The sequence below is a fragment of the Promicromonospora sp. NPDC110617 genome, assembly GCF_055598465.1.
The window spans coordinates 1,369,809-1,425,417 of record NZ_JBVKBM010000001.1 but is presented as its reverse complement, the minus strand read 5'-3'; the positions used below and the strand labels follow the sequence as shown (position 1 = coordinate 1,425,417).

Genomic DNA, 55,609 nt, shown 5'->3' with positions numbered 1-55,609 from the left:
GAGAGCACCACGTCCGTGCTGGTCAGCTCGACCGTGCGGGACAGCGACAGGTTGTTCCAGAAGCAGTTCGCGTGGGTGAGCAGCGCGCCCCGCGAGGTGCCGCCCGTGCCGGACGTGAAGACCAGCAGCAGCGGGTCGTCGTCGCGCACCTCGCGGCCGGGGCCGCCGGCGGGCGGCGCGGCCAGGTCCGTGCGGCGCCGCGTGGGCGGCGGCACGCGGGCCTCCACGCCGTGCCGCCCCAGCGCGGTGCGCGACGGCGGCAGGGGCAGCCGTTCGAGCGCGGCGTCGGCCAGGGTGCCGCACTCCTCCTCGACGAGCACGAGCGCGGGGTCGGCCTGGTCGAGCTGCGCCGCGAGCTCGTGCGGCGACAGCCGCCACGACAGCGGCGCGAGCACCAGCCCGGCCTTGGCGCAGGCGAAGAACAGCACCACCTGGTCGGAGCTGTTGCCGGTCACGGTCGCGATCCGGTCGCCCACGCCGTACCCGGCGTCCCGCAGCCGGGCCGCGAGCGCCGTCGCCCGGGCATCGAGGGCACGGTAGGTCAGGGTGACGCCGCGGTCGTCGACGGCCACCCGGTCGGGTGTGGCCAGGGCGCGGTCGCGTGGCCACCGGCCCAGCGTGTGCAGGTCGCTCATGCCGTGGCCCCCTCCGGTGCGGGGCTCCCGGCGGGCCGACGTCGGGCGGCGAGCCGTTCGGCCGCACCCGCCAGCCCGCCCGGCAGGAAGATCACGACCAGCACGAAGCACGTGCCGAGCAGGAACATCGGCTCCGACAGCGGGATGCGGAGCACGGCCGGGAGCCCGGCCACGGCCGCCGAGTGCGCGAGCTCCGCGAGGCGCTGGTCCAGCAGCGTGTAGAGCACCGCCCCCACGACTGCGCCCCACCGCGAGCCGACCCCGCCCAGCACCACCATGACCAGGAGCGTCAGCGTGAAGTCCGCGGTCGACGTCGCCGGCGAGGCGCCGGACTGCAGCAGCAGGTACGCCATCCCGACCACGGTCGCGAGCGACGCCGCCAGGACGAACACGACGAGCTTGGTCAGGTACGGGCGGCCGCCGATGATGCGCACGCGGACCTCGTTCTCGCGCACGGCCGCGGCCATGTGCCCGGCCCGGCTGCGCTCGATCCACAGCACCACCAGGTAGACCGCCAGCAGCACGGCGAGCGCCAGCCAGTACAGGTTGCGGGTGTTGACCACGCCGACGAGGGCGTCCGGCACGCCGTCGGTCGCGAGGGCGAGGCCTTCCTCACCGCCGGTCACGTCGCCCTGGTCGCGGCGCACCAGCACGTTCCCGGCCTGGGCGAACGCGAGCGTGACCATGGCGAACGAGATGCCGGTGACGCGCAGCGAGATGGCACCCACCACGAACGCGAGGGCGACACCGCCCACGAGCACCAGCGCGGCGGCGGGCAGGAGCGGCGCGTCGGTACGGTCCAGCACGATCGCGAGGCCGTAGATGCCGGCCGCGAAGTACAGCGCGTGCCCGAAGCTCATCAGGCCCGCGACCCCGAACAGCAGGTGGTACGACAGCGCGAGCGCCGCCGTCAGCCAGCACAGGGCGAGGAGCTGGAGCGTGCCCGGCTCGTAGGTGTAGCCGGGCAGCACACCGGGGACCGGGAGCGCCAGCAGCGGCAGGCAGGCCAGGAGCACCAGGAGCGCCAGGCCGCCGAGGCGGGTGCGGGTCCTGCGGTTCATGCGGGCCTCCCCATCAGTCCGGACGGGCGCACGAGCAGCACGAGCGCCAGGAGCAGGACGACGATCAGGTCGCCGGTGTTGTTCAGGTAGAAGTTCGCGAGCTGCTGCAGCACGGCGACGACGACGGACGCCACCGCCGCCCCGGTCAGTGAGCCCATGCCGCCGATCACCGTGACGATGAACGCGAAGATCAGCAGGCTCGCGCCCAGGTGCGGCGAGACGTAGTTCAGCGACTGCGTGGCGAGCACGCCACCCAGGCCGGCCGCGGCCCCGCCGACGGCGAAGACGAGCGTGAACGCACGGCGCACGTCGATGCCGAGCGCCGTGACCATGGCCCGGTTCTCGACGCCGGCGCGGATGATCAGGCCGTACCGCGTGAACTTGAGGAACGCGACGATGCCGCCGAGCACCGCGGCCGCCGCGAGCACGTTGAGGAACGCGGTGTTCGGCACGTGCGCGCCCAGGACGTCGGTGGTCGAGGAGAGCCACTCGGTGCGCGTGACGTTGCGCGGGTTGGGCCCCCAGATCCCCTCGAACAAGGCGACCGTGGCGAGCGAGAGGCCCACGGTGACGAGCACCTGCTCGATGTGCCGGTTGTACAGGGGCCGGATGAGGCCCAGCTCCGTGGCGGTCGCCGCGGCCGCGCCGGTCAGCGCGCCCACCACGAGGCCCAGCAGCAGGCCACCCCAGGTGCCCGCGCCGACGAGGTTGCCGGCCGCCAGCCCGGCGAACGCGCCGAGCGTGAGGAACGAGCCGTGCGCGAAGTTCAGCACGCCCATCAGGCCGTAGATCAGGGACAGGCCCGAGGCGACGAGAAAGTACAGCCCGCCCAGGCCGAGACCTGTGGCCAGCAGGAGGATCAGGGTGCTCATCGGCCGGCCTCCGCCTCGCTGGTCGAGCCCGCCGAGACCCCCAGCAACCGCTGGACCAGGTCGGTGTCGTCCAGCAGCGCCCGCGCCGGGCCCGTGTGCACCACGCGTCCGGCGTCGATCACCACGACGCGCTCGGCCAGTCGCTCGACGACCTGGAGGTTCTGCTCCACGAGCAGCACGGGCACGGTCCGGGCGGCTGCGGCCAGGGTGTCGGTCACCTCGGTCACGATCCGCGGCGCGAGCCCCTTGGTGGGCTCGTCCACGAGGAGGATCCGGTTCTCGTTGAGCAGCGCCCGCGCCAGCGAGACCATCTGCTGCTGCCCGCCCGAGAGCGTGCCCGCGCGCTGCCCGGCCCGCTTGACCAGGTCCGGGAAGAGGGCGTCGACCAGCTCGCGGTGCTCCGCCGTCGTGCCGGGCCGTGCCGCCCCCGTGCCGCCGCTCCCCGCGCGGCGCTCCGCGAGCCGGAGGTTCTCCGCCACCGTCAGGCCCGCGAACACCTCGCGGTCCTCCGGCACGTACCCCACGCCGCGGCGGACGATGCGGTCCGTGCGCTCGGCGTCCACCCGGACGCCGTCGAGCAGCACCTCGCCCGACCGCTCGATCAGGCCGAGGACCGCCCGCAGCGTGGACGTCTTGCCGACGCCGTTGCGGCCCAGCACCGCGGTGACGCCGGAGGCCGGGACCTCGAACGACACGTCGTGCACCACCTCCTGGCCGGCGATGCGCGCGGACAGCCCGCGCACCTCCAGCACCGGCTTCTCCGCTGGTCGAACCTGTCGAGACCCGCTCATGCCGCGCTCCCCGCCGTCGAGCCCGCCGTCGTGCCCAGGTACGCCGACTGAACGGTCTCGTCCGCCATGACCTTCTCCGGGACGTCGCAGGTCAGGAGCTCGCCGTGGTGCATGACGGCGACGCGGTCGGCGAGGCCCAGCACCACGTCCATGTGGTGCTCCACCATGAGCACCGTGCGGCCGGAGTCGTTGATGGACCGGATCACCTCGACCAGCCCGGCGACGTCGCCCGTCGCCACACCCGCCATCGGCTCGTCCAGGAGCACGACCGACGAGTCCATGGCCAGCAGCACGGCGATCTCCAGCTTGCGCTTGTCGCCGTGGGACAGGTCGCCGGCCGCGGCGTCGGCCCGGTGGGTCAGGCCCACCGTCGCGAGGTGCTCGGCGGCCTCCCCCGACGCGGCGTCGCCGCGCCGGGGAAAGCTCAGCACCGAGAGGCTGCCGCCGAGGCGGCGCTGGGTGGCGAGCCGGACGTTCTCGACGACGGACAGCCGCGGGAACAGGCTCGACGTCTGGAACGTCCGGCCCAGTCCGGCGCGGGCCCGCACCGCGACGGACGCCGCGGTCACGTCCCGGCCCCCGAGCAGCACGCGGCCGCTCGTGGCCCGGTAGATCCCGCTGATCAGGTTGAACAGCGTGGTCTTGCCCGCGCCGTTCGGACCGATCACGCCCAGCAGCTCGCCGCGCCCCACCCGGAGGTCCACCCCGTCGAGGATGCGTGCGCCGCCGATCGTCAGCCCCAGCCCGGCCGTCTCGAGGACCGGCTCGCCACCCGTCGCCATTACTCGCTCGCCTCGGCGGGCGCGACGGACTCGCCGTCGATGACCTCGACCAGCTCCGGCGTCCAGGCGTCGCCGTCCTTGACCAGCTTGGCCTGGTACATCGGCTGGATCAGCGCGTGGTCGGAGGCGCGGACCGTGGTCTCGCCCTTGGGGCCCTCGAACGTGTAGCCCTCCAGCGCGTCGACCATCGCCTCGACGTCGCCGGCACCCTCCTCGATCGCGTGCACGATCAGCTGCGCCGCCACGAAGCCGTCCGGCGTGAACAGGTCCGGCGTGCCGCCGGCCGCCTCGACGGCGTCGAGCATCGCGGTCTCGGTCTCGGTGCCGGCCGCGCCCGGGAAGTAGTGGTTGAGGAAGCTGACCTTCTCGGCCGCGTCCCCGTAGGCGCCGTAGGTGGCCACGTCGCCGAGGCCGGTCACCACAGTGGTCCCGTCGAGCACGCCCTGCTGGTCCAGGCCCTGCCACATCGCGCCCGTCGTGGCGCCCGCCCACGCCACGAACACCATGTCGGCCTTGGCGTCGAGCACCTTCTTGGCGAAGGGCGTGAACTCGGTGGCGTCCTCGGGCACCAGCACCGAGGAGACCTCCGCGCCCTGGCCGCCCAGCACACCCTCGACCGCGGCGAGGTTGCCCTGACCGAACGCGTTGTCCTGGGCGAAGACGACGACCTTCGCACCCTTCGGGTCCACGAACGTGCCCGCCGCGGCGACGTCCTGCAGCGACTGCCGGCCGCTGCGGAACGTGTACCGGTTGATGCCGGTGAGCGTGTCCACGGCCGCGGGGCCGGAGACGTACAGGACCTTGTTCTGCTCGGCCTGCTCGGCCAGCGGCAGCGCCACGCCCGAGACGACCGTGCCGCCCAGGATCTGGTAGCCCTTGCCGATCAGGTCCTTGGCCTGCGAGACCGCCTTCTCGGGGTCGCCGGCGTCGTCGTGGTAGGTCACGTTCAGCTCGTGGCCGGCCACCGTCCCGGTGCCGTCCGTGGCGTACTCGATGCCCGCCTCGAACCCCTGCTTGTAGGCCGCGCCGTAGGCCGCGAGCGGCCCGGACTCCGAGTAGACGATGCCGACGTCGATCGGCGCCGCGTCGGCGCCGTCGTCGCCGCTGCCGCCGGTGGTCGCGCCGGTCGGCGCGCACGCTGCGAGCGCCAGGCCCGTCACCGCCGCGGCGGCGACGGCCATGAGGGACTTCCTCGTCCGCATGACTCTGCCCTTCTTCGGGTGGTCGCCGCTCGTGGGGTGCGGGCTACGTCGCCCAAACCTGAGAGGCGATTCAGGTTGCGGAGATAGTGGACGAGACGGGATCTCGTGTCAACCCATCCGCCGCCAGAAGGGGTCGGGGTGAACTATTGACAGGTGATTCAGGTCGCACCTAATGTCCGCAGATGTCCGGCTGACCCCGCGCATCGGAGCGCCTCGGGCAGCACGACCTCAACGTGGAGGTTCGCATGACACACCCGTCCCCGCGCCCGCCCGGCCGACCCGGCCGCCGTGCGCTCGTCTGGATCGCGGCCGTCGCCGTGGCGCTCGTCCCGCCCGCGGCGGCCGCCGTCGTGAGCACGGCCGCCGCCGCCCAGCCCGGCGCGCCCGCCGCCGTCGAACAGGTCGCCGCGGCCGGCGCCTGGTCGTCCCGCACGGCGGGCGGCATGACGACGCAGCTCTACGTGCCGACGTCCGAGCCCGCGCTGGCTGCCGGGCGGGCGCTGATGATCAACCTGCACGGCTGCGTGCAGACGTCGGCCAACCTGAAGAGCGGCGGCAACTGGACCACGACGGCCGACGAGCACGGCATGGTCGTGGCTGTGCCCGCGGCGCCGAACGGCGGCGTGCTGCTCGGCTGCTGGGACTACTACGACACCTCGCACTCGCGGGCCAACCCGGCGCGGCACGACGACAACCTGCTGCAGCTCGTCGACGACCTGCTCGGGGACGCCGCGCTCGGCATCGACCCGAACCAGGTCTACCTCTCCGGGCTCTCGTCGGGCGGCGGCGAGACCATGGTGATGGGCTGCCTCGCGCCCGACGTCTTCGCCGGGATCGGTATCGACGCCGGCCCGACGGTCGGCACGACGTCGGGCCAGATCGGGTCGGTGGCGACCACGAAGGCGCAGGCCACGACCGTCTGCCGGAACTTCGCCTCGACCGGCTCGCCGGGCTTCGGCACGCAGGTGACGTCGGTCGTGTACGGGTCGTCCGACACGACGGTCGCGACCGGTTACAACACGCTGAACGCGCAGGTCATGGCCGGGATCTACGGCGCCTCCAGCCAGTCGTCGTTCTCCCTGGCGGGGCTCCCCGGCACCAACACCGCGGGCTCGGGCACGCTCTGGTCCGACGCCGCGGGGCCGCGCGTCTCGCTGATCGCCAACACGAACGTGGGCCACGCGTGGCCGGCCGGCGGCGGGCCGGGCGGCTCGTACATCTCGACGAGCTCGGTGAACTACCCGGCGTACGTCACGGACTTCTTCTTCGACAACAACCGGCGCGTGGACCGGTCGGCCGAGCCCACCGACCCGCCGACGGACCCGCCCACCGACCCGCCCACGGACCCGCCGGGCCTGTTCTGCGGCGCGGCCACGAACGCGCAGCACCAGGCCGCGGGCCGGGCGACGTCGTACGGCATCGACCCGTACAACCCGTTCTACGCCGTCGGCACCCTGGACTACCTGGGCCAGGGCAACGCGACCGTGACGACGCTGCGGGAGACGTCGGAGGGGGTGTACGACCTGGTCACGGGCTGCTGACCACAACGGTGTCCGGTCGGCGGCGTGCGGCCGGCCGGGCACCCACCGGCGGGTGTCGTCGACGGAAGTTCGCCCGCACTTTGCGGGTCTGCACGGGCCGTTCGTGCCAGGATCGAAGCGGCCAAGGCCGCAGGCCATGGCCAGGGTGCTGCCGCAACGCCGCGCCAGCACGCCCCGCTGCACGTGACACCCCGAGGAGTCACCATGCGCCGAGCATCTGTCGCAGCAACCATCGCGGCAACGGCCGCGGTCAGCCTGCTGACCACCCTGTCCGCTGGGACAGCGGCGGCCTATCCCGGCGACCCGCTGCACAGCTGGGCCGAGAGACCCGAGGAGGCCCATCGCAACGTGGCCGTCGCCGAATCCGGGCGGGTCTTCGTCGACGCGAACGCCGAGGCCGGGTACAAACCGGTCTCGTATCTCGAGCACGGGTACGAGAACGACTGGGTCAGGACCGAGACCGGACCAGCGAGCTGGACCGGGCTCGCGGCGGGCCCCGGCAACTACGCCGTGAACGTCACGTTCGCCGCCGACGGGCCTGCCAGCTACCGCGTCCACGACGGCGACACATGGAGCGATACCAGCACCTTCTACGACGGGCCGGTCCACGCCGCGTACCTGGACTCCAACTCCGACGGCGACGTCTCGGTGCTCCTCCGGCTCCACCCCGACGGCAGGATGGTCCTGGCCCGCCTTCTCCGCGGCGGCGAGTGGACGTTCGTGGACCTCCCGATCGGGCCCTTCCCCCACCTCGCCGCCGACGTGGTCCTCAACGAGCAGGGCAAGACCACGGTCGTGTCGGCGGTGCCCTTCGAGGGCAAGTCGTCCATCAGCCGGAGGGTCGTTCGCGAGGGCTCCACCACGGTGTCGGCGAGCAACCGGGTGATGACGGTCAACGGAACCCGCGTCAACCTCTCGATCGCCTCGGACGGAGCGGGCCGCGAGACGATCATCGCCGGCAACCAGCTGTGGCGGCAGCCCCACACGAGCAGGCCTCCCGAGTACCAGATGCGGACCAGCGTCCACGCCCTCCTCGCCTCGGGCGAGACGGCGACGCGCGTCGTCTGGCCGGTCCAGACCGAGACCGGCTATGCGATCCGCACCCTGCTGCTCGACGACGTCGCTGACCGTCGGCAGCACATCATCTGGACCCATCGCGTCCCGCCCACCAGGTGCCACGCCAACTCCGGACTCAACAACCTCGCCCTCGGCGTCGGAATGGTGCCCGGCGGCCGGTCGTACGTGGCCGTCGGCATCAGACGCGGCAGCGACACCGACGGCATCTGCCAGAGCAACACGGCGTTCCTCGTGGTCGACCGCGCCGATCGGGTCCTCGCCGAACAGTCGCTCGGCTACTTCGCCAACGGCGAGGAGTTCCAGGTGGACGCCGGAGCCGCCGGCCCGGTCACCGTCGAGTTCAAGAACTGGGACGACGGCGCCGACCCGGTCGGCGAGGACCAGCCGGACGGCCTGTACTCGATGCAGTTCTTCCAGCGCTGAGCCTCAGCCCTCGGGGGCGTGCCGCTCCAGGAACGTGTAGACCTCCGTGGTCTCCACGCCCGGGTACGCACCCGAGGGCATCGCGGCGAGCATCGACGCGTGCGGACGGGCGGAGGGCCACGCGAAGTCGCCCCACTTCTCGGTCAGGTCCGCGGGCGGACGCCGGCAGCACGACTCGTCGGGGCACCGCGACGCCGACCGGACCGTCGTCTCGCGCCCGGAGAACCACTTGACGTGCGCGAACGGCACGCCCACCGACACCGAGAAGGCGCCGTCCGACGTGTTCTCCACGCGCGAGGTGCACCAGTAGGTGCCCGACGGCGTGTCCGTGTACTGCGCGTACGGGTTGAACCGGTCCTCGACGTCGAACACCTGGCGCGCCGTCCACTGCTTGCAGACGTGCTGGCCCTCGACGGCGCCCAGGGCGTCCGAGGGGAACCGCACGCCGTCGTTCTCGTACGCCTTGTGCAGGATCCCGGACTCGTGGACCTTCATGAAGTGCACCGGGATCCCGAGGTGACGCGTCGCGAGGTTGGTGAACCGGTGCGCGGCGGTCTCGAAGGACACGCCGAACGCGTCGCGCAGGTCCTCGATCGCGATGGCGCGCTCGTCCTTGGCGTCGCGCAGGAACTTCACGCCCGGCTTCTCAGGCACCATCAGGGCCGCCGCGAGGTAGTTGGCCTCGACCCGCTGGCGCAGGAACTCGCCGTAGTGGCCCGGCTCCGTGTGGTCGAGCACGTGCGAGGCGAGCGCCTGGAGCAGCGCCGAGCGCGTGTTCGAGCGGCCGCGGAACCCCTTGGACGGCAGGTAGACGCGCCGGTTGCGGGTGTCGATCACCGACCGCGTCGAGTGTGGCAGGTCGCTCACGTAGTGCAGCGTGAAGCCGAGGTGCGCGGCGATCTCCGCGGCCATCCGCTGCGGGAGCGGCCCGGAGATGTGCCCCACGTCGGCCAGCAGCTCCTTGGCGACCTGCTCCAGCTCGGGCAGGTAGTTGTCCTTGGCGCGCATGTCGTCGCGAAGCTCGCCGTTGGCCCGGCGCGCCTCCTCCGGGGTCGCGGCGCGCTCGGTGTGCAGGCGTTCCAGCTCCCGGTGCAGCGCCAGGATGGTCCCGAGCGCATCGGTGGGCAGCGACTTGCCGATGCGCACACCGTCGATCCCGAGGGACGCGAACAGGGGGCCGCGCTGCACGCGCTCCAGCTCGATCTCCAGCGCGTCCCGCTCCGACGGCGGCTCGGCCGACAGCAGGTCGTCCACCCCGGCGCCGAGCGCCCGGGCGATGGCCTGGAGCTGCGAGAACTTGGGCTCTCGCTTCCCGTTCTCCAGCGTGCTGACCTGCGACGGGGCCCGGTCGATGGCGGCGGCGAGATCTTCGAGCGTCATGCCCTTGCCGGTGCGCAGGTAACGGATGCGCCGGCCGATCGTGAGCGCGTCCGGCTCGCCGTCCGCCGGGGCCGGCGCCGGTAGAGCCGTTTGCCTGCTCTGCGTAGAACGCGGTGATGTCGCGTTTCGGGCGGTTCCGCGATTTCCGGTGCTTCCTGCCATGCCAGAGGGTGACATAGGCAAAGGCTTCCGATCAACAGAAGAACACGAAAACTTCTGCGCGGATCTGCTTGAGAAGGGGGTTGCGGGGGGCAGATGGTCGTAACACGTCACCGGCAGACGCGGTGGCAACGTTCCGTCCCGAGAAGGAGACCCGCCATGAGCGCACCCACGATCAACCCCACGTCCGAGGCGACCACGTCCGCGACGACCGCGGTGCCGGCGCAGGCCTCCGTGCGCGCCGGGGACCAGGTCCAGACCGCCGAGGAGCTCCGCCAGTCCTGGGCGTCCGACCCGCGCTGGGCCGGCATCGAGCGCAGCTTCACGGCCGAGGACGTCGTCGCCCTGCGCGGCTCGGTCGGCGAGGAGAACACCCTTGCCCGCCGCGGCGCCGAGCGCCTGTGGCGCCAGCTCCACGAGGAGGACTACATCAACGCCCTCGGCGCGCTGACCGGCAACCAGGCCGTGCAGCAGGTCAAGGCGGGCCTCCAGGCCATCTACCTCTCCGGCTGGCAGGTGGCCGGCGACGCGAACCTCTCGGGGCAGACCTACCCCGACCAGTCGCTCTACCCGGCCAACTCCGTGCCGGCCGTGGTCCGCCGCATCAACAACGCCCTGCTGCGCGCCGACCAGATCGACGTCGCCGAGAACGGCACCCCCACCCGCGACTGGCTCGCGCCGATCGTGGCCGACGCCGAGGCTGGCTTCGGCGGCCCGCTGAACGCGTACGAGCTGATGAAGTCGATGATCCAGTCCGGCGCCGCGGGCGTGCACTGGGAGGACCAGCTCGCCTCGGAGAAGAAGTGCGGCCACCTTGGCGGCAAGGTGCTCATCCCCACCCAGCAGCACGTGCGCACGCTCAACGCGGCCCGGCTCGCGGCCGACGTCGCCGACGTGCCGTCCATCGTGATCGCCCGCACCGACGCCGAGGCCGCGACCTTGATCACGTCCGACGTCGACGAGCGCGACCGCCCGTTCATCACCGGCGAGCGCACCAACGAGGGCTTCTACAAGGTGACCAACGGCATCGAGCCGTGCATCGCCCGCGCCAAGGCCTACGCGCCGTACTCCGACCTGATCTGGATGGAGACCGGCACACCGGACCTCGAGCTCGCCCGGAAGTTCGCCGAGGCCGTGAAGGCCGACTTCCCCGACCAGATGCTGAGCTACAACTGCTCGCCGTCGTTCAACTGGAAGAAGCACCTCGACGACGACACGATCGCCAAGTTCCAGCGCGAGCTGGGCGCGATGGGGTTCACGTTCCAGTTCATCACCCTCGCCGGCTTCCACGCCCTGAACTACTCGATGTTCGACCTGGCCCACGGCTACGCCCGCGAGCAGATGTCGGCCTACGTGAAGCTGCAGGAGCAGGAGTTCGCCGCCGAGGAGCGGGGCTACACCGCCACGCGCCACCAGCGCGAGGTCGGCACCGGCTACTTCGACCGCGTCGCCACCGCGCTCAACCCGGACTCCGCGACCACCGCGCTGGCCGGCTCGACCGAGGCGGCGCAGTTCTGATGACCGCCACCATCGACAGCCGCGCCCAGGGCACCAGCCCCTACGACGCCGACGCCGGCCTGGCCGGGATCGGCACCCCGCCGGCGGCCCGGACCGGGTCCGCCCCGGTGTCCCGCACCACGTCCGCCCCGCCGTCGACCCCCGCTCCCGCGCAGGCGCCCGCCCCGGCCCTCGCGCCCCGGAGCTCGGCCCCCAGCACGCTGCCGAACGGCGGGGTGGGCGCCTCGGGGACCGGCGCCCGCCGGGGCGTGATCACCGTGACCGCGGCCGTCGGGCCGCGGTACGGCGAGATCCTGACGCCGGAGGCCCTCGCGTTCCTGGCTCTCCTGCACGACCGGTTCGACGCCCGCCGCGACGAGCTCATCGCGCAGCGCCAGCTCCGCCGCCAGGACATCGCCGACGGCAGCGACCCCGACTTCCGGGCCTCGACCCGGCCGGTCCGGGACGACCCGGACTGGCGGGTGGCCGGATCGCACAACGCGCCCGGCCTGGAGGACCGGCGCGTCGAGATCACGGGCCCCACCGACCCGAAGATGACGATCAACGCGCTCAACTCCGGAGCGCGGTGCTGGCTGGCCGACGCCGAGGACGCGTCCAGCCCCACGTGGCCCAACGTGATCGAGGGGCAGCTCGCGCTGCACGACGCGATCCGCGGCACCCTGAGCTTCACGAACGAGGGCGGCAAGGAGTACACGCTGCGGTCGGCCGACCTCGTGGACCTCCCGACCATCGTGTTCCGCCCGCGCGGCTGGCACCTCGACGAGGCGCACCTGCGGTACACGGACGCGAACGGCATCACGAGCAGCACGCTCGGCAGCCTCGTGGACTTCGGCCTCTACTTCTTCCACAACGCCGCCGAGCTCATCGCCCGCGGCCGTGGCCCGTACTTCTACCTGCCCAAGCTGGAGGGCTACCGGGAGGCGCGGCTGTGGAACGAGGTCTTCGAGGTCGCGCAGGACGCGCTCGGCATCCCGCGGGGCACCGTGCGCGCCACGGTGCTCATCGAGACGCTGCCGGCGGCGTTCGAGATGGAGGAGATCCTCTACGAGCTGCGTGACCACTGCGCCGGGCTGAACGCCGGCCGCTGGGACTACCTGTTCTCGGTGATCAAGTGCTTCCGGACGCGCGGGGAGTCGTACGTGCTGCCGGACCGCGCCCAGGTCACCATGACGGCGCCCTTCATGCGCGCGTACACCGAGCTGCTCGTGGCCACCTGCCACAAGCGCGGCGCGCACGCCATCGGCGGCATGAGCGCGTTCATCCCCGACCGCCGCAACCCGGAGGTCACGCGGCAGGCGTTCCAGCAGGTCGCCGCCGACAAGAAGCGCGAGGCCGGCGACGGCTTCGACGGCACCTGGGTGGCCCACCCCGACCTCATCCCGGTGGCCGAGGCCGAGTTCGACGCCGTGCTCGGCGACGCACCCCACCAGGTCACCCGGCTGCGGCCCGACGTCGCCGTGGGGCAGCACGAGCTGCTCGACGTCGCGTCGGCGCGGCGGGCCGGGGCGACCGTGACGTCCGCCGGGCTGCGGTCGAACGTCTCGGTCGCCGTGCGCTACCTCGACGCGTGGCTCCGCGGTACCGGGGCCGCCGCGCTCGACAGCCTCATGGAGGACGCCGCCACCGCGGAGATCTCCCGGTCCCAGGTGTGGCAGTGGATCGCGTCGGGCACCGTGACCGACGACGACCGGCAGCCCGTGACCCGGGAGCGGGTCGAGGCGATCCTGCTCGACGTCGTGGCCTCGCTGCCGCACGGCCAGGGCAACCGGATCGACGACGCGGCCGACATCTTCCGTGCCGTCGCCCTGGAGGACGACTTCCCGGCGTTCCTCACGAGCCCGGCCTACCAGGGACACCTGGTGGGCTCGCCCGTCGACCGGCCGTAGCCGGTCGACCCCAGGCTGGGACGCCCCGCTGTCGGGGCGTCCCTTCCATCCGCCCGACGCCGTGCCCGGTCGCCGCTCTCTCGGCGCCCCACCACCCCTGGGGTGAGACCGGCGCGGCGTCGGGCTCTCTCGCCGGGGTGCCGCTCGGGGTGTCGAGTCGGGTGCCGCGGCGAGGCGACTCCGACAAGCACGACATCCCGGTTGTTGCATGCGCCGTCAGTAGCGCTACCCTGGGCGTTCTTCGACGGACGGCAGCGGGCGCTCGACGGCACCGCTGCACCGACCGGTCGGCGGGGCGGACCGAGGTTCGCCGGCGCCGATGTCATACGCAAGGGGGCGTTGACCAGTGAGCGAACAGCCGAGCGGTGCACAGCCGGCGGACCGGACGTCGGGCGGGGGCGGGCGTGCTGGTGCTGCCGAGCCCGGGATGTCCGAGCCGGGGACGTCCGGGCCGCGGTCGTCCCCGCCAGGAGCGGCATTCCGCCGACGCGACGACCGCCGCCGCGCGCCCCTGAGCCGCCACGGGCGCAGCGCCTGGACCGGTGTCGTCGCCCTGGCGGTGACCGGAAGCGTCCTGGTCAGCGCGTCCGCGAGCGTCCCGCCGGCGGGCGCCGGGCTGCTCGGCACGCCGACGGCGGGCGTGGCGACGATGCCTGCGGCGTCGGGCCCGGGGCAGACGACGGCGCGGCTCGGCGCCGTCCGGCACGCCCGTCCCGCGCCGTCCGCCGTGGCGGACGGCGTCACCGTGAGCCAGGTCCTCGCCGTGCTGGACCGCGCCGAGCTGACCCTGCGGCAGAGCTCGGATCCCAGCCCCGGCATCGCCCAGGCCGCCGCGGAGCTCGGCATGCTCTACACGACCTACCAGGCGCAGCAGCTCGCCCTGGCCGCGGCCGACCGGCCGCTCAGAGTCGAGTCGGCCCCGACGGCGGGTGAGGCACGCACGGCGGCCCCCGCGGCCGAGGTCGTGCGCGCCGAACAGGTGTCGCGCACCGTCACCAGCACGCTCCGGCAGACCAGGGCCCCGGAGTGGGGCCCGTCAGAGTCCTTCCCGCCTCAGCGCGCCGTCCCCGCGGAGGGGCCGGGCTACGTGACGTTCGACGAGGTGGCCGTCGCCGCGATGCGGCTCGCGAACATGCTCGACCCGTCGTCGCCCACCGCGCTGATGGACACGCTGCCGGACGCCGGCACGTCGCTGCGCCGGAACCTGCTGGAGACCGTGGCGGCCTACGGCGACTCCACCGCGGGGTACGCGAACGGCCGCATCCCCGCGGACGTGCTCTGCGCGCTGCCCTTCGCGCCCGGCCACCTGCTGCGCTGCGACGCGGCCGAGCGGCTGACCGCGCTCAGTGCCCGCTTCGAGGACGAGTTCGGCTACCCGATCCCCCTGACCGACTCGTACCGCTCGTACGACCTGCAGGTGGCGGTCAAGGGCACCAAGCCGCACCTTGCGGCCATCCCCGGCACGTCGAACCACGGCTGGGGCCTCGCAATCGACCTGGGCGACCCCGTCGCCGGGGGCAGCTCCCCCGAGTACGTGTGGCTGCGCCTGCACGCGCCCGACTACGGCTGGGACAACCCGTCCTGGGCCCGGCTCGACGGCGCCAAGCCCGAGCCGTGGCACTTCGAGTTCTTCGCGGCGGGCTCCGTCCCGAACCGCGCCATCGACCCGGCCGACGTCGACACGTGGGGGTCGCCCGCGGGGTCCCGGACCGATCCGGCGGACCCGGGCTCCCGGCCCGCGGAGGAGGCCGCGGCGACGAAGCGGCCGGCGTCCGGCGAGGACGGTTCGGGCTCCGGCTCCGGCGCGAGCGGCGGGCAGGACGGCGGATCCGGCGGGACCGGGGGTTCCGGCGGCGGCTCGTCGACGGAGCCGGGCGGCAGCACGCCGACGACTCCCGAGCCGCCGGCCCCGGCCGAGCCCACACCGACCGAACCGCCCGCGCAGGAGGACCCGGACTCCCCCACCGGCACGGGCCTCGTCGAGGACGTGGTCGGCGGCACGGTCGGACTGGTCGGCGACACGGTCGAGGGCGTGGTCGGCGGCGTCGTCGGCGGCCTGCTCGGAGGCGGCAGCACGAGCGGGGCCACGAACCAGGCCGGGTGATCTTTCACCTCTGGCCCGGGTAGGTCGCCTTTTCGCCCTTTTTGCCGGATACGGTGCGCCCATGTCCGACGACGAGAGCGCGACCCGCGCTCCAGAACTGAACCCGTCCGCCGAGCCCCTTCCGGCTCCGGGCGCATCAAACGGCTCCGTCTCCGACGCCTCGAACGGCAGCACGACGGCGGGCGGGCCGGTCACGAACGACCCGGCCACGAACGACCCGGGCGCGACCGACGGAACGGAGCAGGCAGCCGGCCAGGTGCTGACCGCCGAGAGCACGGCACCGCTCGCGGACGACGCGACCGGGCCCGCGGCTCCGGCTCCGGCTCCGGCTCCGGCTCCGGGGCAGGCGTTCGGAGGCGTCGTGGCGTTCGTCAAGAACCACGCCGTCACCCTCGTGCTGGTGGTGCTGCTGATCGCGGCCGTGGTGTGGGGTGCGCTCGGCGTGGTCTCGACGAACGACTGGCAGTCGCGTGCGTCGACGCTCTCGTCGGACCTGGCGAGCGCGGAACAGACCCTCGCCGAGGCCCGCGCGACCATCGACGACCTGGAGATCGCCAAGGAGCGGGCCGAGACCACGGCGACCGCCTGCATCGGCGCGATCGACGACGCGGACGCCATGCTCGAGGTCTCGGCCAAGATCGACGACAAGACCGTCGTCTACCTGGAAGGTCTGAACGACTTCATGGCCGCGGTCAACGCGGGCAACATCGCGGCGGCGGAGACCATCGCCACCGAGATCGACGCGCTGTCCGTGCAGCTCGAGGAGCTGAACGAGCAGATCAACGGCCACATCGACGACTACGAGGACTCCGCCGAGGGGTGCCACGTGGACGACGCCCAGGGCGTCTGACCCGGGTTCCGGCCGCGCGGCGGCCGGAACCCGGACACGTCAGCCCTGGTCGAGGCCCAGCAGGTCGTCCTCGGTCTCGCGGCGCACCAGCACCCGGGAGGCTCCGCCGGTCACCGCGACCACGGGCGGGCGGGGCAGCATGTTGTAGTTCGACGCCATCGACCGCCCGTAGGCGCCGGTCGCGGCGACGGCGAGCAGGTCGCCCGCACGCACGTCGGCGGGGAGGCGCACCTCGTGCACCACGATGTCGCCGGACTCGCAGTGCTTGCCGACCACGCGCGCCAGCACGGTCTCCGCCGTCGACGTCCGGCCCACGACCTCGGCGTGGTACGCAGCGCCGTACAGGGCCGGGCGGATGTTGTCGCTCATGCCGCCGTCGACGGACACGTAGGTGCGCGCGAAGTCCGCGCCGTCGTCGGCCGAGACCGTGACGGGCTTGACCGTGCCGACCGTGTACAGCGTGAGGCCCGCCGGGCCGACGATCGCCCGGCCGGGCTCGATCGAGAACCGCGGCAGCCCCGTGCCCAGCTCCTGGCACACCCCGGCCACCGACTGCGCGATGTCCTTGGCGACGCGCTCCGGGTCGAGGGCGACGTCGCCGGGCAGGTAGGCGATGCCGTACCCGCCGCCGAGGTCGACCTCGTCGACGAGCACGCCGGACCGCTCGGCCAGGTCGGAACGGAGGCGCAGCACCACGCGGGCGGCCGCCTCGAAGCCGTCCGGGTCCAGGATCTGCGAGCCGATGTGGGAGTGGATGCCGAGCAGCTTGAGCTCGGGGTGCTTGAGCACCTCCAGCAGCGCGGTCATCGCGGGGCTCTCCGCCCCGCCCGCGGCGTTGACCGACAGCCCGAACTTCTGGTCCTCGTGGGCCGTCGCGATGTACTCGTGGCCGCCGGCGTGCACGCCCGTGGTCACGCGGACCATCACCGGCGCCACAACCCCGCGCTCGCCCGCGAGGCGCGCGACCCGCTCGATCTCGACCAGCGAGTCCACGATGATGCGGCCGATCCCGGCGTCCAGGGCGCGCAGGATCTCGGCGTCGGACTTGTTGTTGCCGTGCAGGCCGATCTCGGCCCCGGGCACCTCGGCCCGCAGCGCGACGGCGAGCTCGCCGCTGGAGGCGGTGTCGACGCGCAACCCCTCCTCGCGCGCCCAGCGCGCGACGGCCACGGTGAGCAGCGCCTTGCCGGCGTAGTACACGTCCACCCCGGCGCCGACCGCGCCGAACGCGGCCTCGAACGCCGTGCGGTAGGCGCGGGCGCGCATGCGGAAGTCGGCCTCGTCCAGCACGTAGGCGGGCGTGCCGTGCTCGGCGGCGAGGTCGCGGACGTCCACGCCGGCGACGGCCAGCGCGCCGTCCGGCAGCCGGCCGACGCCGGTGGACCAGGGCGCGCCGGTCACATCCGCTCCGGAGCGCTCACGCCCAGCAGGTCGAGGCCGTTGGCCAGGACCGTGCGGACGGCGTCGTTCAGCCAGAGCCGGGCCCGGTGGGCGTCCGTGACCTCCTCGTCCGGGTACGGCGTGACGCGCAGCTTCTCGTCGTCGTTGTACCAGGAGTGGAAGTCGCCGGCGAGGGCCTCCAGGTAGCGGGCCACGCGGTGCGGCTCGCGCAGCTCGGCGGCCTGCGCCACGATCCGCGGGAACTCGGTGAGGCGGCCGATCAGTGCCGCCTCCGAGGCGTGCGAGAGCTGCGCCGGGTCGAACCCGTCCGCGCGGCGCACGCCGCGCTCCACGGCCTTCGCGCCGATCTGCACGGTACGGCTGTGCGCGTACTGGACGTAGAAGACGGGGTTGTCGTTGGTCTGCTTGAGCATGTCCTCGCCCTGCAGCTCCAGCGGCGTGTCCGCGGGGTAGCGCGCGAGCGAGTAGCGCACGGCGTCCTTGCCGATCCAGTCGACGAGGTCGCGCAGCTCGATGATGTTGCCGGCGCGCTTGGACAGCTTGGCGCCGCCGACGTTGACGAGCTGGCCGATCAGCACCTCGATGTTCGTCTCCGGGTCGTCCCCGGCGCAGGCCGCGATGGCCTTGAGGCGGTTGACGTACCCGTGGTGGTCGGCGCCGAGCAGGTAGATCTTGCCCGGGAACCCGCGGTCCTTCTTGGACAGGTAGTACGCGGCGTCCGACGCGAAGTAGGTGGGCTCGCCGTTCGCCCGGACCATCACGCGGTCCTTGTCGTCGGTGAAGTCGGTGGTGCGCAGCCAGACCGCGCCCTCCTGGTCGAAGACGTGACCCTGCTCGCGCAGGCGTGCCACGGCCTTCTCGACGGCGCCTGAGCTGTGCAGGTCGCGCTCCGAGAACCAGACGTCGAAGTGCACGCCGAAGCTCTCCAGCACCTCGCGGATCTCGGCGAGCTGGTGCGCGTACCCGGACTCGCGGGCCACCGCGACGGCCTCGTCGTGCGGCAGCTCCGGCAGGTCCGGGCGGTCCGCGAGCACCTTGGCCGCGAGCTCCTTGACGTACTCGCCGCGGTAGCCGCCCTCGGGCACCTCGCCGTCGGTGGCACGCGCCAGGACGGACTCCCCGAAGCGGTCCATCTGGGCGCCCGCGTCGTTGATGTAGTACTCGGCGGTCACGTCGGCGCCTGCGGCGCGCAGGATGCGCCCCAGCGAGTCGCCCAGCGCGGCCCACCGGGTGTGCCCGATGTGCAGGGGGCCGGTCGGGTTGGCGCTGATGAACTCCAGGTTGATCACCTGGCCGGTCAGGGCCTCGCCCCGGCCGTACGACGCGCCGGCCTCGACGATGGTGCGCGCGAGCTCGCCCGCCGCGGCGGCGTCGAGCGTGATGTTGAGGAAGCCCGGGCCGGCGACGCCGACGGACTTGATGCCCGGGGTCGCGCCGAGGCGTGCCGCCAGGTCCTCCGCGAGCGCCCGCGGCGTCGTGCCCGCCTTCTTCGCGAGCTGGAGGGCGACGTTCGTGGCCCAGTCCCCGTGCTCTCGCTGCCTGGGTCGCTCCACGTGGACCGAGGCCGGGACGGCGTCGGCGGGCAGGGCGAGTGTGCCGTCGGCGACGGCCGCGGCAAGGGCAGCGCTCAGCGCTTCGGAGAGCTCGGTGGGGGTCACGGATCGATTCTATCGGCCGGGCCGCGTGCCCCGCCCCGGTTGTCCACAGGCGCCGGACGGCGGTGGCGCACCCCACACCGGGATGCGCCACCGCCGTCCGGCGCGACCGTCAGTCCGTGCCCACCTCGAGGGTGCCGAGCATCTGCCAGAAGCGCTCGCCGGAGTCCGGCGGTCCGTCGTAGGTGAGCTGCACGAACCTGCCGTCGGGGAGCTCCACCTCGGCCCGGGCGTTGAACGCCGCGGCCTCGTCCTCCCCGTACGCGGTGTAGTCGGTCATCCGGACGGTCGCGCGCTCCGCTCCCGGGACGTCGAGCCGGTACCCGCCGACCGGGATGTCGCCGTTGCCGAGGATCCCGGCCTCCTGGATCGAGGCTCCCACGCCCTCGTAGTCGTCGCCCGGGGCCTCGCGCACGAGCTCGCCGCCCTCGCCCATGCCGACCCAGTCCGCGGGCACCCGCAGACGCAGGTCCGGCAGATCCGACACGACCACCCAGTCCTGCGGGACCGCCGGCGCGGCGTCCACGAGCGCCTGGGCGTCGATCAGGTCCTCGTAGGCGGGCAGGTCGTCCGCCTCCGGCGTGAACTCCAGGCTGCCGGCGATCGTGCTCACGACCTGGTCACCGTCCGCGCCCTCCGGGACGTACACGTCGATCGAGTAGGTACGTCCCCCGGCCCGGCGGACCTCGATGAAGGCGTGGAGCGTCCCGTCCTGCGGGTCCAGCTCCGCGCCCGCGCGGTCGGCGCCCGGGGGCAGTTCGAGACCGTACGCGTAGCCGAACTCCTCGTCCGGGACAGATGAGACCCCGGACGTGGTCACCTGCAGTCGCAGCTCCCCGTCGGCGTCGTCCACCGACACGGTCGGCCAGTTGTCCTCCCGGGTGGCGGACAGGTCGTCCTCCACCCAGTCGCCCGGGACCGCGAAGCTCAGGCCCTGGTGCTCCTGGACCGCCCAGTCCGCGGGGTGCTCCTCGATGACGTCGAGCACCAGACCCTCTATGTCCAGGTCGTCCTCGGTCGCGTCGGGATCGACCCGGACGCCGTCGATCAGCCGCTCGAACATCTGCGCCGAATCGGGCGCGTCCGGCAGCACCACGAGCACCTGGACGGTCCGGCCGGACTCCAGCTCGACGTCAAGCACTCCCTCCGGGCCGCCGCTCCAGCCCTCGTCCACCATGAGGTACCGCGCCGACACCGCACCCGGCACGTCGGTCTCGACCATGTCGCCATCGGACTCGGAGGGCGAGTCGCCCTCGGCGAGCGGCACGACCGTCACCGCGGACGTCACCTCCGCGGGATCGAACGCCCCGTCCTGCTCGTCCGAACCCCAGGAGGGGTAACCCTCGCCCTGGTCGTACGCCTCCCAGTCGGAGGGCACCGACAGCAGCAGCCCGCCCCCGGACACGTCGTGCCACCCGTCCCCGAAGGGCCAGCCGGCCGGCAGCGCCTGCCTGCCCGTCGCGACCAGGCCGCCGACGGTCACGACCGCCGCGACGGCGAGCGCCACGGCGCCGCCGATCACCCCACGCCGGGTGCGCTCGTGCCGGATCGCTCGCCGAGCCATCATCTCGCCGTCGATCCCGGCCACGGGCCCGACCTGGCCCGCCGCGTCGTGGATCAGGGTCACCAGGCTGTCGCTCTGCTCCTTCATCACTGCGCCTCCTTTCGCGAGGTGTTCCGTTCGACGACCTGAGCGGCCGCCGACTGGTCCGTGCCGAGGACCGCTCGCAGGCGGTCGAGACCGCGGGACGCGCCCGACTTCACGGCTCCGACGGAGATCCCGAGGTCGTCCGCCGTCTGCTTCTCCGTCCGGTCCAGCAGGTAGCGCAGGACGACGACACGGCGTTGTCCTGCGGGGAGCTGCCGGAGCGCCCGCACCAGCGCGTCGCGGTCGACGACGTGCTGCGTGCCGTCCGACGCGGGGCCGGGGCGCAGATCGGCCGGGGCCACCAGGACGTCGCGCCGGGTCCGTCGCCAGCTGTCGATCCGGGCCGTGGCGATCACCCGGCGGGCGTAGGCGAACGGTTCGCCGTCGCCCACCCGGCCCCAGGCCCGGTACGTCCGCTCCAGGGCGAGCTGCACCAGGTCGGCGGCCCGGTGCGTGTCGCCGCACAACAGGTAGGCGATGCGGGACAGCTCCGGCGACCGCTCCCTGGCGAACGTCGTGAACCGCTCCGCCGCTGTGCCCGTGGTCACCACCCGGGCACGGGGATCGTCGAGGACCCCCGCGTCGTCACTCACCATGTCCACCACCTCGTTCGTCGTCCGCGTACCCGTCCGCACGCCTCAGGTCTCGAGCACTTCGAAGATGCACGGCACACAGACGCAGGCGAGCGAGAGAAGGTTGCCGGGCGATCCGCACTTCTCCTGCCCGCCACCAGGTTTCACGTGGCATGCTCCCTGGGGGCACGCGGCAGCGCGGGTCACACCGCCCGATGCACACTCCGGGCCGCTCACCTGGTAGTCTCGCTTCGGCCGTTAGGAGAGCACCGCCTCCCCGAACAGCGGTCACGCGCCTGTAGCTCAGTGGATAGAGCGTCTGCCTCCGGAGCAGAAGGTCGGGGGTTCGAATCCCTTCAGGCGCACCACCCGGAAAAGGGCCCCTCACCAGGCATCACGCCAGATGAGGGGCCCTTTCGCGGTCCCGGGCCGGGAGCGGTTCCCCACCAATCTCCCCACCACAAGTCAGCGGCCCGCGTACTTGTCCATGGCCGCGGCGGCCCGTGTGAGCGCGTCATCGTGCGACCGGGCATAGAGGTTGGTCACCTTGATGTCCTCGTGCCCGAGGATGTCCCGGACGACGTTCACCGGCACGCCGGCTGCGAGGTAGTTGGTCGCCGCCGTCGCCCGCAGGTCGTGCACCCGGAAGCCGGCGAACCCATGCCGGGGCGCCGAGCCTTCGCAGCGGGTCGGCGGCTCAGGTCTCCCGGGAGAACTCGGCTGCAAGAACGCCGGCCAGGTGCCGATAGTCCTCCATGAGTGGTCCCACGAGCTGTGGCTGCATTTCGAAGTGATCGCGTAGTCCCTTGGCAAGGTCCTCAGCCCTTGCGCCGAGATCGCCTGAGCGCTTGGCGCTACGTCGCTCGAATGATCGCCAGCGCCGGGCAGCGATGGCGAGCATTTTGTTGATGTCCTCGTTATGGACGACAGGCGAACCGCTCCGACAGAGCTCGAGAAGAGCGGTCCGAGCGGCATCCTGAGTGACCTGATCCATGCCTGCAGGATCGCACGTGCCCGGTGCGTTACTCGATCATCTATCGCTCTCAACAGTCAGTCCCGCACGTGCACACGCCCAGCAACACATGTCCCACCAATCTCCCCACCGGAGCGCCGAAACGAGCCGCGCGAGCCCGAGTTTTCCGGGTGAACCGTGCCACGGCAGCCGCTAGATTCCGACGATTCGGACCGATCCAGGATGCTCCGGAGCATAAGGTCGGGGGTTCGAATCCCTTCAGGCGCACAGTGTGATGAGTCGGGACATCGTTCATAGATGTTCCGACTCATTGCTTTGTGACGGCACGGACCGCAGCCTTGCCCGGAGTGCTGTTGGTGCTGGTCAGGCCGGGGAAGGCTGCAGAGCCCCAAAGGGCCGAGTCATCCGCCAGCCGTCCGGCTCCTGAGCGCCTGACCTGCGTGTGCGGCGAGCTCGTGGGGCGGGCCGGTCCGGAGGGCTGGCCGTACCGCCGCGTCCGGGATCTCGGGGAAGACTGTCCGGCAGGCTTGGATCTGACAGTTGCCGCTGCGACGGGCGAGTGATGTTGTCGCCCAGGTATGAACGATGTCGTGAACCAGCACACCTTCAGGCGCACAGTCGAAACAGGCCGCCACCAGCGCACATGCCGGTGGCGGTCTGTTTCGTTCCCGACGCTCTACGACACCCGTCCCCCGGAATGCACCCGGAGGCTCCGCACCCGGCCCTCCGCCGTCGCCCGCTCCCGCCACCGCCGGTCGTGCGTGACGGTGACCACGGCCCCGGGATAGTCGTGCAGGGCGTCCTCCAGCTGTTCGACGAGCTCCGGGGCCAGGTGGTTCGTCGGCTCGTCCAGCAGCAGTACGTCGCTGGGTACCGACACCGCGACCGCGACCTCGAAGCGCCGGCGCTGCCCGACGGACAGGTCGGGCACCATCATGCTCAGGTCACCCGGCGAGAACAGCCCGAGCGCCAGCAGTCCCTCGGCGGCGTCCTCGCGGAACGCATCCGTCGCGCCGGCGAAGGCGTCCAGCAGGGTGCTTCTCGACCCGGTCGCGAGGTCCTGACGCAGCCACGACACCTGGAGCTCCGGCCGGTGCCAGACCCTGCCCTCCTGCGGCACGAGCTCGCCCGCGAGCACCCGGAGCAGCGTCGTCTTGCCCGCGCCGTTCGGCCCCGAGATCAGCCAGCGGTCGCCCGCGTGGACCTCGAGCGCGTCGAGCACGAGCCGCGGTCCGGCCCCGTCAGCGCCCAGGCGCACGGCGTCGGCCGCGATCAACGGCGGATCCGCCCCGAGGCCGTCGTCCACCACCACAGCGGAGGACGTGAAAGGCGGCGCGAAGCGCAGCGGCTCCGCCGGCCTCGGAGCGGGGCGGTCCTGCAGGCGCACGACCCGCTCCTTGGCCTGTCGGATCCGGCTCGTCGCCCCGTGACCCCTGCTCCGTGCGCGGAAGGCGCCGTGGCCGAACGAGGCCTGCTCCTGCTTGCGCGGGATCGCGTCGAGGCGGAACGCGTTGGCGGTCACGAGCGCCTCGTTCCGGGCGAGGTCCCGGCGCCAGGCCTCGTGCTCGTCGAGCAGCCGCCGCCGCTCGGCCGCACGGGCCGCGAGGTAGCCGGCATAACCGTTGCCGTACCGGCGCAGGGCGCCGTCCTCGATGCCCACGACGTCCGTCGCGAAGTGGTCGAGGAAGGCCCGGTCGTGCGTCACGACCACCAGGGCACCACGGTGCCGCGCGAGCTGCTCCTCCAGCCAGGCGATCCCGGAGTCGTCGAGGTCGTTGGTCGGCTCGTCGAGCAGCAGGAGCTCGGCCTCCGCGGACAGCGCCGCCGCGAGCGCCAGCCGGGCCTGCTCGCCGCCCGAGAGCGAGGCGACGGCGCGCCCGCGGTCGAGCCCGCCGAGCGACAGCTGGTCGAGAGCCGCGTCCAGCCGCTGGTCCAGGTGGTAGCCGTCCCGCGCCTCGAAGCGCTCCATCGCCGACGACAGCCGCTCCAGGAGCAGAGGTTCCTCCACGGCCTGCGCGCGGGCGAGGCGGTCGGCGACGTCCTGTACCTCGGCCTCGATCCGGCGCACGTCGGCGAGCAGGTGGTCGAGCGCCTGGGCGACGGTCGAGCCCGCGGGAAACTCGGGCTTCTGCTCGGCCAGCACCAGCCCGCCCGGCAGCTCGACGAGCCGCTCGCCCGCGGAGAGCGGGGCGGTTCCCGCGACGGCGCGCAGCAGGGTCGACTTGCCGGAGCCGTTGTCGCCGATCACCGCGACGCGGTCGGCGGGGCCCACGGTGAGGTCGACGCCGTCGAGCACGGCGCGGTCGGCGTAGCGGACGGCGGCGCCGCGCAGCGCGCAGACGCGATGCGGTGTGCCGCCGGAAGCGTGCGTGCCAGGTCGCGTCGGTAGTGATCGGGTCATGGGAGAACTCCTCTCCGCGACGCACGGGCGGTCATGCCCGCGGGTCACGGCACACGCGCTCCACCAGGAACGCAGGATGTACGGGGACCTCGCGCCGGGGACGACGTCGTCGTCGGGCGCGCGAAGGACCCACCGCGGAGAAGCTCGACGCGGTGTCCCGTACTAGCGAAGCAGAGTGCCCATGCCGAGGACCGTAGCAAGGCGGCCCCGGCCGCCCCAGGTTTTTTCGGCCCGCGGCCGCACGAGGCTGCACACCGCGACGAACTCGGTGGGTGCATTCCCGGGGCGATGCCGTAGACTCCCAGCCGCGGGGGGAGTACTTCCCAACACCGTCCCGGTCATTACGGCGCTGCTACCAGTGCCTCGGGCGGCGGCCTTGCTCAGCAAGGCGAAGGAGACCTCGGAGCCGACCTATCTTTGGAGACTCCTTGCTCGCCTCGCTGACGAGTTCTGCTGCCCCTGCCTCCGGCCTGACCACGGTGGCCACCCCCACGATGTGGGCCGTCACCATCGTGGCCGTCCTCGCCCTCGTGGTCGTGGACTTCCTCATCACCCGGCGCCCCCACGAGGTCTCGATGCGCGAGGCCCTGGGCTGGAGCGCCTTCTACATCGCCCTCCCGCTCGTGTTCGGCGGCTGGATCTGGGCCACCTTCGGGTCGTCGACCGGCGTGCAGTACCTGACCGGGTACCTCGTCGAGAAGTCGCTGTCCGTGGACAACCTCTTCGTGTTCATGCTGCTGCTCAGCGCGTTCGCAGTGCCCAAGGCCCTGCAGCAGCGCGTGCTCCTGCTCGGCATCGTCGGGGCGCTGGTGCTCCGCGGCGTCTTCATCGCCCTCGGCGCGGCCGTCCTGGCCAACCTGAGCTGGGCCTTCCTGCTCTTCGGCGCGATCCTGCTGGCCACGGCGGTCAAGATCCTCCGCGACCAGGTCAAGGGCGACGACCACGCGATCGACGTCTCCGAGCTGCGGTCGGTCAAGGTGATCCGCCGCTTCATGCCCGTCACCGACGACTACCGCGGCCCCGCACTCTCCGTGCGCGAGGGCGGCAAGCGGATGCTCACGCCCCTGGCGGTCGTGGTCGTCGCGATCTTCGCCGCCGACGTCGTCTTCGCCGTCGACTCGGTGCCCGCCGTCTACGGCATCACCAGCGACCCGTACCTGGTGTTCGCGACGAACGCCTTCGCCCTGCTCGGCCTGCGCGCCCTGTACTTCGTGCTCCAGGGCGCCCTGAGCAAGCTGGTGCACCTCGGCTACGGCCTCGCGACGATCCTGGCCTTCATCGGCGTCAAGCTGGTGCTGCACTGGGCCCACGGCATCTGGGCCGGCGTCCCGGAGATCCCGACCCTTGCCTCGCTCGCCGTGATCATCGGCGTGCTCGTGATCGTCACCTGCACCAGCCTCCACGCGACCCGCAACGACGACGTCGAGAAGGCCGACGACGCCGAGAGGTCGAGCGACGTCGAGAAGGCCGAGCCCGGAGCGCACTGACCCGGGTATCCCGACGTGTCAGACGTGCAGGCCCCTCGGGTGACCTGCACGTCTGACCCGTGGGCGAGGGTTCCGCGAGGCGGGCGGCCACGGCGGGCCGTCGCCGTTCCGCCGTAGAGTCCAGCCCGTCATGGACACCGCACTGGACCTCACGCTCACCGTCGTCGTCGGCGGCACGATCGCCGCGCTCCTCATGGGCCTGTCCAAGACCGGGCTGCCGCCGCTGGGCGCCCTCGGCGCGGCGCTCATCGCCTCGGTGCTCCCGCCGGTCCAGGCCGCCGGGGTCGCGCTGCCCCTGCTCATCGTGGGCGACCTGGTCGCCGTCAGCGCCTACGGCCGGAACGTCCGCTGGCCCGTCCTGCGGGCCCTGCTCCCCAGCGTCGCGTTCGGGCTCGTCGTCGGCTTCGCGGCCCTGCGCTGGGCCCCGCCCGACGTCAGCGCCCGGATCGTCGGGGCGCTGCTCCTCCTCGCCGGGCTCGGCGACCTGGTCCGGCAACTCGCCGCGCGCCGCGCGCGGCGTCGTCCGCCCCGGCCCGGCACTCCCCCGTCCGATCCGGTGCCCGACGGCGACGCCGCACCCGGCGGTACCCGCACCTGCGACCGGCTCGCCCGCGCCGCACTCGGCGCCACGGCCGGGGTCTCGACCATGATCGCGAACGCCGGCGGCCCGCCCATGAGCCTCTACCTGCTGCGGGCCGGGATCTCGCGCGCCGGGCTGCTGGGCACGGTCGCGCTGTTCTTCCTCACGGTGAACGTGGCCAAGCTGCCGTTCAGCGCGGGGCTGGGACTCGTCTCCCCCGGGTCGCTGCACGTCTCGCTGGCGCTGCTCCCGGGGATGATCGCGGGACTCCTGCTCGGCAGGCTCGTGGCCCATCGCATCTCCGGCCCGGTGTTCAGCACCTTCGTGCTGGTGGCGACGGCGGCGGCCGGCGCGCGGCTGCTGTTCACCTGACCCCGGGCTACCGATCCGCCCCCACCGGCCGCTAGTGTCCGGATATGCCCGACGAATCCGTCGACTTCTACCCGTCCCGAGCGCACGTCGTCACGCTCGCGCTCGCCACCCTCGCGCTGGTGGTGCTCTGCGCGATCGCGACCCGACTCGGCTTCGACGCCGCGCAGACCAGCGGCTCACCGGCCGCGCTGACCGTGGTCTCCGTGAGCGCGATCGGCGTGCTGGTCTTCACCGGCCTGGGCCTCATCGTGGTGCGGCGCCTGCTGCTGCCCGCGTGGCCCGTGCTCACGCTCGACGACGACGGCCTCACCGACTGGCTGCCCAACCTCGGCGTCGAGCAGGTGCTCTGGTCCGAGGTGACCGGCGTGCGCGAGGCCCGGCTGGCCTTCCGCCGCGTGCTCGCCGTGGACGTCACCGACCCACGGGCCGTCGTCGTCCGTCAGCGGACGTTCGTCCGGCGCATCGCCGCCTCGGTGAACTCGCTCCTGGTCGGCACCCCCGTGGTCCTCAAGCCCGGGAGCATCGCGAGCCGCCCGGAGGAGCTCTCCGCGGCGCTGACCGGGTTCGTCGCCGGCCGTGCACCCCATGCGAAGCCGGTTGCGTAGACTTCTGGGATCATCCGCCGGGAATCATCTGCCGAGCATGGCGAAGGACCTCTCATGAGCGACGACCTCTTCGACGAGCCGGCCGCCGACGAGCCCGACCAGGGTTACGCCGACTTCGAGTTCGAGCGGCGGTTCTTCGTGCGCGACCTGCCGGCCGAGCTCAAGGACGCGCCGGCGCTCATCGTCCAGTCCTACTTCCTGGCCGACGACGGCTACGCCCTGCGCGTCCGGGTCCAGGCCGGCGACGTCGACGCCGACATGACGGCCGACACCGATCCGGCCGAGCTGCTCCGCGCGCACGTCGCGGACATCGACTTCGCCGCCGTCACCGTCAAGGGACCCGCGGTCGGGGGCACCCGCTACGAGGCGGAGCGCGAGCTGGACCCGCGCGTCGGCGTGGAGCTGGTCCGCCGCGGCGGCGCACCGATCGTCAAGGTCCGCTACGCGGCGTGGCTCGGGGCGGACGGCTGGTCGATCGACGTCTTCGGCGGGGCCAACCACCCGCTGGTGGTGGCCGAGTGCGAGCGCTCCGGGCCCGTCACCGGCCTGCAGATCCCGGACTTCTGCGTCACGGAGATCACCGACGACCGGCGGTTCTCCAACGAGTCGCTGGCCATGGAGCCCTACAGCGCGTGGGCGCCGTCGTTCGCCGCGGAGCTCGCCGAGCAAGGGCCGACCTTCCGGCAGGACTTCGGACCCAACACGCACCTGCGCCTCTGAGCGAGGCGCCCCCAGGGCACGGTCAGCCCCGCCACTCGCCCTTCTCGACGACGCCGGTCACGAACTCCCAGTGCCACGGCTCGTACTTGCTGCCGCCGAGCTGTGCCCAGGACGGGTTCTGCCAGCCGTACGCCGGCGCGTTGGCCCACAGCCACGAGAAGACGTCGCTGTCGCCCGTCTCCTTGGAGCACAGGTCGATCGCCAGGCCCCAGCCGTGCATGGAGGTGCCCGGGGAGGCGGCGTAGTAGCCGCGGGAGGCCTTGAGCTCGTACTGCGTGCTCAGGTCGCGGTAGCTCGCGACGAGACACAGCTCGCGGCCGAACGACGCGCGGAACGCCTCGTTGAGCGCGCTGAGCGACATCGCGGCGTCCGGCCGGAGGTACTCCCCCGGCTGCCACAGCTCGCACAGCGAGTGGTCGGCGAGCCCGCCGTTCGTCCCGTCCACGGAGGCGTTGACGTCGCAGTTCGGCAGGGGGCTGCGGTCCAGCGAGCGGCTGGCAGCCGACTCGGGCCGGGTGAGGGCCTCGGCCCGGACCACGGAACCCGAGGTCTCCGGCCGCTCCACGGGCTGCGTCACCAGGTCGAGCACCGACGGGCCGGTGGGCGGCGCCTCGACGTCGAACGGGGACTCGCCCGGTGTGTCGACCGCCTGCGCGAACGGCGCCGCGATGGTCGCGGCTGCGAGGGTGCCGACCACGGCGGCCCGGGAGATGAGCCGCTGCCCGGCAGGGACCGAGGACGTGGGCCGGGGTGCCCTGGGGACCGCTCCGGTGACCAGCCGGTCGAACGACGTCACCTTGCGCATCGCCTGCGTGTGCAGCTCCGCCTCGCGCCGCTCGCGACGCGTCATGAGCACGGGCGCACTCGTCACAGCCGTGGACTCCACTCGTCCTCCGTCGTCATGTGTCCGCGGCCCCCTCGCGTTCCGTTATGTGCACGTGACATTAACCTGGGTCGGCCCGGCTGCCAAGCCCGACCGGTGGACGGCCTGTGGACGGCCGCGTCGCGCCGCCGTCAGCGGCGTTGCATCGCGTCGCGGACCTCGCCCACCAGCTCCTCGAGGATGTCCTCGAGGAACACCACGCCGAGCACCTCGCCGCCCGGCCCCTCGACCCGCGCCAGGTGCGAGCCCGAGCGCTGCATCACGCGCAGCGCGTCCTCGACCTCGTCGTCGGGCGCGACCGCCGCCAGGGCGCGCACGCGCCAGACCGCGACCGGCTCGAACCGGGCGGGCCCGGTGGCGTACAGGACGTCCTTGAGGTGCAGGTAGCCGACGAGCTCGTCGCCGTCCTCCCGGCGCGTCACGACGGGGAACCGGCTGAAGCCGTGCTTCGAGACGAGCCGCTCGACGTCGTCCGGCGTGCTGGTCTCGTCCACGGCCACCAGGCCGTCGACCGGCACCATGACGTCGCGCGCGGTGCGGTTGGAGAACTCGATGGCACCCGTCAGCAGGCCCTGCTCGTCGCGCAGCACACCCTCCGCCTGGGAGTGCTCCACGATGGACTGGACCTCCTCGGCGGTGAACGCCGAGGCGACCTCGTCCTTGGGCTCCACGCCGGCGAGCCGCACCGCGTGGTTCGCGATCCAGTTCAGGCCGACGATGACGGGGCGGAGCGCCCGGCCCAGGAGCACCAGCGGCGGCCCGAACCACATGACGGCCCGGTCCGGACCCGCGACCGCCAGGTTCTTGGGCACCATCTCGCCGAGCACGACGTGCAGGTACACGACGAGCGACAGGGCGACGACCAGCGCGATCGGATGCGTGAGCTCCTCGCTCACCCCCAGGGCGTGCAGCGGCCCCTCCAGGAGGTGCGCGATGGCGGGCTCCGCCACGATGCCCAGCCCGGTGGAGCAGACGGTCACGCCGAGCTGCGCGCAGGCCAGCATGAGCGACACGTGCTCCATGGCCCACAGGACGGTGACGGCGCGCCGGTCACCGGCCGCCGCGAGCGGCTCGATGGCGCTGCGACGCGCGGAGATGACGGCGAACTCGGCGCCCACGAAGAACGCGTTCCCCGCGAGCAGCACGAGGCCGACGACGAGTGCGGTGGTGGTGCTCATCGGTTCGCCCCCTTGCCGGAGCCGGTCCGGTCGAGACCGGCGCCGTCGGGCGGGTCGTCGTCGGGCAGCGGGCGGACCCGCAGGCGCTCGACGCGCCGGCCGTCCATGGCCTCGACGCGCAGGGTGACCCGGGCGTGCAGGCCCTGCGGGCCGGACTGGCCCACCACGACCTCGTCGCCCACCACGGGGACGCGGCCCAGCTCGGCCATCACGAGGCCGCCGAGCGTCTCGTACGCGGCGCCCTCCGGGACCTCGATGCCGGTGTACTCGTCGAGCTCGTCGGGCCGGAGGACGCCCGGCACGATCCACGACCCGTCGGCAGCGCGGGAAGCCCCCGCGCGCCGGGGGTCGTGCTCGTCCGCGACGTCGCCCACCAGCTCCTCGACGACGTCCTCCAGCGTCACGACGCCGGACGTGCCGCCGTACTCGTCCACGACCACGGCCATCTGCAGCCCGAACCCGCGCAACTCCACGAGCAGGGGCCCCAGGCGCACCGTCTCGGGGACGCGGGGCGCGTCCACCATGAGGGCGGCCGCGGGCACCTCGGCCCGCCGGTCGTGCGGCACGCCGACGGCACGGCGCAGGTGCACCAGGCCGACGATGTCGTCGCGGTCCTCCCCGATCACGGGGAACCGCGAGTGCCCGGTGCGCCGGGCGAGCGCGACGACGTCCTCCGCCGTCGCGTCCCGGTCCACGACGGACATGCGCAGGCGGTCGGTCATGACGTCGCGCGCGCTCAGGGTGTCCAGCTCGATCGAGTTGGTCAGCAGGGTCGCCACCGACTCCTGGAGCGTGCCCTCCTCGGCGGAACGCCGCACCAGCGAGGCGAGCTCGGACGCGGAGCGCGCCCCGGACAGCTCCTCCCGCGGCTCCACACCGAGGCGGCGCAGCAGCGCGTTGGCCGAACCGTTGAGCACCGCGATCAGCGGCTTGAACGTGACGGTGAACACGCGCTGGACCGGCACCACGAGGCGCGCGGTGGCCAGCGGCGCCGACAGCGCGAAGTTCTTGGGGATCAGCTCGCCGCAGACCATGGAGAACGCGTTCACCAGGATGAGGGCCAGGACGCCCGCGAGGCCGGCGGAGACCGCCGTCGGCACGGGGGTCGACCCGAGGGCGGACGAGATCAGGGAGTTCAGCGCCGGCTGGGCCGTGTAGCCGAGCAGGATGGTGGTCAGCGTGATGCCGACCTGGGCCGAGCTCAGCTCGGTGGAGAGGTGGCGCAGCGCGGTGCGCACGCTGCGGTCCCGCATGCCGTGGCCGAGACCTGGGTGGGCACCGGGCGAGGAAGCAGACCGGGACCCGCCGGGTCTGTCTCCCTCCGAGTCGTCGGAGTCGCCGATCACGGCGGGGTCGATGGTGACGAGGGAGAACTCCCCCGCCACGAAGACAGCGGTACCGGCGGTGAGCAGAACGCCTACCGCGACCAGGATCCAGTCGCCGGTCATCTCACGCTCCGGGGGGCACTGCGGGGGGCCTGATGGGTCCAGGGTTCTCGGTCTGGATGTCGCTCGATCATCGTGCGATAGATCGTAGCGGGAAGTGTGTGCGCAGCGCCCCGGAGGCCGACTCTCAGGCTGGCTTCAGTGTCTTATCAGGCAGGTACGGGCATGATTGACCTATGTCATCTGGTACTCCCCAGCCGTCTGGGGCCCCGCAGCAGCCCGGCGCGGCGTCGGCCGCCACCTCGACCGGTCAGCAGAGCGCGACCGTTCTCGTGGTGGAGGACGAACCCACGATCGCCACCGCGATCGCCCAGCGGTTGTCCGCCGAGGGCTGGCGCGTCGAGGTCGCACGCGACGGCCTGTCCGGCGTCGACGCCGCCTCCCGGCTGCGCCCCGACCTCGTGGTGCTCGACGTGATGCTCCCCGGCATCGACGGGCTCGAGGTCACCCGTCGCATCCAGGCGGAGCACCCGACCCCGATCCTCATGCTCACCGCGCGCGACGACGAGACCGACATGCTGGTCGGTCTGGGCGTGGGCGCCGACGACTACATGACCAAGCCGTTCTCCATGCGCGAGCTGGTCGCCCGGATCAAGGCGCTGCTGCGGCGGGTCGACCGCGCGGCGCAGGCCGCCGCGACCACGCCGGCGGACCCGCCCATGACGATGGGCGACGTGACGGTGGACCGCGCCCAGCGCCGCGTCTACCGCGGGGGCGAGGAAGTACACCTGACGCCGACGGAGTTCGAGCTGCTCGTCATGCTCGCCGGCTCCCCCAAGACCGTGCTCACGCGCGAACGCCTGCTCGCCGAGGTCTGGGACTGGGCCGACGCCAGCGGCACCCGCACCGTCGACTCCCACATCAAGGCGCTGCGGCGCAAGCTCGGCCCGGACCTGATCCGGACCGTCCACGGCGTCGGGTACGCGTTCGAGCCGCCCGCCAACCAGTGACGCCGGTGTCGTTCCGATGAGACCGCACGTGCCCCGCGTCCCCGACGTGCGTCCGCTCGACCCCCTGCGCTCGCTCAAGATCAAGCTCGGCGTGCTCGTCGCGGCCACCGTGACGGCCGCGGTGCTCATCACCTGGCTCGGCCTCCAGGCGTCCCTGGGGCCGAGCCGCACGTTCCCCCTGGCGATCATCCTGTCGCTGCTGGTCACCCAGATCCTGGCGCGCGGCATGACGTCGCCGCTGCGGGAGATCACCGAGGCCGTCCAGGCCATGGCCGACGGCGACTACACCCGCCGGGTGCGCGCGACGAGCAGCGACGAGGTGGGTCAGCTCGCGCACGCCTTCAACCGCATGGCGGAGGACCTCGCCTCGGTCGAGCAGACCCGCCGCGACCTCATCGCGAACGTGTCGCACGAGCTGCGCACGCCGGTCGCCGCGCTCCAGGCGCAGCTCGAGAACATGGTCGACGGCGTGGTGCAGCCCACCCCGGCCGCCCTGGAGCAGGCGCACGCCCAGACCGAGCGGCTGACGCGGCTCGTCACCTACCTGCTGGACCTCTCCCGGATCGAGGCGGGGGCCTCGGCCCTGAACATCGGCGAGATCGCCGTGGGCGACTTCCTGGAGCACTGCGCCGAGGACCTCCAGATGGTCGACGCCGCCAAGGACCTGCACTACGTCGTGGACGTCACCCCGGAGGACCTGACCATCGAGGGCGACGCCGAACGTCTGCACCAGGTGGTCATCAACCTGCTGCAGAACGCCATCCGGCACTCGCCGCAGGGCGGCGTCGTCCGGCTGGACGCGTACCCCGTGGACGGCACGGAAGGGTCGGACATCGTGCTGGAGGTGAGCGACGAGGGGCCCGGCATCGCCGCCGCCGACCGCGAGCGGATCTTCCAGCGGTTCGTCCGCGGCACCGGTTCGACCGGCGCGCAGCGCGGGGACGCGGGGCGCGGCGACGGTGGCCGGAGCGTCAGCCGGCGGGGCGGCCGGAACCGCGGCGACAAGGGCCGGGCGGGCGCCGTCGACGAGTCCCTGGTCGACACGATGACCGGCGTCGGCGGCACGGTCGGGTCGGGCACCGTCGGGTCGAGCGGCGGCACCGGGATCGGCCTCGCGATCGTCCGCTGGGCGGTCGAGCTGCACGGCGGGCACGTCGAGGTGGTCGACTCCGACCGGGGCGCGACGATGCGCGTCACCCTCCCCGCGCACGCCCACCCGGCACCGGGTGTCACGACGACCCACACGGTCTGAGGACGGAGGCACCGTCCGCACCGGGCGGCGTCGCCCGGGCGTCCGGTGAGAAACCCAGCAGCCTAGGGCTGCGCGGGGCCAGAACGTGAGACGGAGTCCCGTGATCTCTGTCACAGACGCCAAAGATTGGCCGCGCCGGGCGAAACCCCGTAACACCATGTTGGGGACTTCCAGGCCGAATGTTGCCCTGGTTTTGCTCTGGGTGCGAGAAACATGACGAACCTACTTCTTTGACACCGGACCCGCCCGCAACACCCGCGGGATCACGCCCCCCGCGGAGCGCGGAGGGCCTACCCTTGGAGGGTCCGAAAACCATTCGGGCTGTGCGCGCTGTGACCCCTGTGCGGCGCGCGACGAACGCAACTGTGGTGAAGGTGGGCGATCCGCGCGTGTCCCCTAAGGCTGGTTCAGAGTCGATCAGCGTGGCGAGCTCGTCATTCGGAGCCAACGAATGGCTTGTGGACGAGCTCTACCAGCAGTACCTGAAGGACAAGAACGCGGTGGACCCCGCGTGGTGGGACTTCTTCGCCGACTACACGCCGGGCGAGAACGGTTCCGCCAAGGAAGGCGCCACGGCGCCGGCCTCCCCGACACCGACCGCGGCGCCTACGGCCGCGCCCGCGGCGTCCGCCCCGGCCGCCACGCCCGCCGCGACGCCCGTGCCCGAGGCGCCCGCCCCGAGCGGCCCGGTGACCGGCGGCACCGCCGCTGCCGAGGCCGAGCAGCCGGTGCGTGAGAAGGCCCTGCCGGCCGACCCGAAGGTCAACCCGGCCAGCCCGATCGCCACGCCGCCCACCACGCACTACGCGGACACGTTCGAGCGCCCCGTGGCGCACCCGGACGCCGTCGACGACATCCAGAAGCTGCGCGGCCCCGCCGCGCGCGTGGTCACGAACATGGAGGCCTCGCTGGAGGTCCCCACCGCCACCTCGGTGCGCGCCGTGCCCGCCAAGCTGATGGTCGACAACCGCATCGTCATCAACAACCACCTCAAGCGCGGACGCGGCGGCAAGATCTCGTTCACGCACCTCATCGGCTTCGCGCTCGTCGAGGCGCTGGCCGACATGCCCGTCATGAACGCCCACTACGAGCCGGTCGACGGCAAGCCGGGCGTGAACCAGCCCGCGCACGTGGGCTTCGGCCTCGCGATCGACCTGGCCAAGCCGGACGGCTCGCGCCAGCTCCTGGTGCCCAGCATCAAGAAGGCCGAGGAGCTCGACTTCGCCGAGTTCTGGGCGGCCTACGAGGAGCTGGTCCGCAAGGCCCGCGGCAACAAGCTCGGCGTGCCGGACTTCCAGGGCACCACGATCTCGCTGACCAACCCCGGCGGCATCGGCACCGTGCACTCGGTGCCGCGCCTCATGCAGGGGCAGGGCACGATCATCGGCGTCGGCGCCATGGACTACCCGGCGGAGTTCGCCGGCGCGTCCGAGGAGCAGCTCGCCCGGATGGGTATCTCGAAGGTCATGACGGTCACGTCGACCTACGACCACCGCATCATCCAGGGCGCCCAGTCCGGCGAGTTCCTGAAGATCATCTCGAACAAGCTGCTCGGCCTGGACGGCTTCTACGACCGCGTCTTCGCGGCGCTGCGCGTCCCGTACGAGCCCGTCCGCTGGGTGCGCGACAACACGGTCGACGCCGACGTCGAGGCCGCCAAGCCGGCCAAGATCGCCGAGGTCGTGCAGGCCTACCGCTCGCGCGGCCACCTCATGGCCGACACCGACCCGCTGGCCTACCGCCAGCGCAAGCACCCGGACCTGGACATCCAGACCCACGGCCTCACGCTGTGGGACCTGGACCGCACGTTCCCGACGGCGGGCTTCGGCCCCAAGCCGAAGGCGACGCTGCGCGACATCCTCGGCCTGCTGCGCGACTCGTACTGCCGCACCATCGGCATCGAGTACATGCACATCGCCGACCCGGGTCAGCGCAAGTGGCTCCAGGAGCGCCTGGAGGCCGGCTACGCCAAGACGCCGCGTGAGGACCAGCTGCGCATCCTGCGCCGCCTGAACTCCGCCGAGGCCTTCGAGACGTTCCTGCAGACCAAGTTCGTGGGGCAGAAGCGCTTCTCGCTGGAGGGTGGCGAGTCCCTGATCCCGCTGCTCGACGCGATCCTGTCGCGCGCCGCCGAGGGCGGCCTCGACGAGGTCGGCATCGGCATGGCCCACCGCGGCCGCCTCAACGTGCTGGCGAACATCGCGGGCAAGAGCTACGGCCAGATCTTCAAGGAGTTCGAGGGCCAGCTCGACCCCAAGAGCGTCCAGGGCTCCGGTGACGTGAAGTACCACCTCGGCACCGAGGGCACGTTCACCTCCGAGTCGGGCGCCACCACGCGCGTCTACCTCGCGGCCAACCCGTCGCACCTGGAGGCCGTGGACCCGGTGCTCGAGGGCATCGTCCGCGCCAAGCAGGACCGCATCGACCTCGGCGGCGACGGCTTCTCCGTGCTACCGATCCTGGTGCACGGCGACGCGGCCTTCGCCGGCCAGGGCGTGGTCCCCGAGGTGCTGAACCTGTCGCAGCTGCGCGGGTACCGCACCGGTGGCACCATCCACGTGGTCGTGAACAACCAGGTGGGCTTCACCACCGGCCCGACGGCGTCGCGGTCGACCACCTACGCGACCGACGTCGCCAAGGGCTACCAGGTCCCCGTCATGCACGTGAACGGTGACGACCCCGAGGCCGTCGTCCGCACGGCGGAGCTGGCCTTCGCCTTCCGCGAGCAGTTCGGCCAGGACGTCATCATCGACCTCATCTGCTACCGCCGCCGCGGGCACAACGAGGGCGACGACCCGTCGATGACGCAGCCGCTCATGTACAACCTCATCGAGACCAAGCGCTCGGTGCGCAAGCTGTACACCGAGAACCTGGTCGCGCGCGGTGACATCACCGTCGAGGAGGCCGAGCACGCGCTGCAGGACTACCAGTCGCAGCTCGAGCGGGTCTTCACCGAGACCAAGTCCGGCTTCACGCCCGCCCCGGAGACGGAGCACCTCGCGGGCCTGGAGCGCCCGGAGTCGCAGCGCGAGGACGCCGGCACGATGGTCGGCTGGCAGACCGCGATCTCGCACGACGCGCTGCAGCGGGTCGGCGACGTGCACACCACGCCGCCGGAGGGCTTCACGGTCCACCCGAAGCTGGCCCAGCTGCTGGAGAAGCGCCAGCTCATGGCCAAGGAAGGCGGCATCGACTGGGGCTTCGGCGAGCTCGCGGCCTTCGGCTCGCTGCTCGCGGAGGGCACCCCGGTGCGCCTCGCCGGCCAGGACTCGCGGCGCGGCACGTTCGTGCAGCGGCACGCGGTGCTCCACGACCGGGAGACCGGCGCCGAGTGGACCCCGCTGCTGTACCTGTCGGGCGACCAGGCCAAGTTCTGGGTCTACGACTCCTCGCTGTCGGAGTACGCGGCGCTCGGCTTCGAGTACGGCTACTCGGTGGAGCGCCCGGACGCCCTGGTGCTCTGGGAGGCGCAGTTCGGCGACTTCGTCAACGGCGCCCAGACGGTGATCGACGAGTTCATCTCGTCCGCCGAGCAGAAGTGGGGCCAGTCGTCGTCGGTGGTCATGCTGCTGCCGCACGGCTACGAGGGCCAGGGGCCCGACCACTCGTCGGCCCGCATCGAGCGGTTCCTGCAGCTCGGCGCCGAGGACAACATCACCATCGCGCAGCCGTCCACGCCGGCGTCGTACTTCCACCTGCTGCGCCGCCAGGCGTACGCCCGGCCGCGCCGTCCGCTGGTGGTGTTCACGCCCAAGCAGCTGCTGCGGCTCAAGGCGGCGGCGTCCGCGGTGGAGGACTTCACCTCGGGCACGTTCCAGGAGGTCATCCCGGACGCGACGGCGGACACCGCCAAGGTCGACCGCGTGCTCCTGTGCACCGGTCGCGTGTACTACGACCTGCTCGCCGAGCGCACCAAGCGCGGCGACGAGGGCGTGGCCATCGTCCGCCTGGAGCAGCTCTACCCGTTCCCGGAGGCACAGATCCGCGCGGAGCTCGCCAAGTACGGCGACGCCGAGGTGGTCTGGGTCCAGGACGAGCCGCAGAACCAGGGCGCGTGGGGCTTCATCCACCTGGCACTGCCGCTGGACGTGCCGTACGTCAAGGTGGTCTCCCGCCCGGCGTCCGCCTCGACGGCCGCCGGTACGGCGAAGCTGCACCAGGCCCAGCAGAAGACCCTGCTGGAGCAGGCCTTCACCCGCGGCTGACCCGCACACGGGAAAGGCGGGCATCCTCCGGGATGCCCGCCTTTCCTGTGTCCGGCCGACGACGCGCGGCACGCCCTAGGCTGGTGTCATGGCAGACGCGGCCCTCAAGGACCTGGTCATCGACGCGACCGACGGGGCGTCGCTCGGCGCCTTCTGGTCGGCGGCCCTGGGCCTGCGGTCGAGGCCGCCCGGCGAGTCCGCCGCGGACCTCGTGCTCGAGGATGACGTCCCGGAGCACACGGTCTGGATCAACGAGGTCCCCGAGCCGCGCACCGTGAAGCAGCGGGTCCACCTGGACCTGCACGCCACCGTCGAGGAGCTGGAGCGTCTGGGCGCCACGCCGGCCGCGGAGTTCGCGGGCGCCGAGCAGGATCACTGGACCGTGCTGCGCGATCCCGAGGGCGGGGAGCTCTGCGCGTTCCCGGACCAGGCCGCCACGGCTGGCCGGTACCGCCTCTACGCGCTGGTCGTGGACTGCGCGGACGCGGCGGCGACGAGCGCCTGGTGGGGCGAGCGACTGGGTGTGCGACCCGTACGGTTCACCGACCGGCCGTGGTACCGGCTGGAGCCCGGCGACGGGCTGCCCTGGCTCATGCTCTTCATCCCGGTGCCCGAACCGAAGACCGTCAAGAACCGGATCCACTGGGACGTCTGGGGCGAGACGGAGCGGTTCCTCGCGGCCGGGGCGACGCTGCTCGCCAGCCGCGAGGACTCACCTGACCCGCACGTCTTCTGGGACGTGCTGGCCGACCCGGAGGGCAACGAGTTCTGCGTGTTCCGCCCGGACCGCGACTGAGCCGGCCCGGGCGGGAGCCTCACCACCGGTCGTGGACGTGCTCCTTGATCAGCTCGTCGTAGATCTCCCGCACGCCCGACATGAACAGCGGGCCCAGCGTCGCGGCGTCACCCGCGGCCGCGTTGGCCCGCGCCTGCTCCACGTTGCGCGCACCAGGGATGACGGACGAGACGCCCGGCCGCTGCCACGCCCACGCGATCGCGGCCTGGGCCGGCGTGAGGGTGTCGCCCAGGATCTCCCGGGACAGCTCGGTGAACCGGGCCGCCGCCTCGAGGCCCACCTCGTAGGGCACGCCCGAGAACGTCTCGCCGACGTCGAAGGCGGCGCCCTCGCGGTTGAAGCTGCGGTGGTCGTTCTCGGCGAAGACCGTGTCCTTCGTGTACTTGCCGGAGAGCAGCCCGGAGGCCAGCGGCACGCGTGCGATGATGCCGACACCCGCCGCGGACGCCGCGGGCAGCACCTCGTCGAGCGGCTTGAGCCGGAACGCATTGAGGATGATCTGCACGGAGGCGACGTTCGGGCGCGCGATGGCCTCCAGGGCCTCCGTGGTCTTCTCGACGCTCACGCCGTACGCCGCGATCACGCCGTCGGACACGAGCTCGTCGAGCGCGTCGTACACGGCGTCCGTGGAGTAGACGTCCGTGGGCGGGCAGTGCAGCTGGACCAGGTCCAGGCGGTCGACGCCGAGGTTCTGCCGGGAGCGGTCGGTCCACTCGCGGAAGTGGTCCAGCACGTAGTTCTCCGGGACCTGGTCCATGCGCCGGCCCATCTTCGTGGCCACGGTGATCCCGGCCTCGGGGTGCTCCTTGAGGAACGCGCCGATCACCTGCTCGCTGCGGCCGTCGCCATAGACGTCCGCCGTGTCGAAGAAGGTCACCCCGGCCTCGAGCGAGGCCTCGAGAACGGCGTGGGCATCGCTCTCGCTGACCTCTCCCCAGTCAGCGCCGAGCTGCCAGGTGCCCAGGCCCACGGCCGATACAAGCCGACCAGTCCGTCCGAGTACCTGCTGTTCCATGGTTCCTCCTACTGCTGGGGCGGGCAGAGCTGCCCGCGCGGACCCGTCGTCGGGCCCAGTTCCTCAGGGGCCCCGCGTGCTGTGTGGGGCCCGACCGTCTAGCCTGCTCTCTAGTCTGCTGTCTCACGCTACGTGGCGCAGGCGAAAATTGCCCTACGGTTACGGTGTGAGTGTGACGACAGAAATTCCTCCGGTTGCTGCCGCAAGGCCCCATCCTTCCGGGGACCAGTTCCGCATCAGCCACGCGGGCCATCGCGCCACCGTCACCCAGGTGGGTGCGGCGCTGCGAGAGTACTCGGTGGACGGCCGTGATGTCGTGGTGCCCTTCAGCGCGGACGAGATCAACCCCGTGTTCAACTGCGCAGTCCTCATCCCGTGGCCCAACCGCCTGCGGGACGGCGCCTACGAGTACGGCGGCGTGAGCCACCAGCTCCCCGTGACCGAGCCGGCGCGCAACACCGCGCTGCACGGTCTGGCGGCGTTCGACCGCTGGTCCGTGGTGGAGCACACGGGCTCCGCCGTCACGCTCGAGCTCGAGCTGGTGGCACGCCCGGGCTACCCGTTCCAGCTCGTGGCGCAGATGCGCTACTCCCTGTCCGACGCCGGCCTCGAGATCACCCTCGACGTCACCAACGTGGGCGCCGACACCGCGCCCTACGGCTGCGGGTTCCACCCGTGGCTGTCCACAGGCGGCGCCGACCTGGACGAGTGCACCCTGCGGCTCGACGCCGCGACCCGCGTGACGACCGACGAGCGCCTGCTGCCGACCGGCACCGAGCCGGCGTCGGGCATGTTCGACCTGCGGGAGGCGCGCAGCGCCGCCGGCGTCGACCTGGACGACGCGTACGTGGATGTCATCCGGGACGAGGCGGGCCTGTCGTGGGCCCACCTGACCGGCCCCGACGGGAAGACCGCGGCGGTCTGGATGGACGAGTCGCAGGACGTCTGGCAGGTCTGCACGGGTGACCACATCGAGCCGGACCGCCGGCGGATGGGCCTCGCCGCCGAGCCGATGAGCTGCGTCGCGGACGCCTTCCGCACCGGTGAACGGCTCGTGCACCTCGCCCCGGGCGAGCACCACGGCGTCCGCTGGGGGATGACCCTGCTCTGACGATCTCCGCGTTGTCGCGACGCGGCGCGCGGCCGTCGGCGCGTTGTCACCGATCGGCCGCGCTCCGTGCACCACAATGGGGAACCGGCCGTCCGCCAGGCTGCCGGGAACAGGCAAGGAGAGTCCGTTGCAGGATCGCGAGGTGCGCATCTGCGTCGTCGGTGACGAGCTGGCCACGGGTGTCGGAGACGCCCGTGCGCTCGGCTGGACCGGCCGTGTCGTCGCGCGTACCCACTTCGCCCGGCCCGCCATGCTCTTCACGCTCGCCGTCCCCGGTGAGAACAGCACGCAGCTCGGCGCCCGCTGGGAGGCCGAGACCGCTGCGCGGTTCGGCCCGGACTCCGAGGTCGAGAACCGCCTGGTCGTGGCCCTGGGACGGCATGACGTCGCCGCGGGGCTCACAGTCGCGCGCTCGCGCCTGAACCTGGCGAACATCCTCGACGTCGCGGACGCGAACCGCACGGCGGCGTTCGTCGTCGGGCCGCCGCCCGGCGCGCCCGCCGAGGGCGACCGGATCGCGGAGCTCTCCGACGCCTTCGCCGACGTCGCCAGCCGGCGCCGGGTGCCGTACGTCGACACGTACACGCCGCTGGCGCAGCACGAGCAGTGGCTGGCCGACCTCGCGCAGGGCGGCGGCACCTATCCCGGCCAGGCCGGGTACGGGCTCATGGCGTGGCTCGTGCTGCACACGGGCTGGCACAGCTGGCTGGGCCTGCCTCAGGACGAGGTCGCGTGACAACACCACCCCGTCAATGTGTCAGGCGCTCAGGTCACCGTGGTGACCTGAGCGCCTGACACGTGCGGGACGGGATCGTCAGCCGCGGGTGATCGTGGCCGTTCCCGAGACCGTGTTGGTCGAGATGTAGGCCGCGGCCCCCGGCTCCGCGTGGTCGACGACGACGGTGCGCTGCGCGCTCGACGTCGCCTGCGCCCCGTCGATCACGACCTTGCCCGTGACGCTGCGCGCGCGGAGGTTGACCGGTGCGCCGGCGTCGAGCTGGACGGCGGCCGCGCCGGAGACCGTCTTGGCGTTGACCAGCGGCGTGGTGCCGACGGCGGTGACGTCGACCGCACCGGACACGGTCTGGACCGAGACCCGGCCCAGGGCACCTGTGAGCGACACGGCGCCGGACACGGTCGTGGCCGACGCGTCACCCGAGTGCTCGGCGATGCTCACGGCACCCGTGCCGGACTTGGTGGTCACGGAGCCGGCGGTCCCGGTGACCGTGATGGCGCCGCCCGCGGTCTTGACGTTCACGCCGGCCTGCGCGCCGGTCACCACCACCTCGGCGCCCACGGTCGCGACGTCGACCACGGACGTGGCCGGCACGGTGATCCGCACGACGGCGCTGTCCTGGTCCTTCAGGCCGCGGAACCGGTCCACGAAGCCCTCAAGGCCCGGGAAGTCGTACGCGACCCGGAGGTTGCCGTGCTCGGCGAGGACCTGCAGCGGCCGCGTCGAGACCTCGAGAACCTCCACGACGGCACCGGACGTGCGGTTCGGGTCGGCCACGATCTCAGCGCGGCCGTTCGTCAGTCGGACGGTCAGGGTCGTGGCGCCGCCGACCTCGATGGTCTGCGGTGCGGCCACGCTCCAGGACTCGGTGGTCATCGCTGTGCTCCGTTCATGGGGATGGGGGGGGTCACTGATCTGGTCAGGGCGGGTGGTCACTGCGGGCTCGTGCGGTGCGCGCCGGGCGACGAGCTGCTCGCACTGTTCGGCAGGGTCCCACGGATCGCGGAACGCGCCGAGTCGAGGACGGTGCGCAGCGTCTCCACGGTCAGCGCCGACACCGTACCGGTGACGTCGGCCTCCCGCAGGTCGGCCAGCACGTCGTTGCGGAACCGCTGCAGCACCGCCTCGGCGTCGTGCCGCAGCGAGTTGGACTGCGTGCGGCGCGCGTCCGGCACGGTGCCCGGGCCGGGTCGCGGGCGGGTGCGTACCTCCTGTGCCGCGGCCGCGAGCTCGGCCCGCAGGCCGCGCATCGTGTCGCGGATGTCGGCCCGCACGTCGTCCGCGAGGCTGCGCACCGTCTCGGCGACGCTGCGCTCCAGGCGCCTGACGTCGTCGAGTCGGGCGTCGAGCTCGGCCTGGCCGGCAGGGGTGAGCTCGTACGTGCCCTTGCGCCCGGCGCCGGGGAGCCTCGGGGTGCCGGCCGGTCCGGGCGCGGAACGGCGCACCAGCCCTTCCTCCTCGAGCCGGGCCAGCCGCGGGTAGATGGTCCCCGCGCTGGGGCGGTACGTGCCCCCGAAGCGCCGGGTGAGCTCGGTGATGAGCTCGTACCCGTGCCGGGGCCCGTCCATGAGCAGCACCAGGAGGTAGAGGCGCAGCTCGCCGTGGGCGAAGACCGGTGGCATCACAGCTCCACGGGCGAGTGGTCCGCGGGGGTGGCGTCGACGGGGGCGTCCTGCGGGCCGCCGACGACGGTGACCTCGCCGGAGACGCTGGTCGCGCGCAGGCGGGTGGTCCCCTGGCCGGCAGGCCCGGCCTCGGTGCGGCCGACGCCGGAGAACGTGGCACCGCCGCCGCCGGAAAACTGCGCGCCGCCCACCGTCACACGCCCGCTGACGCTCTGCGCCGACACGGCTACCGCGCCGTCGTCCGGCACACGCAGCAGCAGGTTGCCGGACACCGAGTTGACCTTGACGGACCGCGGCTGGGTCGCCAGGTCGATCGTCACGTCCCCGGACACCGACGACGACACGACGTTCTCGGCGGACCCGCTCACCACGACGTCGGCGGACACGGTATTGCTCGTGATGTCGCCCACGTGGTCGCGGACCGTCACCTCGCCGGAGACGGTGTTCAGCTTGAGGTCGCCCGCCGTCCGCGAGACCAGCAGGGAGCCGGAGACGGTGGACGCGGACGCCCCCGCCGTCGTGCCCGCCAGGAGACACTCGCCGCGGATCGTGCCCAGGCGCACCGCGGTGCCGGCGGGCACCGCGACGTGGATGTCGGCGCGCGCCTTGCCACCGAAGTCGGCGAACCGCTTCATGAACGAGCCCCAGCCGCCCAGGCCGCTCTCGTGCTCGATGACCAGGCGGCCGTCCTCGAGGCGGACCTCCAGGGACCGGCCCTCGACGGAGTGCACCTCGACGCGGACGACGGGCTCGTCGTGGGCGACGACGTCCAGCCGGCCGTCGACGACGTGGGCGTCCACGCTGGTCACGTCGTGCAGCTCGATGGTCTGCGGACCGGTGACGGTCCAGCTGTCCGTGGTCATGAGTGCCTCCGCTGCTCGGGTCCTGAACGCGATATATCGCGTTGATGCCAGACACGATATATCGCGTTGATCGACCTGACAACCCCTCGCGGCCTGACAACCCCCGGATCTGTGGGACCATTGAGCCATTCAGTCCGTCACCTGTCAGGAGACACCCATGAGCAAGCGCGGTCGCAAGCGCCGTAGCCGCAAGGGCTCGGCCGCCAACCACGGCAAGCGTCCCAACGCCTGAGCCGTAGGTGAGGCGAAGGGTGGGGGCCGAGGAACGAGGCATCCCGCCCGGAGCCGAACCGCAGGCTCAGGCGTTCGAAGGAACAGCTTGAGCCGTAGGTGAGGCGAACAGCCTGAGCAAACGAAAGGGCCGGCACCCCCGCGGGGGTCCGGCCCTTCGTCATGCCCGGTGCTAGGCGGTCTCGACGACCGTCATCACCGTCAGCTGCTCATGGATCCTGATGCGCAGCGTGTCCGGCGCGCGCTCGCTGCACGACCGCTTCACGAGCTGCTTCACCAGGTCCTCGACGCTCAGCTCCGCCAGGCACGGCGAGCAGTGGGCGACGTGGGCGCGCATGCGCTGCTCGTCGTCCGGCGTCATCTCGGAGTCCAGGTACTCGTACAGGTGCGTGAGTGCGTGCTCGCACTCGGACTCCCCCGCCGTGTCGTGCGGGACGGGTTCGATGTTGTTCACTGCGCACCTCCGGGCGCCTGGCTGACGAGTCCTCGCTGAGCGGCGTAGTCGGCGAGGAGCTCACGCAGCTGCCGGCGTCCGCGGTGCAGACGGGACATGACGGTCCCGATCGGCGTCCCCATGATCTCCGCGATCTCCTTGTAGGGGAAGCCCTCGACGTCGGCGTAGTACACGACCATCCGACGGTCCTCCGGGAGCTCGGCGAGCGCCCGCTTCACATCGCTGTCCGGGAGCCGGTCCAGCGCCTCGGCCTCGGCCGAGCGCAGTCCGCGCGACGTGTGCGACGCCGCACGCGCGATCTGCCAGTCCTCGACGTCCTCCGCCTGGGACTGCTGCGGCTCACGCTGCTTCTTGCGGTAGCTGTTGATGAACGTGTTCGTGAGGATCCGGTACAGCCAGGCCTTCAGGTTGGTGCCCGGCCGGTACTGGTGGAACGCCGCGAACGCCTTGGCGAAGGTCTCCTGCACCAGGTCCTCCGCGTCCGCGGGGTTGCGCGTCATGCGCAGCGCCGCGGAGTAGAGCTGGTCGAGGTACTGCAGGGCGTCCCGCTCGAACCGCGCGGCGCGGGCCGTCGCGTCCTCCTCCTGGGGGGACCGCTCGGTGCCCTCGGCGTCGGTGTCGGTGTCGACATCCGTGGTCCCGACGACGGCCTCGCTCGCGGCCTCGCCGGGGCGCGCCTCGACGTCGGCGCTGCCGGCATCGGCGCCTGTGCCCTGGTTCTGCTCACGGGAAGTGTCAGTCATCGCCCTTGAGCCTAGCCGCGTCGGCCAGCCGGTGTTGGCCGGAAGGGCGCCGAAAGCGCTCTGCGCGGTGCCGGACAGGACGTCCGCCGTGGCCTTCGCCGAGTCCGTGCCCGGGTCCAGAAGGTGCGTCGGGACTGCTCCGAACATCAGGGGAGCGCTCGGCGCGACCGCCGACGAACCCGCCGCCGCACCGGGCAGACCGCTGGTCTCCGGGCTGGTTGTTGCGTTTGTCACCGTGCCGATCACCGTGTCGTTCACCGCATCCTTCTCGAGGCATTGCTCCACGTCGGCTTCAACCGTTGTCCGCGGTCTCGAATTCCCGGCGGCTCGCGGGCATCCTGCTGCGTCTGCCGCCCGCATCTGCCAAGGTGGAACCATGCTGCTTCGACACATCGCGCGACCGCTGCTGGCCTCCTCGTTCATCTACGACGGCGTGCAGGCTGCCCGGAAGCCGAGCGAGCACGTGGCCGCCGCCCGCACGGGATCGGCCCTGGCGACCAAGGCACTCGGTGCCGAGCCGCTCAGCGAGAAGCAGGTCGCCACGCTCGTGCGCGCGCACGGGGTCGCGACCGCCGCGGCAGGCACGCTGCTCGCGCTGGGCAAGGCGCCGCGCGCCTCCGCCCTCGCCCTCGCGCTGCTGACCCTGCCGCTCGCCCTCGTGAACCAGCCCTTCACCGCGCCCAAGGCGGAGCGGCCCGCGCGCACCGACCGGTTCCTGCACAACCTCGCCTCGGTCGGCGCCGCGCTCATCGCCGGCGCGGACCTCGAGGGTCGGCCAGGCCTGTCGTGGCGCGTCCAGCAGGCGCGAGCTGCGCGGGCGGACGCGAAGGCCGCTGCCGCCGAGGCGTGACCGCCGTGTCAGACGTGCAGGTCACCCGGGTGACCCGGGTGTCTGACACGAGGCGCCGCGCGGGCCTCCTCCGCGATAATCTCGGCACATGACTTCTTCGACCACCGCGCCCGCACCGACATGGGAGGCGCCGCTCGCCGGCGCACCGCTGGACGCGACGGTCGAGGTACCCGGCAGCAAGTCGCTCACCAACCGGCTCCTGGTGCTCGCTGCCCTCGCGGACTCCCCCGGCACCCTGCGCGGCGCCCTGCGCAGCCGGGACGCAGACCTGATGATCGGCGCCCTGCGCGCCCTCGGCGCGGGGATCGAGGAGGGCGACCAGCCGAGCACCCTCCACATCACGCCGGGGCCGGTCACCGGCGGCACGGAGGTCGACACCGGGCTCGCCGGCACGGTGATGCGGTTCCTGCCGCCGTTCGCGGCCCTCGCCGACGGCCCGGTCCGGTTCGACGGCGACCCCGAGGCCCGCGTGCGGCCGATGCTGCCGGTCCTCGCCGCGCTGCGTGCGCTGGGCGTCACGGTGCACGACCCGGAGCACCCGGGCGAGCTGCCGAGCTTCCTTCCCTTCACCGTCGAGGGCCGCGGCAGCGTGCCGGGCGGCTCCGTCGACGTCGACGCCTCGGGGTCCTCGCAGTTCGTGTCCGGACTGCTGCTCGCCGCCGCGCGGTTCGAGCGGGGCCTGACGCTGCGGCACATCGGCGCCACGCTGCCGAGCCTGCCCCACATCGAGATGACGGTCGCCACGCTGCGCGACGTCGGCGTCGAGGTCGACGACTCGCGCGACGGCATCTGGAGCGTGCGGCCCGGGCCCATCGCCGGCCGCGACGTGCGCGTCGAGCCCGACCTGTCGAACGCGGCGCCGTTCCTCGCCTCCGCCCTCGTGGCGGGCGGCACCGTCCGGGTCCCCGGCTGGCCCACACTCACCACCCAGCCGGGCGCCATGGTGCCCGAGCTGCTGGAGCGCATGGGCGGCACGTCCACCCTGGCCGACGGCGTCCTGTCCGTCACCGGGACGGGCGAGATCCACGGGATCGACGTCGACCTGCACGCCGGCGGCGAGCTCGCACCGACGTTTGCCGCGCTGGCGGCGCTCGCCGACTCCCCCTCCCGGCTGCGCGGCATCGCCCACCTGCGGGGCCACGAGACCGACCGCCTGGCCGCGCTGGCCCGCGAGATCACGCGGCTCGGCGGGCAGGCGGAGGAGACCCGCGACGGCCTGGTCATCACGCCGCGGCCGCTGCGCGGCGACGTCGTGCGCACGTACGCCGACCACCGCATGGCGACCTCGGCCGCGCTGCTCGGCCTGCGCGTACCAGGGGTGCTGGTCGAGAACATCGGCACCACGGCCAAGACCCTGCCCGACTTCACGGGCATGTGGCTGGGCATGCTGGGCTGATGGGCCGCCGCGACATCCGCGACGAGTCGGACTTCAAGTCCCGCCCGTCCAAGCGCGGGTCCCGGCCCCGGACCAAGCAGCGCCCCGAGCACTCGGACGCCGTGACCGGACTGGTCACCGGCGTGGACCGGGGGCGGTACACGCTGCTGGTCGACGACGACGTGACGGTCACCGCGATGAAGGCCCGCGAGCTCACCCGCACGCGGGTCGTCGTCGGCGACCGGGTCGACGTCGTGGGCGACACCACCGGCGGGGAGGGGTCGCTCGCCCGGATCGTGCGGATCCAGGAGCGCACCTCCACGCTGCGCCGCACCGCGGACGACACCGACCCCTACGAGCGGATCGTGGTGGCCAACGCGGACCAGCTCGTCATCGTCACGGCGCTGGCCCAGCCGGAGCCGCGCACCGGCATGATCGACCGCTGCGTCGTGGCCGCGTACGACGCCGGGATGTCGGTGCTCCTGTGCCTGACGAAGGCCGACCTCGCCTCCCCCGACCACCTCCGCGCGCTGTACGAGCCGCTCGGGGTCCAGGTGGTGGTGACGCAGCGCGCGCCGGCCGGCGACGACGGCGCCGTGGTGCTCACCCCGGAGTCCGTCGAGGAGGTGCGCGACCGCCTGCGCGGCCTGGTGTCGGTGCTGGTGGGGCACTCGGGCGTCGGCAAGTCGACGCTGATCAACGCGCTGGTCCCCGAGGCGAGGCGGGCCACCGGGGTGGTCAACGACGTGACGGGACGGGGCCGGCACACCTCGACGTCGGCGGTGGCGCTGCGGCTGCCGGTCGAAGGCACGGAGAGCGACTCCGTGGAGGACGGCGCGCCCGACGAGGGCGGCGCCGAGCCCGGCGAGGCCTTCGACGGCTGGGTGATCGACACGCCGGGCGTGCGCTCGTTCGGCCTGGCGCACGTCGAGGTGGCGCACCTGCTGCACGCCTTCGAGGACCTCGACGAGGTGGCGCAGGAGTGCCCCCGCGGCTGTACGCACCTCGCGGACGCGCCCGACTGCGCCCTCGACGACTGGATCGAGGCCTCCCCCGAGACCGAGCGCCCGGCGCGCGAGGCCCGGCTCGCCTCGTTCCGCCGCCTGCTCTCGTCCCGGACGGGCTCGGACGCCTGACCATGACCGACGGCATCCCGCGCTACGGCGCGGTGGACGTGCAGTACCTGGACGACGGCGGGGCGCGAGCCGCGCTGGTCGTCGCCGAGGACCCGGCGTTCGGGACGCTGGTCGAGGAGCGCACCGTGCTGGTCGAGCAGGTCGCGGAGTACCGGCCAGGGCGGTTCTACGAGCGCGAGCTGCCGCCGCTCCGCCAGGTGCTGGCCGGCGTGGCACCGCTGGACCTGCTGATCGTGGACGGCTACGTGGACCTCGACCCGGCGGGCAGCCCGGGGCTGGGCGCCCACGTGGCCGACGCAGGGCTGGCCCCGGTGGTCCTCGGCGTCGCCAAGACCCGGTTCCACGCCGCGTCGCACGCCGCCGAGGTGCTGCGCGGACGGTCCGACAAGCCCCTGTACGTCACGGCGGCAGGGATGCCGCTCGACGCCGCGGCAGACCTGGTCCGCCAGATGGCCGGCGACGCGCGATTCCCCGCCGCGCTGCGACGGGTGGACCGGCTGGCGCGCGGGGCGGACCCGGTGCCTCGCCGCTGACGGGACCTCACAGAGAGGACATCAGGGCTGGAGGAACATCCAGCGGTGCCCCTCCAGGTCCTCCGCCCGGTACGAGCGGCCGTACGGCGCCTCCTCGATCTTCGAGAGCACCCCCGCGCCGGCCGCCTGGGCGTGGGCGAGGTGGGCCTCGACGTCGTCCACATGGACCAGCACGCCGTCGATCACCCAGGGTGTCGACAGCCAGGCGTCTGCGGCCCGGCAGTGCTTGCGGTGCTCGGCCGGACCCTCGTAGGACGCGAGCTCGGAGAGCATCACACGACCGCCCCCGGCGTCGAGCTCGCCGTGGGAGAGATGTCCGTCGTCGTCCAGCCAGCGTTCCGCCTCGGTGAAGCCGAAGGCCTCGATGAGCCAGTCCATGGCGGACACGCCGTCCTGGTAGGACAGCATGGGGACCACCCCGGTCGGACGGGCAGTGGTGGGTTCGGGCATGACGACCTCCTCGCTCTCGAACAAATGTACGAGTGATTCGGAGATCTGTCGAGCGCTGGGCCCGGTTACACCACCTGGAAGCCGAACAGCTCCACGGCCCACGGGTCGAGCCGGCCGGCGGACGGGCCGCCGTCGTCGGCCCCCTCGATGTTGAAGCCGAAGAACTCGCGCAGGGCGTGCTCCCCCAGCTCCAGCGGGTGGAACGGCAGCGCGTAGTCGCCCCCGGCCGGGTGCTCGCCCGCCCAGAACGGCTGCTCGAAGGCGAGGCGCTCGCCCGTGTCCTCCAGCACGCCGTCGTCCGGCGAGAGGCTGAGCGAGCGCACGAGCGCGCCATCCCGCCACACCGCGAAGGCGAACCAGTCCACGACGCTGTGCATCGCGTGCAGGTAGAGGGTGCGGCCCATGCTCGCGTCGACCAGGTGGGCGGGAAGCTGCGAGGGCCGGTCGAGCATCAGGGCCTGGTCGCACAGGACGTCCACCTCGGGCGTCGACAGTGCGCACGCGCGTCCCTCGGGCGGGAACACCGCGTCCCCGAGATCCCAGGGCTCCTCGCCGTCCGGCCGGATCCGGGCCGGTGGCCACAGCAGGCCGAGCAGCTCGGCCGCGCTCGCCTCGTCGGCGAACTCCGCCGCACCCGTCAGACCTGTCGCCACGTCTCCGTCCGCGTACACCAGCATCGCGGTCTTGGCACCCATCTCGTCTCCTGCCCTCGGCTGCTACCACTGCCCGCGGCGTCCCGCCCCGACGCCGGACACGAGAGTACGGGGACTGGGTGACACCGCCACTCCACTCGCGTGGGCTCGACACACGGCAGACTGAGCACATGCGCATCTACGTGCCCGCCACGCTCGACGAGCTCGACGCCGTCTCCCACTCCACCGCCGCCGCCCGCTGGACCGTCGCACCCCGCCGGGCCCACGCCGTGACCAAGGAGCTCGAGGCCGCCCTGCCGGACGAGGACGCCGAGGGCCTGGAGTACGTCGCCGCGCTCAACGCCGCCGACGACTCGCTGGCGCTGATCGCCGGCCGCACCGACGCACCGCACCAGCGCGTGATCATCACGGTCGAGGTTCCGGACGCCACCGTCGGCCCCGTCCCGGCCGGCGGCGCGGACGACGACGAGCCCGTCGCCTCCGAGGTCCAGGTGACCAGCACGGTCGAGCAGGTGGCGATCGTCTGCGTGCACGTCGACGAGCCGGAGGCGGCGGCCGACATCGCCGACGTCCTGGCCGCCGCCGACGAGGAGAGCGACGCCGAGACGACGGCGGAGGTGGGCGAGGAGTCCGACTCCGCCCTGGACGAGGCGCTGCAGCGCGTCACGGACCGCGACCTGCTCTGGTACGACTGGAGCGAGATCAAGGACGTGCCGCGGGGCTGACGACGCGGACCGCGTGGTCTCCACTCGAGGCACGAGGGCGGAGCCCACGCGGTTCCCGAGGAAGCCACGCAGAGAGCACCGCGCGGCTGACCCGGCCGCGGCCGTCAGCCCAGGAAGTCGAGCGCTTCCTTGTGCAGCTTGCCGTTCGTCGCCACCGCGTTCCCGCCCCACGGGCCGGGCTTGCCGTCGAGCGAGGTGAAGGTGCCGCCGGCCTCGGTGACGATCGGCACGAGCGCGGCCATGTCGTAGACCTCAAGCTCGGGCTCCGCGGCGATGTCGACGGCGCCGTCGGCCACCAGCATGTACGACCAGAAGTCGCCGTACCCGCGGGTGCGCGCGCACGCCCGGGTGAGGTCGAGGAACCCGTCCAGCTTGCCGCGCTCCTCCCAGCCGCCGAGGGACGCGTAGCTGAACGACGCGTCGGCGACGCGGGAGATGCCGGAGACCGACATCCGCGACGCGGACGCCAGCGACTTGCCGGTCCACGCGCCCGAGCCCTTGGCCGCCCACCAGCGGCGGCCCAGGGCGGGTGCGCTGACCAGGCCCACGACAACCTCGTCGCCGTCGGCGAGCGCGATGAGCGTGGCCCACACGGGGACGCCGCGCACGAAGTTCTTGGTGCCGTCGATCGGGTCGACGATCCAGCGGCGGGCGCCGCTGCCGGCGGAGCCGTACTCCTCGCCGACGATCGCGTCGCGTGTACGCGCGCGGGCGAGCTGGCCCCGGATGAAGTCCTCCGCCGCGCGGTCGGCGTCCGACACGGGCGTCAGGTCCGGCTTGGTCTCCACCTTGAGGTCGAGCGCCCGGAAGCGGGACATGGTGATGGAATCGACCTGGTCGGCGATCACGTGCGCCAGACGCAGGTCGTCGGCGTAGTTGTCCTTCGTCACGGCGGCCACGGGCACAACCTAGCGCCGGTTGCCAGGTTTCCGTCGCCGAGCCGCGCCGGACGGGCGGATTGTTACGCGCGATGTGCCTCGTGCGGGCCGCCGAGCCGCCGCCAGACCACCGCTCAGACCGCCGCTCGGATCGCCGCTCGGATCGCCGCTCACACTGCCGCGGGCACGAGGTCCCGGACCCGCGCCGCGAGGCTCTCGAACGCGGCCCGCGCGGGCGATCCCGGGGCGCACTCAGCCAGCACCCGGCCCGCCAGCAGCGCGGCGTCGAGCCCGGCCGGGTCGTCCGGCACGAGGTGCGCGTCGCCCACTCCCCCGTAGCGCGCGAGGGCGTCGCGCACCTGGGCCTCGGCCCGGCGCCCGACGGCGGAGACCCGCACCCGGTTCACGACCACCACGCGCGCCGCCGGGACGGGCACCGCGGCGTCTCGCAGGTCCTCCAGGCCCCGCACCAGCCGCTGCAGCCCCACGGGGTCGGCGCTGCCGACGACCACGACGACGTCCGCGGCCTGCAGCGCGCTCAGGGTCGCGCCGTTGCGCTGCGGCGCACGCGTGTCGTACATGAGCAGCTCGTCGGCCTCGAGCACCGGACCGCAGTCGACCACGGTCCAGGCCGCGAGCTCGCGGCAGCGCTGGAACACCACGTCGAGCGAGCTGGCGGGCAGCTCGGGCCAGCGGGACGCCCGGGTGATCCCGGTCAGGACGCGCACGCCCGGCAGCACCACCGGGGCATGCCCGGCCAGCGTCCGCACGTCGAGCATCCCCTGGCCGGCCGCACGGGCGGCTGCGGCCAGGCCGGGCGCGTCGTCGAGCAGGCCGAGGCGGGAAGTCACCGAGGAGGCGTAGGTGTCGGCGTCGGCCAGCACGACGGTGCCGTGCGCCGGGGGCACCGGGCGCGGCCGGCGCAGCAGGCCCGAACGGCGCGGTGCGGTGGCGCCCACCCCCGCGAGGGCGGCGGCGAGCTCGATGGCGGTGGTGGTGCGGCCGGGAGAGCCGGCCGGACCCCAGACGGCGACGAGCACGCCCGGCCGGGTCCCGTCGTCGGGCACCGCAGCCAGGGCGGCACCTGCCGCGAGGACGTCGTCGTGGGCCGGGCCGTCGCCGCGGACCGCGGCGACGAGGTTCTCCGCGTCACCGCCCGCGACCACCACGTCGCAGCCCAGGCCCGCGAGCCGGGCGGCGGGCGTGGCCGGGTCCTCGACCACGACGACCCGCAGGCCCGCGCCGCGCAGCCGCGCCACAGCGTCCCGGTCCAGGCCGGGCAGGTCCCCGGAGACGACGGCGGCCGTGCCGGCACCCGCCTCCGCCGCGGCCAGGAGCTCGGCGAGCTCCGCGCACCGCCGGGAGACGGTCGTCCGGGGCTGCGCGCCGAGCACGGTCACCACCGCCGCCTCCTCCTCGGGCGCCTGCACCGCGACGAGGACGGTGACCGTCCGCTCCTCGCTCACCGGACGCCGCCCGCCACGGGCACGACGGCGACGGTGCCGGCGTCGGAGAGCGCGGCCAGCACGGTCGGCAGCACGTCCTCCGGGACCAGCACGTGCAGCGTCACCGTGCCGTCCACGACGATCGCGCCGTCCTGCGCGTCCACCTGCTCGACGACCACGCCCTCCGCCAGTGTGACCGGCTCCGGTCGGGCCGCGCCTGCCTCGCGCGAGACGGGCACGTCGGGGACGAACCACAGGTCGACCACCACGCCGGCCCGGATCCGGTCGGACAGTCCCGAGGTCACGGGGACGGCGACCGAGCGGACGGCAGCATCCGCGCCGAGGGCCGTCAACGGCACCAGCTCGCCGTCGTCCACCACGCGGAGCACCACCAGGTCCGCCGGCAACGGCTCGGCGGCGGACAGATAGCGGCCCGTTCCGGACCCGAGCCGGACGTCGACCGTGCGGAGCGAGTCGGCGGTCAGGGCCGCACCGGGCGTGAGGGCGCCGTCGGCCACGAAGACCGGTACGGTGCGGCTCGCCGCCGAGACCACCCAGGAACCGCAGGCGACGGACAGCGCGACGATGACGAGCCCGGTCACGAGCCGCGGATCGCGCCAGCCAGGCCTGCGCAGCCTCGTCGCGACCGGCTCGGGGAGACCCTGGTCCCGGACTGCGGGCGCCGGGGTGGCCGGGGCATACGTCATCTCGGTCCTTCCGCGTACTTTGGTGGACTTTGGGTAGGGCGTCGAGTACAAGTTGAACCCCGAACCCGGGTGGAATGACGCACAGCCTGGGCAGAGCGCCGGAACCATAGTGATCGAACGTCGCCGATCCGGCATCAGATAAACACTTCTTGTGGATAACCCCCTCATGTCGGTGTCTCGTGCCACACTGTTCCCATGGAAAAGCGCTTTCTCTCTCTGGCGGATGTGGTCGAGACCCTCAACATCTCGATGGCCCAGGGCTATGCACTCGTTCGCACCGGCGACCTTCCCGCCATCCAGGTGGGGCCCAAGAAGGTCTGGCGCGTCGAGGCAGCCGAGCTCGAGTCGTACATCGAGCGTATGTACGCAAAGAGCCGTGAGCGGCTCAAGGGATCTGCGGCCGCTGACGGCTGAGCAGACGGCTGAAAAGCCGCGTCGTACATGACGGGACCGGCACACTCCATACGGGGTGAGACCGGTCCCGCTGTCCATTTCCGGGCATTCCAGTCGGTTTAGGGTGCCTCGCTCACGACCAGCAGGGCGGTGAAGGGAACCAGCCGCGTTCCGCGACCGTCGAACAGGTCGACGTCCAGGTGATCGCGGCCGACGCGCGCGATCCGCCCCGCCCACACGCCGCTCAGGGTGCGCACGGCGACCCGGGCCCGGTCGCGCTGC

At 72.7% G+C, this 55,609-nt stretch carries 52 protein-coding genes and 1 tRNA gene (2 of these 53 only partly in view); 24 read left to right on the top strand and 29 right to left on the bottom strand.

The genetic code is table 11. The annotated features are described in order from the left end of the window. The 6 genes in view from ACZ7LE_RS06195 to ACZ7LE_RS06170 are tightly spaced (each overlapping or abutting the next) and all read right to left on the bottom strand, a layout consistent with a single transcriptional unit that may run on beyond the window. Positions 1-635: the beginning of a class I adenylate-forming enzyme family protein gene (locus ACZ7LE_RS06195; protein ID WP_470402432.1), read on the bottom strand. Its footprint begins 916 nt before the window's first position; 635 of the gene's 1,551 nt are visible here — the first part of the coding sequence; its start codon is at positions 633-635; its stop codon lies off the left edge, out of view. Further along, on the bottom strand, positions 632-1,696 hold the full coding sequence (locus ACZ7LE_RS06190; protein WP_470402431.1) for a branched-chain amino acid ABC transporter permease: 1,065 nt from the start codon (positions 1,694-1,696) through the stop codon (positions 632-634). The genes ACZ7LE_RS06195 and ACZ7LE_RS06190 overlap by 4 nt, the downstream gene beginning before the upstream one ends. Next, the gene (locus ACZ7LE_RS06185) at positions 1,693-2,568 is read right to left on the bottom strand and encodes a branched-chain amino acid ABC transporter permease (RefSeq protein ID WP_470402430.1); all 876 of its coding nucleotides are present in this window, start codon (positions 2,566-2,568) and stop codon (positions 1,693-1,695) included. Before ACZ7LE_RS06185 ends, ACZ7LE_RS06190 begins: the two co-directional genes overlap by 4 nt. After that, positions 2,565-3,359: an ABC transporter ATP-binding protein gene (locus ACZ7LE_RS06180; protein ID WP_470402429.1), complete on the bottom strand. Its 795-nt coding sequence runs from the start codon at positions 3,357-3,359 to the stop codon at positions 2,565-2,567. Before ACZ7LE_RS06180 ends, ACZ7LE_RS06185 begins: the two co-directional genes overlap by 4 nt. Further along, positions 3,356-4,141, bottom strand: coding sequence for an ABC transporter ATP-binding protein (locus ACZ7LE_RS06175; protein ID WP_470402428.1), 786 nt, complete (start codon positions 4,139-4,141; stop codon positions 3,356-3,358). The genes ACZ7LE_RS06180 and ACZ7LE_RS06175 overlap by 4 nt, the downstream gene beginning before the upstream one ends. After that, positions 4,141-5,343, bottom strand: a complete 1,203-nt coding sequence (locus ACZ7LE_RS06170; protein WP_470402427.1) for a substrate-binding domain-containing protein — start codon at positions 5,341-5,343, stop codon at positions 4,141-4,143. Before ACZ7LE_RS06170 ends, ACZ7LE_RS06175 begins: the two co-directional genes overlap by 1 nt. Before the next feature lie 245 nt (positions 5,344-5,588). On the opposite strand from ACZ7LE_RS06170, the gene ACZ7LE_RS06165 reads away from it, so the two are divergent. Both ACZ7LE_RS06165 and ACZ7LE_RS06160 read left to right on the top strand, forming a co-directional pair. Next, positions 5,589-6,884 carry an extracellular catalytic domain type 1 short-chain-length polyhydroxyalkanoate depolymerase gene (locus ACZ7LE_RS06165; protein ID WP_470402426.1) on the top strand — a complete coding sequence of 432 codons (1,296 nt, stop codon included), beginning with the start codon at positions 5,589-5,591 and terminating at the stop codon, positions 6,882-6,884. A gap of 204 nt (positions 6,885-7,088) precedes the next feature. Beyond that, positions 7,089-8,384, top strand: a complete 1,296-nt coding sequence (locus ACZ7LE_RS06160; RefSeq protein ID WP_470402425.1) for a hypothetical protein — start codon at positions 7,089-7,091, stop codon at positions 8,382-8,384. 3 nt (positions 8,385-8,387) lie between these two features. On the opposite strand, the gene ACZ7LE_RS06155 is transcribed toward ACZ7LE_RS06160, so the two are convergent. Then, positions 8,388-9,926, bottom strand: coding sequence for a helix-turn-helix domain-containing protein (locus tag ACZ7LE_RS06155; RefSeq protein WP_470402424.1), 1,539 nt, complete (start codon positions 9,924-9,926; stop codon positions 8,388-8,390). Positions 9,927-10,082: 156 nt separating this feature from the next. Here ACZ7LE_RS06155 and aceA point away from each other — a divergent pair, with 156 nt between their 5' ends. The 4 genes from aceA (at position 10,083) to ACZ7LE_RS06135 (ending at position 16,281) form a co-directional block, all read left to right on the top strand. Beyond that, a complete protein-coding gene (gene aceA, locus ACZ7LE_RS06150; RefSeq protein WP_470402423.1) occupies positions 10,083-11,441 on the top strand; it encodes an isocitrate lyase in 1,359 nt (452 codons plus the stop codon). Continuing rightward, a complete protein-coding gene (aceB, locus tag ACZ7LE_RS06145; RefSeq protein WP_470402422.1) occupies positions 11,441-13,327 on the top strand; it encodes a malate synthase A in 1,887 nt (628 codons plus the stop codon). The genes aceA and aceB overlap by 1 nt, the downstream gene beginning before the upstream one ends. 346 nt (positions 13,328-13,673) lie before the next feature. Continuing rightward, positions 13,674-15,431, top strand: coding sequence for a M15 family metallopeptidase (locus ACZ7LE_RS06140; protein WP_470402421.1), 1,758 nt, complete (start codon positions 13,674-13,676; stop codon positions 15,429-15,431). 61 nt (positions 15,432-15,492) lie between these two features. Then, the gene (locus ACZ7LE_RS06135) at positions 15,493-16,281 is read left to right on the top strand and encodes a hypothetical protein (RefSeq protein ID WP_470402420.1); all 789 of its coding nucleotides are present in this window, start codon (positions 15,493-15,495) and stop codon (positions 16,279-16,281) included. Positions 16,282-16,320: 39 nt separating this feature from the next. Here the strand turns inward: ACZ7LE_RS06135 and lysA are convergent, their stop codons facing one another. From lysA to ACZ7LE_RS06115, 4 genes are all read right to left on the bottom strand, one after another. Beyond that, entirely contained in the window at positions 16,321-17,682 is a 1,362-nt protein-coding gene (lysA, locus tag ACZ7LE_RS06130; protein WP_470402419.1) for a diaminopimelate decarboxylase, read from the bottom strand. After that, positions 17,679-19,340, bottom strand: coding sequence for an arginine--tRNA ligase (argS, locus tag ACZ7LE_RS06125; protein WP_470402418.1), 1,662 nt, complete (start codon positions 19,338-19,340; stop codon positions 17,679-17,681). The genes lysA and argS overlap by 4 nt, the downstream gene beginning before the upstream one ends. Before the next feature lie 109 nt (positions 19,341-19,449). After that, complete coding sequence (locus tag ACZ7LE_RS06120; protein WP_470402417.1) at positions 19,450-20,988, bottom strand: hypothetical protein; 1,539 nt, start codon at positions 20,986-20,988, stop codon at positions 19,450-19,452. Continuing rightward, positions 20,988-21,581: a SigE family RNA polymerase sigma factor gene (locus ACZ7LE_RS06115; RefSeq protein ID WP_470402416.1), complete on the bottom strand. Its 594-nt coding sequence runs from the start codon at positions 21,579-21,581 to the stop codon at positions 20,988-20,990. The genes ACZ7LE_RS06120 and ACZ7LE_RS06115 overlap by 1 nt, the downstream gene beginning before the upstream one ends. Before the next feature lie 268 nt (positions 21,582-21,849). Here ACZ7LE_RS06115 and ACZ7LE_RS06110 point away from each other — a divergent pair. After that, positions 21,850-21,925: transfer RNA gene (locus ACZ7LE_RS06110), tRNA-Arg, on the top strand. A gap of 97 nt (positions 21,926-22,022) precedes the next feature. On the opposite strand, the gene ACZ7LE_RS06105 is transcribed toward ACZ7LE_RS06110, so the two are convergent. From ACZ7LE_RS06105 to ACZ7LE_RS06095, 3 genes are all read right to left on the bottom strand, one after another. After that, the gene (locus ACZ7LE_RS06105; protein WP_470402415.1) at positions 22,023-22,199 is read right to left on the bottom strand and encodes a tyrosine-type recombinase/integrase; all 177 of its coding nucleotides are present in this window, start codon (positions 22,197-22,199) and stop codon (positions 22,023-22,025) included. Positions 22,200-22,254: 55 nt separating this feature from the next. Beyond that, positions 22,255-22,551 carry a hypothetical protein gene (locus tag ACZ7LE_RS06100; RefSeq protein ID WP_470402414.1) on the bottom strand — a complete coding sequence of 99 codons (297 nt, stop codon included), beginning with the start codon at positions 22,549-22,551 and terminating at the stop codon, positions 22,255-22,257. 655 nt (positions 22,552-23,206) lie between these two features. Next, a complete protein-coding gene (locus tag ACZ7LE_RS06095) occupies positions 23,207-24,931 on the bottom strand; it encodes an ABC-F family ATP-binding cassette domain-containing protein (protein ID WP_470402413.1) in 1,725 nt (574 codons plus the stop codon). A gap of 494 nt (positions 24,932-25,425) precedes the next feature. Here ACZ7LE_RS06095 and ACZ7LE_RS06090 point away from each other — a divergent pair, with 494 nt between their 5' ends. From ACZ7LE_RS06090 to ACZ7LE_RS06075, 4 genes are all read left to right on the top strand, one after another. Further along, the gene (locus ACZ7LE_RS06090; protein WP_470403282.1) at positions 25,426-26,418 is read left to right on the top strand and encodes a TerC/Alx family metal homeostasis membrane protein; all 993 of its coding nucleotides are present in this window, start codon (positions 25,426-25,428) and stop codon (positions 26,416-26,418) included. Between the two features lie 130 nt (positions 26,419-26,548). Then, positions 26,549-27,370 carry a TSUP family transporter gene (locus tag ACZ7LE_RS06085; protein WP_470402412.1) on the top strand — a complete coding sequence of 274 codons (822 nt, stop codon included), beginning with the start codon at positions 26,549-26,551 and terminating at the stop codon, positions 27,368-27,370. Between the two features lie 44 nt (positions 27,371-27,414). Beyond that, positions 27,415-27,975 (top strand): STM3941 family protein, encoded by a 561-nt coding sequence (locus ACZ7LE_RS06080; RefSeq protein ID WP_470402411.1) that lies wholly within the window; start codon positions 27,415-27,417, stop codon positions 27,973-27,975. 54 nt (positions 27,976-28,029) lie between these two features. Further along, a complete protein-coding gene (locus ACZ7LE_RS06075) occupies positions 28,030-28,695 on the top strand; it encodes a CYTH domain-containing protein (RefSeq protein WP_470402410.1) in 666 nt (221 codons plus the stop codon). A 22-nt stretch (positions 28,696-28,717) separates the two neighbouring features. Here the strand turns inward: ACZ7LE_RS06075 and ACZ7LE_RS06070 are convergent, their stop codons facing one another. The 3 genes from ACZ7LE_RS06070 to ACZ7LE_RS06060 all read right to left on the bottom strand — a co-directional run bounded on the left by ACZ7LE_RS06070 (position 28,718) and on the right by ACZ7LE_RS06060 (position 32,204). Then, positions 28,718-29,545: a M15 family metallopeptidase gene (locus ACZ7LE_RS06070; protein ID WP_470403281.1), complete on the bottom strand. Its 828-nt coding sequence runs from the start codon at positions 29,543-29,545 to the stop codon at positions 28,718-28,720. A 164-nt stretch (positions 29,546-29,709) separates the two neighbouring features. Then, positions 29,710-30,756, bottom strand: a complete 1,047-nt coding sequence (locus tag ACZ7LE_RS06065; protein WP_470402409.1) for a hemolysin family protein — start codon at positions 30,754-30,756, stop codon at positions 29,710-29,712. Then, complete coding sequence (locus ACZ7LE_RS06060) at positions 30,753-32,204, bottom strand: hemolysin family protein (RefSeq protein ID WP_470402408.1); 1,452 nt, start codon at positions 32,202-32,204, stop codon at positions 30,753-30,755. The genes ACZ7LE_RS06065 and ACZ7LE_RS06060 overlap by 4 nt, the downstream gene beginning before the upstream one ends. Positions 32,205-32,377: 173 nt before the next feature. Here ACZ7LE_RS06060 and ACZ7LE_RS06055 point away from each other — a divergent pair, with 173 nt between their 5' ends. The 4 genes from ACZ7LE_RS06055 to ACZ7LE_RS06040 all read left to right on the top strand — a co-directional run bounded on the left by ACZ7LE_RS06055 (position 32,378) and on the right by ACZ7LE_RS06040 (position 39,404). Beyond that, complete coding sequence (locus tag ACZ7LE_RS06055) at positions 32,378-33,151, top strand: response regulator transcription factor (RefSeq protein WP_397392337.1); 774 nt, start codon at positions 32,378-32,380, stop codon at positions 33,149-33,151. Positions 33,152-33,167: 16 nt separating this feature from the next. Beyond that, the gene (locus tag ACZ7LE_RS06050) at positions 33,168-34,403 is read left to right on the top strand and encodes a sensor histidine kinase (RefSeq protein ID WP_470402407.1); all 1,236 of its coding nucleotides are present in this window, start codon (positions 33,168-33,170) and stop codon (positions 34,401-34,403) included. Between the two features lie 389 nt (positions 34,404-34,792). Further along, positions 34,793-38,608, top strand: a complete 3,816-nt coding sequence (locus ACZ7LE_RS06045) for a multifunctional oxoglutarate decarboxylase/oxoglutarate dehydrogenase thiamine pyrophosphate-binding subunit/dihydrolipoyllysine-residue succinyltransferase subunit (RefSeq protein WP_470402406.1) — start codon at positions 34,793-34,795, stop codon at positions 38,606-38,608. Between the two features lie 88 nt (positions 38,609-38,696). Next, complete coding sequence (locus tag ACZ7LE_RS06040; protein ID WP_470402405.1) at positions 38,697-39,404, top strand: VOC family protein; 708 nt, start codon at positions 38,697-38,699, stop codon at positions 39,402-39,404. 19 nt (positions 39,405-39,423) lie between these two features. On the opposite strand, the gene ACZ7LE_RS06035 is transcribed toward ACZ7LE_RS06040, so the two are convergent. Next, the gene (locus ACZ7LE_RS06035; protein WP_470402404.1) at positions 39,424-40,419 is read right to left on the bottom strand and encodes an aldo/keto reductase; all 996 of its coding nucleotides are present in this window, start codon (positions 40,417-40,419) and stop codon (positions 39,424-39,426) included. Between the two features lie 166 nt (positions 40,420-40,585). Here ACZ7LE_RS06035 and ACZ7LE_RS06030 point away from each other — a divergent pair, with 166 nt between their 5' ends. Next, on the top strand, positions 40,586-41,530 hold the full coding sequence (locus tag ACZ7LE_RS06030) for an aldose 1-epimerase family protein (RefSeq protein ID WP_470402403.1): 945 nt from the start codon (positions 40,586-40,588) through the stop codon (positions 41,528-41,530). 142 nt (positions 41,531-41,672) lie between these two features. Then, the gene (locus tag ACZ7LE_RS06025; RefSeq protein ID WP_084800748.1) at positions 41,673-42,266 is read left to right on the top strand and encodes a GDSL-type esterase/lipase family protein; all 594 of its coding nucleotides are present in this window, start codon (positions 41,673-41,675) and stop codon (positions 42,264-42,266) included. Between the two features lie 78 nt (positions 42,267-42,344). Here ACZ7LE_RS06025 and ACZ7LE_RS06020 read toward each other — a convergent pair whose 3' ends face one another. The 3 genes from ACZ7LE_RS06020 to ACZ7LE_RS06010 are packed head-to-tail and all read right to left on the bottom strand — an operon-like array spanning position 42,345 to position 44,754. Next, on the bottom strand, positions 42,345-43,142 hold the full coding sequence (locus tag ACZ7LE_RS06020; RefSeq protein WP_470402402.1) for a DUF4097 family beta strand repeat-containing protein: 798 nt from the start codon (positions 43,140-43,142) through the stop codon (positions 42,345-42,347). Positions 43,143-43,198: 56 nt separating this feature from the next. Continuing rightward, a complete protein-coding gene (locus tag ACZ7LE_RS06015) occupies positions 43,199-43,888 on the bottom strand; it encodes a PadR family transcriptional regulator (protein ID WP_470402401.1) in 690 nt (229 codons plus the stop codon). Next, the gene (locus tag ACZ7LE_RS06010) at positions 43,888-44,754 is read right to left on the bottom strand and encodes a DUF4097 family beta strand repeat-containing protein (RefSeq protein WP_470402400.1); all 867 of its coding nucleotides are present in this window, start codon (positions 44,752-44,754) and stop codon (positions 43,888-43,890) included. The genes ACZ7LE_RS06015 and ACZ7LE_RS06010 overlap by 1 nt, the downstream gene beginning before the upstream one ends. 157 nt (positions 44,755-44,911) lie before the next feature. Here ACZ7LE_RS06010 and ACZ7LE_RS06005 point away from each other — a divergent pair, with 157 nt between their 5' ends. Next, complete coding sequence (locus tag ACZ7LE_RS06005) at positions 44,912-44,986, top strand: 50S ribosomal protein bL37 (protein ID WP_156968370.1); 75 nt, start codon at positions 44,912-44,914, stop codon at positions 44,984-44,986. 171 nt (positions 44,987-45,157) lie between these two features. Here the strand turns inward: ACZ7LE_RS06005 and rsrA are convergent, their stop codons facing one another. Both rsrA and ACZ7LE_RS05995 read right to left on the bottom strand, forming a co-directional pair. Next, a complete protein-coding gene (rsrA, locus tag ACZ7LE_RS06000; protein WP_377230388.1) occupies positions 45,158-45,439 on the bottom strand; it encodes a mycothiol system anti-sigma-R factor in 282 nt (93 codons plus the stop codon). Then, on the bottom strand, positions 45,436-46,182 hold the full coding sequence (locus ACZ7LE_RS05995) for a sigma-70 family RNA polymerase sigma factor (protein ID WP_470402399.1): 747 nt from the start codon (positions 46,180-46,182) through the stop codon (positions 45,436-45,438). Before ACZ7LE_RS05995 ends, rsrA begins: the two co-directional genes overlap by 4 nt. A 376-nt stretch (positions 46,183-46,558) precedes the next feature. Between ACZ7LE_RS05995 and ACZ7LE_RS05990 the strand changes: the two genes are divergently transcribed. The 4 genes from ACZ7LE_RS05990 to ACZ7LE_RS05975 all read left to right on the top strand — a co-directional run bounded on the left by ACZ7LE_RS05990 (position 46,559) and on the right by ACZ7LE_RS05975 (position 50,076). Then, entirely contained in the window at positions 46,559-47,032 is a 474-nt protein-coding gene (locus ACZ7LE_RS05990; protein ID WP_470402398.1) for a DoxX family membrane protein, read from the top strand. A gap of 88 nt (positions 47,033-47,120) precedes the next feature. Then, a complete protein-coding gene (gene aroA / locus ACZ7LE_RS05985) occupies positions 47,121-48,428 on the top strand; it encodes a 3-phosphoshikimate 1-carboxyvinyltransferase (protein WP_470402397.1) in 1,308 nt (435 codons plus the stop codon). Continuing rightward, a complete protein-coding gene (rsgA, locus tag ACZ7LE_RS05980; RefSeq protein ID WP_470402396.1) occupies positions 48,428-49,543 on the top strand; it encodes a ribosome small subunit-dependent GTPase A in 1,116 nt (371 codons plus the stop codon). The genes aroA and rsgA overlap by 1 nt, the downstream gene beginning before the upstream one ends. A 2-nt stretch (positions 49,544-49,545) precedes the next feature. Then, the gene (locus ACZ7LE_RS05975) at positions 49,546-50,076 is read left to right on the top strand and encodes an endonuclease V (protein ID WP_470402395.1); all 531 of its coding nucleotides are present in this window, start codon (positions 49,546-49,548) and stop codon (positions 50,074-50,076) included. A gap of 21 nt (positions 50,077-50,097) precedes the next feature. Here ACZ7LE_RS05975 and ACZ7LE_RS05970 read toward each other — a convergent pair whose 3' ends face one another. Together ACZ7LE_RS05970 and ACZ7LE_RS05965 are read right to left on the bottom strand one after the other, a co-directional pair. Beyond that, positions 50,098-50,526, bottom strand: coding sequence for a VOC family protein (locus tag ACZ7LE_RS05970; protein ID WP_400549427.1), 429 nt, complete (start codon positions 50,524-50,526; stop codon positions 50,098-50,100). Positions 50,527-50,591: 65 nt separating this feature from the next. Then, on the bottom strand, positions 50,592-51,221 hold the full coding sequence (locus tag ACZ7LE_RS05965) for a DUF6928 family protein (protein WP_400549425.1): 630 nt from the start codon (positions 51,219-51,221) through the stop codon (positions 50,592-50,594). A 128-nt stretch (positions 51,222-51,349) separates the two neighbouring features. Here ACZ7LE_RS05965 and ACZ7LE_RS05960 point away from each other — a divergent pair, with 128 nt between their 5' ends. Further along, the gene (locus tag ACZ7LE_RS05960; RefSeq protein WP_470402394.1) at positions 51,350-51,904 is read left to right on the top strand and encodes a DUF6912 family protein; all 555 of its coding nucleotides are present in this window, start codon (positions 51,350-51,352) and stop codon (positions 51,902-51,904) included. Positions 51,905-52,008: 104 nt separating this feature from the next. Here the strand turns inward: ACZ7LE_RS05960 and hisN are convergent, their stop codons facing one another. From hisN to ACZ7LE_RS05945, 3 genes are all read right to left on the bottom strand, one after another. Next, a complete protein-coding gene (hisN, locus tag ACZ7LE_RS05955) occupies positions 52,009-52,809 on the bottom strand; it encodes a histidinol-phosphatase (RefSeq protein ID WP_397392303.1) in 801 nt (266 codons plus the stop codon). A 143-nt stretch (positions 52,810-52,952) separates the two neighbouring features. Then, positions 52,953-54,248 carry a hypothetical protein gene (locus tag ACZ7LE_RS05950; protein WP_470402393.1) on the bottom strand — a complete coding sequence of 432 codons (1,296 nt, stop codon included), beginning with the start codon at positions 54,246-54,248 and terminating at the stop codon, positions 52,953-52,955. Next, a complete protein-coding gene (locus tag ACZ7LE_RS05945) occupies positions 54,245-54,934 on the bottom strand; it encodes a hypothetical protein (RefSeq protein ID WP_470402392.1) in 690 nt (229 codons plus the stop codon). The genes ACZ7LE_RS05950 and ACZ7LE_RS05945 overlap by 4 nt, the downstream gene beginning before the upstream one ends. 195 nt (positions 54,935-55,129) lie before the next feature. On the opposite strand from ACZ7LE_RS05945, the gene ACZ7LE_RS05940 reads away from it, so the two are divergent. Next, positions 55,130-55,348 (top strand): helix-turn-helix transcriptional regulator, encoded by a 219-nt coding sequence (locus ACZ7LE_RS05940; protein WP_020016485.1) that lies wholly within the window; start codon positions 55,130-55,132, stop codon positions 55,346-55,348. A gap of 98 nt (positions 55,349-55,446) precedes the next feature. On the opposite strand, the gene ACZ7LE_RS05935 is transcribed toward ACZ7LE_RS05940, so the two are convergent. Next, a protein-coding gene (locus ACZ7LE_RS05935) for a hypothetical protein (protein ID WP_470402391.1) crosses the window boundary here: on the bottom strand, positions 55,447-55,609 show its 3' end. 392 nt of this gene lie beyond the right edge of the window; 163 of the gene's 555 nt are visible here — the last part of the coding sequence; the start codon falls outside the window, past its right edge; its stop codon occupies positions 55,447-55,449.

Bases quoted from the DNA above. Each gene is read 5' to 3' on its own strand.
- ACZ7LE_RS05940 (WP_020016485.1), top strand. From the start codon at position 55,130: ATGGAAAAGCGCTTTCTCTCTCTGGCGGATGTGGTCGAGACCCTCAAC.
- ACZ7LE_RS06085 (WP_470402412.1), top strand. From the start codon at position 26,549: ATGGACACCGCACTGGACCTCACGCTCACCGTCGTCGTCGGCGGCACG.
- aroA (WP_470402397.1), top strand. From the start codon at position 47,121: ATGACTTCTTCGACCACCGCGCCCGCACCGACATGGGAGGCGCCGCTC.
- ACZ7LE_RS06055 (WP_397392337.1), top strand. From the start codon at position 32,378: ATGTCATCTGGTACTCCCCAGCCGTCTGGGGCCCCGCAGCAGCCCGGC.
- ACZ7LE_RS06070 (WP_470403281.1), bottom strand. From the start codon at position 29,545: ATGACGCGTCGCGAGCGGCGCGAGGCGGAGCTGCACACGCAGGCGATG.
- ACZ7LE_RS06135 (WP_470402420.1), top strand. From the start codon at position 15,493: ATGTCCGACGACGAGAGCGCGACCCGCGCTCCAGAACTGAACCCGTCC.
- ACZ7LE_RS05995 (WP_470402399.1), bottom strand. From the start codon at position 46,182: ATGACTGACACTTCCCGTGAGCAGAACCAGGGCACAGGCGCCGATGCC.
- ACZ7LE_RS06065 (WP_470402409.1), bottom strand. From the start codon at position 30,756: ATGAGCACCACCACCGCACTCGTCGTCGGCCTCGTGCTGCTCGCGGGG.
- ACZ7LE_RS06185 (WP_470402430.1), bottom strand. From the start codon at position 2,568: ATGAGCACCCTGATCCTCCTGCTGGCCACAGGTCTCGGCCTGGGCGGG.
- ACZ7LE_RS05975 (WP_470402395.1), top strand. From the start codon at position 49,546: ATGACCGACGGCATCCCGCGCTACGGCGCGGTGGACGTGCAGTACCTG.
- rsgA (WP_470402396.1), top strand. From the start codon at position 48,428: ATGGGCCGCCGCGACATCCGCGACGAGTCGGACTTCAAGTCCCGCCCG.
- ACZ7LE_RS06020 (WP_470402402.1), bottom strand. From the start codon at position 43,142: ATGACCACCGAGTCCTGGAGCGTGGCCGCACCGCAGACCATCGAGGTC.
- ACZ7LE_RS06115 (WP_470402416.1), bottom strand. From the start codon at position 21,581: ATGGTGAGTGACGACGCGGGGGTCCTCGACGATCCCCGTGCCCGGGTG.
- ACZ7LE_RS06190 (WP_470402431.1), bottom strand. From the start codon at position 1,696: ATGAACCGCAGGACCCGCACCCGCCTCGGCGGCCTGGCGCTCCTGGTG.
- ACZ7LE_RS05960 (WP_470402394.1), top strand. From the start codon at position 51,350: ATGCGCATCTACGTGCCCGCCACGCTCGACGAGCTCGACGCCGTCTCC.
- ACZ7LE_RS06180 (WP_470402429.1), bottom strand. From the start codon at position 3,359: ATGAGCGGGTCTCGACAGGTTCGACCAGCGGAGAAGCCGGTGCTGGAG.
- ACZ7LE_RS06075 (WP_470402410.1), top strand. From the start codon at position 28,030: ATGAGCGACGACCTCTTCGACGAGCCGGCCGCCGACGAGCCCGACCAG.
- ACZ7LE_RS06080 (WP_470402411.1), top strand. From the start codon at position 27,415: ATGCCCGACGAATCCGTCGACTTCTACCCGTCCCGAGCGCACGTCGTC.
- ACZ7LE_RS06010 (WP_470402400.1), bottom strand. From the start codon at position 44,754: ATGACCACGGACAGCTGGACCGTCACCGGTCCGCAGACCATCGAGCTG.
- aceA (WP_470402423.1), top strand. From the start codon at position 10,083: ATGAGCGCACCCACGATCAACCCCACGTCCGAGGCGACCACGTCCGCG.
- ACZ7LE_RS06050 (WP_470402407.1), top strand. From the start codon at position 33,168: ATGAGACCGCACGTGCCCCGCGTCCCCGACGTGCGTCCGCTCGACCCC.
- ACZ7LE_RS06090 (WP_470403282.1), top strand. From the start codon at position 25,426: ATGTGGGCCGTCACCATCGTGGCCGTCCTCGCCCTCGTGGTCGTGGAC.
- aceB (WP_470402422.1), top strand. From the start codon at position 11,441: ATGACCGCCACCATCGACAGCCGCGCCCAGGGCACCAGCCCCTACGAC.
- ACZ7LE_RS06155 (WP_470402424.1), bottom strand. From the start codon at position 9,926: ATGGCAGGAAGCACCGGAAATCGCGGAACCGCCCGAAACGCGACATCA.
- ACZ7LE_RS06035 (WP_470402404.1), bottom strand. From the start codon at position 40,419: ATGGAACAGCAGGTACTCGGACGGACTGGTCGGCTTGTATCGGCCGTG.
- ACZ7LE_RS05965 (WP_400549425.1), bottom strand. From the start codon at position 51,221: ATGGGTGCCAAGACCGCGATGCTGGTGTACGCGGACGGAGACGTGGCG.
- ACZ7LE_RS06060 (WP_470402408.1), bottom strand. From the start codon at position 32,204: ATGACCGGCGACTGGATCCTGGTCGCGGTAGGCGTTCTGCTCACCGCC.
- ACZ7LE_RS06040 (WP_470402405.1), top strand. From the start codon at position 38,697: ATGGCAGACGCGGCCCTCAAGGACCTGGTCATCGACGCGACCGACGGG.
- ACZ7LE_RS06175 (WP_470402428.1), bottom strand. From the start codon at position 4,141: ATGGCGACGGGTGGCGAGCCGGTCCTCGAGACGGCCGGGCTGGGGCTG.
- ACZ7LE_RS06015 (WP_470402401.1), bottom strand. From the start codon at position 43,888: ATGCCACCGGTCTTCGCCCACGGCGAGCTGCGCCTCTACCTCCTGGTG.
- ACZ7LE_RS06170 (WP_470402427.1), bottom strand. From the start codon at position 5,343: ATGCGGACGAGGAAGTCCCTCATGGCCGTCGCCGCCGCGGCGGTGACG.
- ACZ7LE_RS05945 (WP_470402392.1), bottom strand. From the start codon at position 54,934: ATGACGTATGCCCCGGCCACCCCGGCGCCCGCAGTCCGGGACCAGGGT.
- ACZ7LE_RS05970 (WP_400549427.1), bottom strand. From the start codon at position 50,526: ATGCCCGAACCCACCACTGCCCGTCCGACCGGGGTGGTCCCCATGCTG.
- ACZ7LE_RS06165 (WP_470402426.1), top strand. From the start codon at position 5,589: ATGACACACCCGTCCCCGCGCCCGCCCGGCCGACCCGGCCGCCGTGCG.
- ACZ7LE_RS06120 (WP_470402417.1), bottom strand. From the start codon at position 20,988: ATGAAGGAGCAGAGCGACAGCCTGGTGACCCTGATCCACGACGCGGCG.
- ACZ7LE_RS06100 (WP_470402414.1), bottom strand. From the start codon at position 22,551: ATGGATCAGGTCACTCAGGATGCCGCTCGGACCGCTCTTCTCGAGCTC.
- ACZ7LE_RS06095 (WP_470402413.1), bottom strand. From the start codon at position 24,931: ATGACCCGATCACTACCGACGCGACCTGGCACGCACGCTTCCGGCGGC.
- ACZ7LE_RS06160 (WP_470402425.1), top strand. From the start codon at position 7,089: ATGCGCCGAGCATCTGTCGCAGCAACCATCGCGGCAACGGCCGCGGTC.
- ACZ7LE_RS05990 (WP_470402398.1), top strand. From the start codon at position 46,559: ATGCTGCTTCGACACATCGCGCGACCGCTGCTGGCCTCCTCGTTCATC.